We start from the raw sequence: 56,537 nt of genomic DNA on the forward strand, positions 1-56,537 counted from the left end.
ACACTGTTGCCGAACCAGGTCAGCATCGGCACGGCCTGCCACGCCTCGGCGTAGTTCTCCGGGGCGAACGGGGTGGGCAGGAAGCCGGGGGCGAAGACGTACTCGCGGGGGCGTAACGAGGCGCTGACCAGCCAGACGAACGGCAGCATGAAGAGCACAGCGGCGCCGACCAGCGCCGCCACGAACAACACCCGATGCCAGATCGGCCGGCCGGCCGGCTCGGCGGGCGGGCGGCGCGCCGCCGACCGGCCCGGCTGGAGGCCGGGTACCGGTGCGGCGGCGCCCCGTTCGACGGCGGTCGTCACGACTGGTCCCCGGCTGCTGGATCCTCCTCCGCCCGGGACCGTCGGGCGTTGGCCACCGGACCATCGGTGATCTGGTACTCGCGCGGCTCAAGGTGCTGCTCGGGTACCCAACCGTTGGTCAGTCGGGTCCGTCGCGCGTTGGCCACGCCGTTGTGGCCCATCATGCCCGTCACTTGTCTTCTCCCTCGTAGTACACGAACCGGTTGCTGAGTTTCACCTGTATCAGAGTGATGATCAAGATGATCGCGAAAAGCAGCCACGCCATCGCCGAGGCGAAGCCCATGTGCAGGAACTGGAACGCCTCCTGGAACAGGTGGATGACGTAGAAACTGGCCGCGTCGCTGTTGAACGTGTTCTGGGTCTCCCTGTTACCGAAGTACATGGTGTAGACCTCGGTGAACATCTGCAGCGACGCGATCGTGTTGACGATCAACGTGAAGAACAGCGCGCCCGAGATCATCGGCAGGGTGACCGAACGGAACCGGGCCCAGGGGCCGGCGCCGTCGATGGCCGCCGCCTCGTACAGGTCGCGGGGCACGTTCTGCAACGCGGCCAGATAGATGATCACAGTGGAGCCGAGGCTCCACAGGCTCATCAGGATGATGCCGGGCATCACCCAGTGCGGGTCGGTGGTCCAACTCGGACCCGCGATCCCGACCAGGCCCAGAGCGCGGTTGATCAGGCCGTCCTGGGTGTTGAGCAGCAGCAGGAACAGGATCCCGACCGCCACCGCCGGGGTCATCACCGGCAGGTAGAAGACCGTCCGGAAGAAGCCCTGCAACCGGCCGACCCGCTTGAGCAGCAGCGCCAGCCCCAGGGAGATGGCCATCACCAGCGGGACGTGCAGCGCCGTGTAGTAGATCGTGTTGCCGAGACTGCGGGCCACCGCCGGGTCGCTCATCAGCTGCCGGTAGTTGTCCAGCCCGGTGTACTCCGGTGGGTTGATCACGTCGTACTCGGTGAAGCTCAACCAGAGGCTGGCGAGCATCGGCCCGGCGTAGAAGATCAGAAACCCGATGATCCAGGGCGCCAGGAAGAGGTACGCCCAGCGGGCCTCCCGCCGGGCCAGCGGCGTACGGTGCCGCCGGCCCGGGACGGGAGGGGTGACGGTGGCCATCGTGGGGGCTACTTCGCGGCCTTGTCGAGCGCCGAGGTGGCCTCCCGCTGGGCTCGCTGCAACGCCTGCGCCGGCTGTTCCTGGCCGGCCAGGACCCGGTTCACCGCGTCGTAGTACGCCTTGTCGAACTCGGCGCCGGCCGGCGAGGCGGGCAGCGCGAACGCGGCGTCCTGCACCGAACGGATGGTCGCCACCGCGTCGTCGAAACGCTTGTTGCCGGTCGGCTGGTACAGCTCGTCGAAGATCTTCTTGTCGGCCTCGGCGTTGGCGGTGTAGACGCCGGTGAACGGCTGGCCGGCGGCCTTGCGAGCATCCACCCGGGCCTTCGCGGCGGCCAGCCAGGTGTCGGTGGCGGTCATCTTCTTGACGAACGCGCACGCCGCGTCCGGGTTCTTCGCGCCCTTGGTGATCACCCAGGCCTGCCCGGCGGACTGGGTCAGCGGCTTGCCCTGCCGGTCCACGAACGGCTTGACCACCAACTCGACGTTCGGGGAGTTCTTGGCGGCCTGGTTGAGGAACCACTCCTCCATGGGCCACGCCACGATCTGGTTCTTGGACAGCGGGTTCTGGGCGCCGAAGAAGTCGAAGGTGTCCCGGAACGACTTGAAGGCGCCCCAACCACCCTGCTGCTGAATCAGGTTGACCCCGGTGGTCAACGCCTCGATGACCTTGGGATCGTCCAGCTTGGCGGCGCGACCGTCGGCGGAGAGCATGTCGACGCCGTTGGCCTTGGCCCACATCGGCAGGAACTCGGGGATCTTCGGGTCGATGCCGATCCGGCCGAGCCGACCACCGGAGACCGAGGCCAGCTTGGCGTTGAGCGCGGGCAACGCGGCCCAGTCGGCCAGGTTGACCTGGTCGGCGGTGAGTCCGGCCTTCTTGAGCAGCCCCTCGTTGAGGTAGACCACCCGGACGGTGGAGAACTCCGGGATGCCGTAGACGGTGCCGTCCAGGGTGACCTGCTCACGGGCGGCCGGGCGGTACTGCCCCAGGTCGATGTCCTGCTTGTCGACGCACTGGGTCAGCGGCTGGATGGCGCCCCGCTTGGCGTACGTGCCGATCAGCTTGCGGTCCATGTAGACCAGGTCCGGCGGATTTCCGGAGGCGACCGCGGAGAGGAACTGCTGCTCGTCGAACGCGCCCTCGGTGACCTTCAGCTCGACGTCCGGGTTGTCCCGCTTGAACGCCTCGATGCGGGTGGTGGCGATCTCGTCGGAGAAGCCGAAACCCATGGTGCTGAGCGCACCCTTGGTGGCGGTGCCCCCGCCCCCCTCGTCGTTACCGCCGCCACCGACTCCTCCACAGCCGGCGAGTGCCAGGGTGAGTACCCCGGCGAACGCGGTCGTCCGCAGCTTCCCTGACATGAGGCCCTCCCGAACAGATCCGGGCTACCTTGCCCGCGACCTGCACTTCTCCTCGAACGGTGGGGTTCAAACGTGGGAATCCGACGATTAGCGAAAGTCACGGGACGCGGGGCTGACCGGCGGCTCAATGGCGTCCAGCCGGTCGGCGACCAGGTTGGTCACCCCCTCGTGCCGCTGCAACCGCCCCCGGACCACCAGCGCGGCGCTGGTCCGCGCCACCCGCCGGTAGCGCTGCCACAACCCGGGCGAACAGGTGACGTTGAGCATCCCCGTCTCGTCCTCCAGGTTGAGGAAGGTGACCCCGCCCGCGGTCGCCGGGCGTTGCCGATGGGTGACGATGCCACCGACCCGGATCCGCTGCCCCGGCTCCACCCGACCGAGCCGGGCGATCGGCACCGCGCCGAGCACGTCGAGCTGACCGCGGATGAACCGGGCGGGGTGGCTCTCCGGCGACAATCCGGTGGCCCACACGTCGGCGACCAGCCGGTCCACCGCCTCCATCCCGGGCAGCGTGGGCGCCGCCGCTCCGGTCACCGTGCCGGGCAGCCGACCCGGCCGGTCCTGGGCCGCCGCACCGGCGGCCCACAGCGCCTGCCGCCGGGTCAGCCCGAAACAGGCGAAGGCGTCCGCGGTGGCCAACGCCTCCAACTGCGCGGCGGTGAGACCGAGCCGCCGGGCCACATCCGGCATGTCCCGGTACGGCCCACCGGCGACCCGTTCGGCCTCGATCCGTTCGGCCACGTCGGCACCGAGGGTCCGCACACTGGACAGGCCGAGCCGGACGGCAGGGCCGCCCAGCCCCCAGGCGTGCGGCGGCTCCCCCGGCCCGCTGCCCCACCGGGTCTCCGGGGTCGACTCCAGCACCGCCAGTGCCCCGCTGGCGTTGATGTCCGGACGACGGACCTCCACCCCGTGCCGGCGGGCGTCGTCGACCAGGGTCTGCGGCGAGTAGAAACCCATCGGCTGGGCGTTGAGCAGCGCGGCCAGGAACGGCGCCGGGTGGTAACGCTTGAGCCAGGAACTGGCGTAGACCAGGTAGGCGAAGCTCATCGCGTGGCTCTCCGGGAAGCCGTAGCTGGCGAACGCGGTGAGCTTGCGGTAGACGTCGTCGGCCAGCTCACCGGTGATGCCCCGCTCGGCCATCCCGGCGTAGAGCCGGTCGGCGATCCGGGTCATCCGTTCGACCGACCGTTTGGCGCCCATCGCCCGGCGCAACTGGTCGGCCTCGGCCGCGTCGAAGCCGGCCAGGTCGATGGCGAGCTGCATCAGCTGTTCCTGGAACAACGGCACACCCAGGGTCTTCTCCAGGGCGTTGCGCATCAACGGGTGCGCGAAGGTCACCGGCTCCTGGCCGTTCTTGCGGCGGATGAACGGGTGCACCGAACCGCCCTGGATCGGGCCGGGGCGGATCAGCGCCACCTCGACCACGAGGTCGTAGAACTCGCGGGGCTTGAGCCGGGGCAGGGTGGCCATCTGGGCCCGGCTCTCCACCTGGAACACCCCGACCGAGTCGGCCCGACAGAGCATGTCGTAGACCTCCGGGTCGTCCAGGGTCATGTCGCCCAGGTCGAGCCGGGACCCGATCATGTCGTAGCCGTAGTGCAGGGCGGAGAGCATGCCCAAGCCGAGCAGGTCGAACTTGACCAGGCCCACCGCGGCGCAGTCGTCCTTGTCCCATTGCAGGACGCTGCGCCCGGGCATCCGCCCCCACTCCACCGGGCAGACCTCGATCACCGGCCGGTCGCAGATCACCATGCCGCCGGAGTGAATGCCCAGGTGCCGCGGGAACGTCTGCAGCTCGTTGGCGTACTCCACCACCTGCTCGGGGATGTTTTCGACATCGACCGTGGCGACCGAGCCCCACCTGTCGATCTGCTTGCTCCAGGCGTCCTGCTGCCCCGGCGAGTAGCCGAAGGCCTTGGCCACGTCCCGCACTGCCGACCGGGGCCGGTAGGAGATGACGTTGGCGACCTGGGCGGCGTGCTCCCGGCCGTAACGGGTGTAGACGTGCTGGATCACCTCCTCCCGGCGGTCGGACTCGATGTCCACGTCGATGTCGGGTGGGCCGTCCCGTTCCGGGGCGAGGAACCGCTCGAAGAGCAGTTGGTGCCGGACCGCGTCCACATTGGTGATCCGCAACGCGTAGCAGACCGCCGAGTTGGCCGCCGAACCCCGACCCTGGCAGTAGATGTCCTGGTCACGGCAGAACGTGACGATGTCGTAGACCACCAGGAAGTAGCCGGGGAAACCCAGCTCCTCGATCATGTTCAGTTCGTGGTCGAGTTGCGCGTACGCCGTCGGGTGCGCCTGCGGCGGCCCGTAGCGCTCGTGCGCCCCGTCAGCGGTCAGCTTCCGCAGCCAGCTCATCTCGGTGTGCCCCGGCGGCACCGGGTACGCCGGTAGCTGCGGCGCGACGAGTTGGAGGTCGAAGGCCAACTCGGCGCCGAACTCGGCGGCCCGCGCCACCGCACCCGGGTACGCGGCGAACCGGGCCGCCATCTCCGCGCCGCTGCGCAGGTGGGCGGTGGCAGCCGCCGGCAACCAGCCGTCGATCTCGTCCAGGCTGCGTCGGGCCCGGACCGCGGCGACGGTGGTGGCCAGTCGACGCCGGCCAGGGCTGGCGTAGTGCACGTTGTTGCTGGCCACCGTCGGCAACCCGGCCGCGGCGGCCAGCTCGGCGAGCGCGTCGTTACGGTCGGCGTCGATGGGATGGCCGTGGTCGGTCAGCTCCACGGCCACCGTCTCCGCGCCGAAGAGCGCGGTCAGCCGGTCCAACTCGCGGGCCGCCGCGTCCACCCCCTCGGTGAGCAGCGCCCCCGGCACGTGCCCCTTGCGGCAGCCGGTCAGCACCAGCACATGGTCACGCAGCTCGGCGGCGACCTCCTCCAGGTCCCCGTAATCCGGGCGGCCCTTCTCCCCGCCGCGTAGCTGGGCGCGGGCGATGGTGGTGGCCAGCCGGGCGTACCCCTCGTGGCCGTGCGCGAGCACCAGTAGGTGCGCGCCGTGCGGGTCGGGCTCACCGTTCTGCGGGCCGGGCAGGCCGAGGGACAGCTCCGCGCCGAAGATGGTCGGCAGGCCCAGCGTACGAGCCGCCTCGGCGAAGCGGACCACCCCGTAGAAGCCGTCGTGGTCGGTGACGGCGAGTGCGGTGAGCCCCAGCCGGGCCGCCTCCTCGGCCAGCTCCTCCGGGTGGCTGGCGCCGTCGAGGAAGCTGAAGTTGGTGTGCGCGTGCAGCTCCGCGTAGGGCACCACGCCGTCGGGGCGGGTCAGCTCCGGTGGCTGGTACTGCTCGCGACGGCGGCTCCAGGCCGGGGAGTCGCCGCCATCGGCGTCCACGGCGAGCGGGTCCACCACGTGCAGGTGCCGCTCCTCACGCGACCGCCCGCCGCCCGACCGGCCGGAGCCGCCGCTGGCCCGCCCGGAGAGCACCCGCTCCAGCTCCGACCAGGGCATCTTCGGGTTGTGGAAGCTCATCGAGCATCCGCCTCCGACCTGGTGAGCACCGGCTCAGTCATAGATCGCCTCCACCAACCACTGCCCGGCCTCCACGGCCAGCAGCAGGGCGGCACCGTCGGCCAGGCTGACCTGGAACCGGGCCCGGCGGCGGGCCTCGACCGGCGCCCACCACCGCTCGTCCACCGGCCACGGGCCGGCCCAGCCCACGATCTCCGCCGGCTGGCCGGTGCCGACCACCAGCCGGGCCGGTGGGGCGCTCACCGCCAACCGCGCGCTGATCACCACCGGCTCACCGGCGGCGTCGTGCACAGTCGCCGCGAGCGGACTGGGCAGCACCACCGCCGGCGCGGGCGCCGGCAGCCGGCCCGGCCACGGCGGAGCCCCGCCTCCACCCCGCCCGGTGGCCGGGTCGGCTCCGGCATCGGCCGGCGGGCCAGGACGGGCGGGAACGCGTTCGTCGCCCCACGGCACCAGCCGCACCTGGTCGGCCGGGGAGCGCCCGCCACCGAGCACCGCGGTGACCACCGCTTCCGGGCCGAGGATGCCCTGCACCCGGCTCAACGCCCGGTGCGCGCGTTCCCGCTCCTCGCCGGTCTCCCCCCAGAGACCGGCCTGTAGACCGGCCTGGGCGATCACCCCGTCCGGGATCAGTCGCAGCCGGATGATGCCGGCCGTCGGTCGGGCCGGTCGGGCGCCGGTGCGGCCGTTGCTGCCGGAGAGCCACCCGTCGAGCTGCCAGCGCACCCGGTCGGCGATGGCCGCGGCGGTGAGCAGGCCATCGTGCCGCCACACCCGGTGCAGCTCCTGCCCGTGCTCGGTGACCGCCTCGATGCCGAGCCGGGTGCAGGCCAGCCCGTGCCCGGCCAGCCGTTCGTGCAGCTGCTCAGCCAGCGCCCGGGCCACGAACGCCGCCGCGTCGACCCGGTCGATCGGCTCGTCGTGCTCCGCGGTCACCGTCAGGTCGGCCGGCGGCTGCCGGACGGCGAGTGGGCGGTGGTCCCGCCCGGCGGCGAGCCGGTGGGCCAGCGCACCGTCGAACCCGAACCGGGCCAGCACGTCACCGGCCGGCAGTGCGGCGAAGTCGCCGAGGGTGCGCACCCCCAGCCGGCGCAGCAGGTCGGCCAGCGCCGACCGGCCGAGCGCCTCGACCGGCAACCCGGCCAGGAACTCCGGTGTCCCGCCCGGTGCTACCACCCGGCCAGCGCGAGCGGCCAACCCGGCCGCGAACACCCCGTCGGCGATGCCGACCTGGCTCTCCACCAGGCACGACTGCGCCACATGCTCGATGATCCGCTCGGCGGCCGCCTCCTCGCCGCCGAGGTAACGGCCCGGCCCCCGGGCGGCCACCGCGCAGGCGCCCGGACGGACCACCTCGACCCCGGCGACCAGCTCCTCCACCGCCGCGACCACCGGCTCGAACGCCCGGGCGTCCCGGCCGGGGTCGTACTCCACGACGGTGAGCTGGGGGCAGCGCCCCTGCGCCTCCCGCTTGCGCAGCCCCCGACGCACCCCCTCGGCGCGGGCCCGCTCGGAGCAGGCGACCACCCGGTTGGCGTGCAGCACGGCGACCGGGCCGGTCGCCGGCACCCCGTCGACGATCTCGGCGGCGAGCACCGGCCAGTCCGGGCACCACAGCAGCAGCGTGCGTGCCGGCGCGCCGGTCACCCCCGACCGACCAGGGCGAGTGGCACGGCCGATCGACCCACGGGTGACGGCAGCGTACGAGGGATCACCCGGGTCAGCTCGTCACCCGGGAGCCAGACCTTGATCTCCTTGGGCCGGGCGGCCGCCCCGCGCCCGCGCGCCGAGACGGTGATCTCCCGGCGGCGCAACCGCCCCCGCCCCAGGCCGAGCCCCTCCCAGACTCCCCGGACCACCTGCAGTGTCACGTCCGCGCCGTCCCACCGGCCGTACGGGACGAGCACACTGCCGCGCTGCCGGGCCCGGGCGGCCAACCGGGTGGCGACCGAGGCGGAGACCGAGGCCGGCACTGTGGTGACCACGACGTCCACCCCGTCGATCAGCGCGGCGACCACTGTGGCCCACTCGGGGCCGGGGTTCGGCACCAGGGCCAGCCGGTCCAGGGCGATGCCCAGCTCAGCCGCCGCGCCCGCGCCGAACGTCGGCACCCCGACCACTGCGCACCACGAGCCGGCCCGGGACGCCTCGGCGAGCAGTGCCAGCATCAGCGAGGTGCCACCGCTGCGGCGGGGTTGGCCGGCGGCGACCGCTATGGTGCTGCCCCGGCGCAGGCCCCGGTTGGGCAGCAGACCGGTCAGCTCGGGCACCACCGGCAGCACGCGGTGGCCACCGACCGGGTCGGGTGCGCTCGCCGGGCGCACCAGATCGGCCAGCGCGGCGGAACCGACCACCATGCGGCCCGCCATTGGACCAACTCCCCCGTCGTTGCTGTGGATCAGATCAGGACCGGCACGCCGTGCCACCGGCCGCCCGGCTCCCCCCGCGGGGCGGCCGGTGGCACGGCGGGATCAGGCGGCGAGGCCGTCCAGGGCCGGTTGGTGGGCCACGCCGAGCGCGGTTTCCACCACCGTGACGAACTGTTCGGCAGCGCGGAGCAGGTCGTCGGCCTCCCGGGCGCTGACCACCCGGGGGATGCCGGCCTCGGCGGCGGCGCGCTTGCTGGCCCCCGCAGCGAAGAACCGGGACCACTCGTCGAGCTCCGGAGCGACGGCGCAGAGGAGGACCCAGACGCTGGTGATCCGGTTGCGTCGACTCGGCGCGGGTCGGGCTCGGGCGGCGAGCAGGGCCGCCGCCGCGCGCAGGGCGGCCAGGTGGGCAGCCGCGTAGCGCAGACCGTCAGGTCGGGTCTGGCCGGCCTCGACCAGCCCACGGCGGGCCAACGTGAGGAGCTGGGCGGGGGTGCGGTGCGGCAGCACGTGCGCCGGCACCGTCGGTGCCTGAGCCGGGTTGGTCGGCATGGATGTCTCTCCTCCACGTGGCCGAGACGTCACTGCGGCGGCTGATGCCGCCGACGAGACGCCGAGGTCGGGGTGGTGCGGAGGAAGACGCACCGGGTGTGGCCGGCCGGGTGTGGATGCTTCCCCACACCACACCCGGCCGGCGGACCGGCGGGTGCGTTGCCCGCCGCCCGGGGGTCGTGGGCGGCGGGCAACGCTCCTGCCTGTTGGGACCAGGCTCGCGACTGCCCGGAAACCCAGGTGCGGCCCGCGGAGCCGCACCGCCCGGAGGTGGCGCCGCGAAACGCCGCGCTCCGGCTGGTTGGAACGGGCGTTCGAGGCAATCGAACACTCGTTCTAACTGCTGCTGACAGTACACCTCCCCTCCGACGAAAATGCAACGTGTGACGCGCCGAGCGTGCCGGCCGGCTGAACCGGCCACCGGCGGACCGGGAAGAATGGCGGGATGCAGCCACACCCGAACGTACGGGCGGTGCAGGACGCGCTCACCGCCGCCGGCACGCTCGACGGCGCCGGTGAGCCCAGCATGGTCCGTCTGCTGCCCGACGCGGTGCACACCGCCGCGGCGGCCGCCGAGGCGCTCGACGTCGAGGTCGGCCAGATCGCCAACTCACTGATCTTCGACGCGGACGACACACCGCTGCTCGTCCTCACCTCCGGCGCGCACCGGGTCGACACCGCCGGCCTGGCGGCATCGCTCGGCGTCACCCGACTGCGCCGGGCCACCCCGGAGTTCGTCCGGGCCCACACCGGGCAGCCGATCGGCGGGGTCGCCCCACTCGGGCACCCGCACCCGCTGCGCACCCTGGTGGACACGGCGCTGGCGGCGTACCCGGAGATCTGGGCCGCGGGTGGCGTACCCCAGGCGGTCTTCCCGACCACCTACCCCGAGCTGTTGCGGGTCACCGCCGGCACCCCGGCCGAGGTGGCGTGAGCGAGCGAAGCGAGCGCACCAGCAGTCCCAGCAGCGACGCCGGCGTGGCCCCGGAGCTGGTCACGCTGCACGTGTGGCGGACCTCCCACGGCGCGCTACCCCGGGCGCTGACCCGGATGGCGGTGGACCCGCGCCGGTTGCGGGCCCTTCCCGGCGTTCGGTTCGGCAAGCTGCTGGGCACCGGGACCGGCACCGACTTCGGGCCACGGGACGCCGACCTGACCCGGTGGGCGGCGCTGACCGTCTGGGACTCTCCCGCCGCGGCGGGAGGCTTCGACGACTCGCCGGTCGCGCGGGCCTGGGCGCGCATCGCCCACGCCCAGGCGCGAATCGACCTACGCCCGCTGACCAGCCGGGGCGAGTGGTCCGGCCAGCGGCCGTTCGGCGACCCGTCGGGCGGTAGGGTCACCGGCCCGGTGCTGGCACTGACCCGGGCCCGGCTGCGGGCCCGCCGGGCGGCCACCTTCTGGCGGGCGATCCCGCCGGTGGCCGCCGCCCTGCGCGACGCGCCCGGACTGCTGGCCCGGTTCGGGGTCGGAGAGGCCCCGTTGGGTTGGCAGGGCACGGTGAGCGTGTGGCGCGACCCGACGGACCTGGTGGCGTTCGCGTACCGTCACCCGGAGCATCGGGCGGCGATCATGCGAACCCCCACTGCGGGCTGGTACGCCGAGGAGCTGTTCGCCCGGTTCGAGGTGCGCGACGTGGTCGGCGACCGGTCGGTGCTCGGATGGGTCGTCGACGGCGGCCCGGAAACGGTGAAGGGTGGACGGGCATGAGGTTGGTGCGCTGGACGCCGGACGATCTCGTCCGGCGGCTGGACGACGTGGTGGCCGTCTACGGCGAGGCGATGGGATACCGCACCGACCTGCTGGAGGCCCGGCGCGGTTACATCGCCACCCACGTCCGCCGGCCGGGTTTCCGGGCGGTCGCCAGCCTGACCAGCGAGGGGCACCTCGCCGGCTTCGGCTACGGCTACCTGGGCGCCTCCGGTCAGTGGTGGCACGACCAGGTGCACCGCGCGCTCGACGCCCCGACTCGTACGCGCTGGCTCACCCACTGCTTCGAGGTGGTCGAGCTGCACGTCCGGCCACCGGCGCAGGGGCACGGCCTGGGCGCCGGTCAGCTACGCGCGCTGCTCGGCATGGCGGAGGGCGACACCGTGCTGCTGTCCACCCCGGAGGCCGACGAGCAGACCTCGCGGGCCTGGCGGTTGTACCGACGGTTCGGCTTCGTCGACGTGTTGCGCGACTTCCACTTCCCCGGCGACGAGCGACCGTTCGGCGTACTCGGTCGGGATCTGCCGCTCGAGCCACCGGCGTCATGACCCGGCGGATCTCCTGGACGCTGCTCGCCGTCCTGGTGCTCGCCCAGATCTGCTACCCGCTCACCACCGGCGCCACCCGGGCCGGGCTCACCGTGGCCACCGTCGTCCTCGGTTGGCTGCTCTCGGTCGGCCACGCGCTGCTCAGCCGGGGCCCACGGGTGGCGGCGGCGCTGGTCGCGGTGGCCACCGGCGGCGGGTTCGCGATCGAGGCGATCGGGGTGGCCACCGGCGTGCCGTTCGGCAGCTACGACTACTCCGGAGAGCTGGGCCCCAAGCTGGCCGGCGTGCCGCTGATCATTCCGCTGGCCTGGACCTGGATGGCCTGGCCGGCCTGGCTGGCAGCGGTCCGACTGACCGGCGGCAGGGCCACGACGGCCGGCGGCGACACTGCGACAGCCGGCGGCAGCGGACCAGCGGCCGGCGGCAGCGGGTCGACGGCGGGTCGATGGGTGGGGCGGATCGCGCTGGCCACCGTGGGGCTGGCCGCCTGGGACCTCTTCCTCGACCCGCAGATGGTGGCCGAGGGCTACTGGGTCTGGCGCGACGCCACCCCGGCCCTGCCCGGCCTGGCCGGCATCCCGGTCAGCAACTACCTGGGCTGGCTGCTCTTCGCGGTGCTGATGATGAGCGCGCTGCGCCCGCTGGCCGGGCCGGCCGCCGAGCACACCGACCGGCGGGACCACCCGATGGTCGCGCTCTACCTGTGGACGTACTTCTCCAGCATCCTGGCCCACGCCGTCTTCCTCGACCTGCCCGCCTCGGCGCTCTGGGGCGCCGCCGGCATGTCGGTGACCGCCGTACCCCTGGCGGTGACCCTCCTGCGTGCCCGCCGGGGCGGTGACTCCGGTCGGGAGGCCCACCAGCCACACCGTCCCGGCGTCGACGCGACCCGATGACCGTCCTGCTCGCCCTGCTCATCGCCGTCGCCGCGTTGACCGGGCACACCTGGCTCAACGCCACCCGGTGGCTGCGCCGACCCACCGACCGGCCCGACGACGTCGACGAGCCGGTCACCGTGCTGCTGCCGCTGCGCGACGAGGCCACCCGGGTCACGCCCTGCCTGCGCGCCCTGCTGGCCCAGCGCGGCGTACCCGGGCTGCGCGTCGTGGTCCTCGACGACGGGTCCACCGACGGCACTGCCGACGTGGTCCGCGCGGCGGCCGGCGACGACCCCCGGGTCACGCTGCTCACCGGGGTCGCCCCACCGCCGGGCTGGCTGGGCAAGCCGCACGCCTGCTGGCAACTGGCCACCCGGGCCGACCCGGACGCCACAGCGCTGGTCTTCGTCGACGCAGACGTGGTGCTCGCCCCGCACGCCGTGGCCGCCGCCGTCACCGAGTTGCGCGCCGCCCGGGCGACGCTGCTGTCGCCGTACCCCCGGATCGTGGTGGCGACGGCCGGCGACCGGTTGGTGCAGCCGCTGTTGCAGTGGCTCTGGCTGACCTTCCTGCCGCTGCGCGCGATGGAGCGCTCGTCGCGGCCGTCACTGGCCGCGGCGGGCGGGCAGTTCCTGGTGGTGGACCGGGCCGGCTACACCGCCGCCGGCGGGCACGCCGCGGTCGCCGACAAGATCCTGGAGGACGTCGAGCTGGCCCGGGCGGTCAAGCGGGCCGGTGGGCGGATCGCCCTGGCCGACGGCTCCCGGCTGGCCACCTGCCTGATGTACGACGACTGGCCGCAACTGCGCGACGGGTACTCGAAGTCGCTCTGGGCGTCGTTCGGGCACCCGGGCGCGGCGGCGGCCGTGGTGGCGGCGCTGCTGCTGCTCTACACCGCACCACCGCTGATCGCGCTGACGGGTGCGGCGGCCGGCGCACCGAGGGTGGCCGCAGTCGGCCTTGCCGCGTACGTCCTCGGGGTGGCCGGACGGGTGCTCACCGCCCGCGCGACCGGTGGCCGGTGGTGGCCCGACGCGCTCGCACACCCCGTGTCGGTCGTGGTCCTCGGTTGGTTGACCCTGCGGTCGTACCATCTGCGAAAGCGACGCCGCCTGACCTGGCGGGGACGCCCGGTCAGCTAGGGAGGACGCGGCATGGCGCGGATCGTGGTCGTCGGCGCCGGGGTGGGTGGCCTCGCCACCGCCGCCCGGCTGGCCGCTACCGGGCACCAGGTGACCGTCTTCGAGCGGGCCGACACGGTCGGCGGCAAGCTCGGCCGGTACGTGCACGACACCCCGGCCGGGTCGTTCCACTTCGACACCGGGCCGAGCCTGCTCACCCTGCCCGACGTCTTCCACGACCTGTTCGAGGCGACCGGGGCGAAGCTCGACGAATACCTGGACCTCGTTCCGCTGGACCCGATCGTCCGGCACGTCTTTCCCGACGGTGGCCCGACCCTGGACTCGTGCGCCGACCCGGCGGAGTTCACCGCCCGGATCGGGGCCGCGTTCGGTGACCGGGCGGCAGCCGACTGGCAGCGACTGTGGCGCCGAGCGGCGCGGGTGTGGCAGGCCTCCTCACGGGACATCCTGCGTCGTACCGTCGATTCTCCCCGCGACCTCGCGTCGCTGGCCTGGCGCGTCGGCGACCTGTCCGCCATCGCCCCGGGTCGCAGTCTGCGCGGCCTGGGCCGCCGGCACCTGTCCGACCCGCGGCTGCGGATGATGCTGGACCGGTACGCCACCTACACCGGCGCCGACCCACGTCGGGCGCCGGCGGCGCTGGTCGCGGTCCCCTACGCCGAGCTGGCCTTCGGCGGCTGGTACCTGCGCGGTGGGCTGGGCACGCTCGCCGACGCGCTGCTGACCCGCTGCCTGGACCTCGGCGTGGTCGTACAGACCGACGCCACTGTCACCCGGATCGACGCCACCGGCGGCCGGGTGCACGGGGTACGCCTCGCCGGCGTCAGCACCCCGGTGCCCGCCGACGTGGTGGTGGCCAACGTGGACGCGCTCACCGTCTACCGTGACCTGCTGCCGCACCCGCGTCGGCTGGCCTCGCTGACCGACCGCAGCCTCGCCGGCTTCGTGCTGCTGCTCGGCGTCTCCGGCAGCACCGGACTGGCCCACCACAACGTCTTCTTCCCGGACGACTACGACGCCGAGTTCGACGCGGTCTTCGGTGACCCCGGGCGCGGCGTACGGGCCCGGCCGGCGGCCGACCCGGCCGTGTTCGTCACAGTGGCCGACGACCCGATGGTCCGCCCAGCCGGACACGAGGCGTGGTTCGTGCTGGTCAACGCCGCCCGACAGGGCACCGCGGCGGGTGCGGTCGACTGGCGACGCCCGGGGCTGGCCGACGCGTACGCCGACCGGATCCTGGACGTGCTGGCACGGCGCGGCGTGGACGTGCGCGACCGGCTGCTGTTCCGCGAGGTCCGCACCCCGGCCGACCTGGACGTGGCGACCGGCGCGCCAGGTGGCTCGATCTACGGCACCGCCGGTGGGCTGCTCCGCCCGGCGAACCGGGGCCCGGCGAACGGGCTGTGGCTGGTGGGTGGCTCCACCCACCCGGGTGGCGGGTTGCCGATGGTGACCCTCTCCGCGCAGATCGTCGCCGACGAGATCGGCCCCGCCTGGTAGACCCGGCCCGCTCCAGCCGGTGTCTGTCCCGGTGGGAGCCTGTTTCAGCCGGCGCCTGTTCGACCTGACGTCGGACTGGCCCGGTCAGTCCGCGTCGAGCAGGGCGCGGCGGATGCTGGAGAGCAGTTGCCCCAGGCCGAAACCGGCCAGCAGCACCCAGACCGCGGTCGCCATGGTGATGGTGCCGGCGGCCAGGTCCGGCTCGATCAGCCCGGCCAGCCCGGCGACCAGCAGGCCGGCCAGCGCCACGGAGACCCGGGTGGGGCGTTCGCCCACGGTCACCGCGCCGATCTCCCGCATGCCGGCGGCGACCGCCCTCGCCCGGACGTACTCGTGCAACCAGGACAGCGCGCCGCCCGCGACGACCAGCCCACCCGGCGCGCCCACCAGCCAGAACGCCAGCAGCCACGCCACCTCACCGAGCCGGTCGGCAACCGAGTCGTAGACGTAGCCGAGCCGGGTGGTGCGGCCGGTGGCGACCGCCACCGCACCGTCCACGCTGTCCGCCACGGCGGCGAGCAGCACGAACAGCGCGCCGAGGAACGGCCCGTCCCCCGGCCGGCCCACCAGCAACGGTACGCAGAAGCAGAGCAGCACCCCGGCCACGGTGACCGCGGTGGGGCTGACCCGCAGTCGACCCAGCACATATCCGACGTGGTACGCGAATCGCAGCCAGGCGCGCACCACCGGCGCCGCGACCCGAGGGTCGAACCCGCCGTGCAACCGCGCCCACGCAGTGGCGTACTGATCCCAGTTCAGCTGTGTGCCCACCACGGATCAACCGTCGTGCCGGGCAACAGGTGTCGCAGACGCGGCGTTCACACGCGGGCGCCGGCCTTCAGGTTCTGCCAGACCTCGCGGGTCGCGGTGGACCGGTTGAGGGTGATGAAGTGGATTCCCGGCACGCCCTCGTCCAGCAGCCGGCGGCACATCTCGCTGGCCTGCTCGATGCCGAGCCGGCGGACGGCGTCCGGGTCGTCGGCGACGCGTTCGAAGCGGGCCGCCAACGCCGGTGGAAACGGCGCACCGGACAGCTGCACGGACCGCTCGATGGTGCTGAACTGGGTCACCGGCATCACGCCGGCCAGGATCGGGGTGTCACAGCCGGCAGCGGCCACCCGGTCACGTAGTCGCAGGTAGTCGTCGGCGTCGAAGAACATCTGGGTGACCGCGAACTCCGCGCCGGCCCGACACTTGCGGACGAACTGGGCGGTGTCGCTGGCCACGTCGGGCGAGCGCGGGTGCTTGTACGGGAAGGCCGCCACGCCGACGCTGAAGTCACCGGCGTCGCGCACCAGCCGGACCAGGTCCTCGGCGTAGTCCACGCCCTCGGGGTGACGGATCCACTCACCGCCCGGGTTGCCCGGGGGGTCACCACGAACGGCCAGCACGTTGCGCACCCCCACCCCGGCGAGCCGGCCGACCACGTGCCGCAGCTCGGCGACGGAGTGGTTGACCGCGGTGAGGTGGGCCATCGGCAGCAGGGTGGTTTCGGTGGCGATCCGCTCGGTCACCGCCACGGTGGTGTCCCGGGTCGAGCCGCCGGCGCCGTACGTGATCGACACGAACGACGGGCGCAGCGACTCCAACTCGCGGATGGCCTGCCAGAGCAGCTGCTCCCCCGCCTCGGTCTTGGGCGGGAAGAACTCGAACGAGAAGGTCGGCTGGTGCTCACGGATGAGCTCCCCGATCGCCGGCTGCGGATTGGGGAGTGTCGAGGGAAGACCGAGCGCCACGACCCGACTCTAGCGGTCGATGGCACCAGGACCCAGGCCCTTCCCACCCCGACGGCCGGGCCGGCCCCCCCGCTTCCCGATCCGACGGGCGGGAAGGCGTCGTACCTCCGGGGTAGGAAGGGGTGGTGCGGGAGGGGCGGCGGGGGCGGCCCGGTGGCCCGCGCGGGGGTCAGCAACCGAGCGGTGCCGCTGGTCCCGCCCGTTCCGGGCGGGCCGGTCGGCGCCGCGCCGACGCCCGCCAGGAGGACAGATGATCCCGCCCGCACCGCCGCGTCCCGCGCAGCTCGGGCCGCTGCTGGCTCGCTGCCGACTCGACCGGGGCTGGAGCCAGCAGCGAGCCGCCGCCGAGTTGTGTGCCGCCGCGGGGGTGCCGACGCTGAGTCGGCACGAGGTTTCCCGGTGGGAACGACAGCGTCGCGTGCCGGGCGGGTTCTGGCTCGGCTGGCTCGCCGTCGTCCTGGACGTGCCGCTGGTGGTGCTCGCCGAGGCCGCCGCGGCCACCCGTCGGGCCGGCTCGGCACGGGCCACCGGGCCGGGCCGCGCCGCGGCGGCCGGCGCGCGACCGGCCGGGCGGACGGGTCCCGGCCGCACCGGCGGGACTACGCGTGGCGGTGAAGCACGAGCACGGACGACCGGCTAGCGTCGGGGCGTGACCCACGCTGCTCCCGTGTCCCCCGTCGACCGCGCCGGCCTGCGGCAGCGGGTCGACAAGGCTCTCACCGAGTTCCTGGCCGGCCAACGGGTCCGGCTCACCGCCGTGGACGACGCGCTGGGTCCGGTGGCCGAGGCGATCGAGGCGTTCGTGCTCGGCGGCGGCAAGCGGCTGCGCCCCGCGTTCGCGTACTGGGGGTTCCGGGGGGCCGGCGGGCTGGACGGCGACCAGGTGCTGACCGCCCTGGCCTCACTGGAGTTCGTCCAGGCCAGCGCCCTGATCCACGACGACCTGATGGACCGTTCCGACACCCGTCGCGGCGAGCCCGCGGTACACCGACGGTTCGCCACCCGGCACCGGGAGGCCGGCTGGGGCGGCGACCCGGACGGTTTCGGCGACGCCGCGGCCATCCTGCTCGGTGATCTGTGCCTGGTCTGGTCCGACGAGCTGCTGCACTCCGCCGGCCTGGACCTGTGGTCGTTGGCCCGGGCCCGGCCGGTCTTCGACGAGATGCGCACCGAGGTCACCATCGGGCAGTACCTCGACGTGCTGACACAGGTGACCGGGGACACCTCGGTGGAGCGGGCCAGCAAGGTTGCCCGGTACAAGTCCGCGAAGTACACCGTCGAGCGTCCGATGCTGCTCGGCGCCGCGCTGGCCGACGCGCCGGAGGACGTACGGACGGCCTACTCGGCGTACGGGCTGCCGCTGGGCGAGGCGTTCCAGCTCCGCGACGACGTGCTGGGGGTCTTCGGCGACCCGACGCTGACCGGCAAACCGGCCGGTGACGATCTACGCGAGGGCAAGCGCACCTACCTGGTGGCGGCGGCCGTGGAGGCCACCGACGACGCGGGCCGCGAGCTGCTGCTCGGCCGGCTCGGCGACCCGGAGCTGGACGAGCACGGGGTGGCCCGGCTCCGCGAGGTGATCTCGGGAAGCGGGGCGCTGGCCCGCACCGAACAGCGGATCGTGACACTCACCGACGCCGCCCTGGCCGCCCTGACCGCCGTCGACCTCGACACCGAGGCCCGCCAAGCCCTGGTAGACCTGGCCATAGCCGCAACCCGCCGATCCGACTAACCCCCCCACCCCCCAGGGTTGATCATGAGGTTGGCGAGTTTCGCCTCGGCGTGTCGCGCCGCCAACCTCATGATCAACGCGAGGAGGGGGGAGGCCCCGGGGGCGGGGACAGGGGGTTAGAAGCCTTGGGCTTGGGCTCGGCGTTTCACCTCGCGGGCCTGGTCGCCGGAGAGGGCGGCGGCTGGGGTGGCGCCGGGGAGGGTGTCGTCCGGCTCGTAGAGCCAGCGCAGGACGGCCTCGTCGTCGTAGCCGTTGTCGGCGAGCAGATTGAGCACGCCGGGCAGGTGCTTGAGCACGGTCTGGTTGGCAACCAGGTCCGCTGGGATCCGGCGGACGCCGTCACGGCGGACCGCCAGCAACTCCCGGTCACGGATCATCTGGTGCACCTTGCTGATCGACACGTCGAGGCGTTCGGCCACGTCGGGCAGGGTCAACCAGTCGGCCGGGTCGGTGGGGCCGGCGAGCTCCAGGCCGGGCGCGGCCTGGTCGGGTACGGGTTCGGTCACCCGACCACCCTGCCACGTTGCCGCCGCGACGAGCCACCGGCACCCCGGGAGGCCCACCTGCGTCCTCTTCCCTGATCGCCGCTGACCAGCGAACAAGGGGCCGGGAACGCGGCGGGACGGACCGGTTCGGCGTACCGCTGTAGCATCCTGTTCATCCTTCACCCCCTGGACACATAGACTGCCTGCCGATGGACACTCAGGTCGCCGACACGTTGCTGGGCTCGCTGATCGACGGGCGCTACCGCATCCGCGGTCGCGTGGCCCGTGGTGGCATGGCGACCGTGTACACCGCCACCGACGAACGCCTAGAGCGCACCGTCGCTGTCAAGATCATTCACCCGACCCAGGCGAGCGAGGCACGGGCCCGGATCGCCAACTTCGTGGCCCGGTTCACCGACGAGGCGAAGACCATCGCCCGGCTGACCCACCCGAACGTGGTGGCGGTCTACGACCAGGGCACGCACGCCGGCCTGCCGTACCTGGTGATGGAGTACGTCCGTGGCCGCACGCTGCGTGACGTGCTGGCCGAGCGACGCCGGCTCAACCCGGACGAGGCGCTGGCCATCGCCGAGCAGATGCTCGCGGCGATCGCCGCCGCGCACCGGGCCGGTCTCGTGCACCGCGACGTCAAACCGGAGAACGTGCTGGTCGCGGAGGCGCCGACCGGTGGCGTCGCCAACCTGGTCGACAGCGTCGTGAAGGTGGCCGACTTCGGGCTGGCCCGGGCGGTCGAGGCGAGCGCCGACGAGGAGCAGGGCAACCAGCTGATGGCCACCGTGGCGTACGTCGCCCCGGAACTGGTCACCGAGGGCCGCGCCGATCCGCGCACCGACGTCTACTCGGCCGGCATCGTGCTGTTCGAGATGCTCACCGGCCGGGTGCCGTACGACGGGGACCGCCCGGTGGACGTCGCCTGGCAGCACGTCGACCGGGACGTGCCGGCGCCCTCGACGCTGGTGCCGGGCCTGCCGTCGGTCCTCGACGACCTGGTGCAGCGGGCCACCCGGCGTGATCCGGAAGCGCGGCCCGCAGACGCCGGCGCGTTGTTGGCCGAGGTGCAGGTGGCCCGGGATCGTCTGGGCGACGCCAACAGCCACACCGCCGTACTCCGCCCGGTCAGTGACGCACCGTCGCTCTCCCAGCCGACCATGATGGTCGCGACGGTCCAGCCGCCCAACCGCCCGTCGTGGGCACGACTGCCCGAGGGCGCCAGCAGCCAGGGGCCGGGGCGACGTCGGGCCGCCCCGGAGCCGGCGGAGGGCCTGGGCGCCCGGCTCGCCGCGCTGCGCAGCACGGTGCTGAGCAACCCCCGTGGCCGGCTGGCCGTCGCGGCCGTGGTCGTGACGCTGGGCCTGGTGGCCGCGCTCGGGGGTTGGTGGTTCGGCGTCGGCCGCTACACGGACGCTCCGCAACTGGTGAGCCTGAGCAAGGCCGAGGCGCAGGCACAGGCCGACCGCACCGGGCTTCTCGTCAAGTACGCTGAGCCGCGCTTCGACGAGAAAGCTCCGAAGGACAGCGTGCTGGAGCAGAGCCCGGCGTCCGCTGCCAAGATCGTCAAGGGTGGCACGATCACCCTGACCCTCTCCCTCGGCCCGGAGCGTTTCCCCGTACCGGACGTGATCGGCAAGGAGTTCGAGCTCGCCGAGGCGGACCTGGTCAACGTGAAGCTGGTGGTGGCCAAGGGCACCCCCCGTTACGACGACAGCCTGCCGGCCGGGGTCGTGGTGGACAGCTCCCCCAAGGTGGGCACCGAGGTCAAACCAGGTGCGAAGATCACCCTCATCCTGAGCCGGGGCAGGGCGCCGGTGACGGTGCCGAACCTGGTCGGCAAGAGCCTGACCGACGCCCGGACGGCCCTGGCCCAGCTCAACCTGGTGCTGAAGGAGACCTACAAGGACTCCGACAAGCCGAGGGACGAGATCCTCGGCCAGAGCCCGGCCGATGGCGCCGGCGTGGAGAAGGGCACCGAGGTCAAGCTGGACGTCAGCAAGGGGCCACCGCTGGTCGCCATGCCGCGGGTGATCGACCTGCCATGCCAGCAGGCCAAGCAGGCGTTGGAGGGTCAGGGCTTCCCGGTGACGATGGCGATCAACCCGAACGCCGTGGTCCGGCTCCAGCTCCCGGGCGAAAATTCGCAGGTGGCACCCGGCACCCCGGTCACACTGACGTGCTTCTGATGCCGACGGTCTCCTCGCGGCCGGTGGGCACGCACACTCCGACCTCGGGCGGGCTGGCGAAGGCTGCCCTGCCGTACGCCGACGCGACCGGTGCGCAGGTGGTGCAGGTCTACGTCTCCAACTCGCGAGGCTGGGCACTGCCCAACGGCGACCCGGTGCAGGACGCCCTGTTCCGCGACGGTTGCGCCGAGCGGGGCATTCCCGCGTTCATCCACGCCGCGCTGCTGGTCAACCTCGGCTCGCCCACCCCGGCAACTGTCGAGAAGTCGGGCGAGACGCTGGCGCACGCGCTGCGCAGGGGCGTGGCGATCGGCGCGCGGGGGGTGGTGTTCCACGCGGGCAGTTCGGTGGACGAGGGGCACGCCGAGGCGGCGATGCGACAGGTCCGCGAGGTGTTGCTGCCGCTGCTCGACTGGGCTGCCGACGCTGGCGGGCCGATGTTGCTGGTCGAGCCGAGCGCCGGCGGCGGCCGGTCACTGGCCTCCCGGGTGGAGCAGCTCGGGCCCTACCTGGACGCGGTGGACGGGCACCCCATGCTCGGGGTCTGCTTCGACACCTGCCACGCCTGGGCGGCCGGCCACGACCTGGCGGCCGAGGGCGGCATGACGGCGACCCTGGACACCCTGGTGGCCACTGTCGGCGCGGACCGGCTGCGGCTGGTCCACGCCAACGACTCGAAGGATCTGTGCGGCTCCACCCGGGATCGGCACGAGAACATCGGCAAGGGCAGCATCGGCGAGCCCGCCTTCGCCGAGCTGATGGCGCACCCGGCGACCGCTGGCGTCCCGATCGTCGTGGAAACCCCGAGCGAGAAGCACGTGGGCCACGCCGCCGACATCGCCACCCTCAGCCGCCTGTCCCACCCCTGACCCCCACCTTGGTGATCAAGAGGTTTGCGTCACCCGGCGACCGGAATCTGACGCGAACCTCTTGATCACCGAGGTGAACGGCGGGTGGGGGCGGGTGGGCGGGGTGGGGTGGGGTTCAGGCTGCGGCGAGGATGCGGGGTAGGGCTGCCAGGGCGCGGTCGATGTCCGCGTCACTGAGGCCCAGGTGGGTGACCAGGCGGGCGGTACGGGGGCCGAGCACCGAGATCAGTACGCCCTCGGCCCGCGCCGCGGCGGCCAGGGCCCGGGCGTCCAGGGTGTGCTTGGTGAGGTCCAGCGCGACCAGGTTGGTACGGACCGTGGTGGCCAGCACACCGAACGGCGCGACGGCCTCGGCGAGCCGGGCCGCCTTCGCGTGGTCGTCGGCCAACCGGTCGATGTGCTGCGCGAGCGCGTACCGACCGGCGGCGGCGAGAATGCCGGCCTGGCGCATGCCCCCGCCCATCCGCTTGCGGATCAGCCGGGCACGCTCGATCTTCTCCGCGCTGCCCACCACCAGCGAACCGACCGGCGCGCCGAGGCCCTTGGAGAGGCACACCGACAGCGTGTCGAAGAGCCGGCCGTACTCGATCAGCGGCACCTGGTCGGCGACGTGCGCGTGCCAGATCCGGGCGCCGTCACAGTGCAGCGCGACGCCCGCCTCGTCAGCGACCCCGCGCAGATCCCGCAGGGTCGCCAGCGGAATCACCCCGCCGCCGCCCCGATTGTGGGTCTGCTCGACGGCGATCGCGCGGGTGGGAACGGCGAAGTAACCGTCCGGCCGGATCATCCCGGCCACCACCTCCGGGTCGATGTCCGCGCCCACCGCGGGCCAGGTCCGCGAGGAGATCCCGCCGTACGCGGCGGCGGCGCCGATCTCGTACGTGACCACGTGCGCGTCGGCGTCGCAGAGCAACTCCTCGGCGGGCGACACCAGCAGTTGCAGGGCGATCTGGTTCGCCATCGAACCACTCGGGGCGAACAGCGCCGCCTCGTGCCCGAACAACGCGGCGACCTCGGCCTCCAGCGCGTTGACGCTCGGGTCCTCGCCGTAGACGTCGTCACCGACCTCAGCGGCGGCCATCGCCTCCCGCATCCCGGCGGTGGGTCGGGTCACCGTGTCGGACCGCAGGTCCACGAACAGATCAGGCACTGTCATCCTCTCAACTGCCGACTGCGGGCTGACACGCTCACCCTCGCGTCAACCATGGTCGTCCTCTGACTTGCCGGCTGCGGGCTCGCAAGCTCAGCCACGCAGCATTTCCGCTACGAGGAAGGCCAACTCCAACGACTGCTGGGTGTTCAGTCGCGGGTCGCAGGCGGTCTCGTACCGGTCGGGCAGGTCGAGATCCTCGATCCCCTGGGCGCCGCCGAGGCACTCGGTGACGTCCTCGCCGGTCAACTCGACGTGCAGGCCGCCGGGGTGGGTGTCCAGCCCCCGGTGCACCTCGAAGTAGCCGAGCACCTCGTCGACGATGCGGTCGAAGTGCCGGGTCTTGTAGCCGTTGGACGATTCGTGCGTATTGCCGTGCATCGGGTCGCACTGCCAGACCACCTTGGCCCCGGCGGCGGTGACCTTGGCGACGATCGGCGGCAGCGCGTCGCGTACCCGGTGGTTGCCCATCCGGCTGATCAGGGTGAGCCGCCCGGGGATGTTGTCCGGGTTGAGCTTCTCGCACAACTCGATCGCCTCGTCCGGGGAGGTGGTCGGGCCGAGCTTGACCCCGATCGGGTTGGCGATCCGGGAGATGAAGTCGATGTGCGCCCCGCTGATCTGCCGGGTGCGCTCGCCGATCCAGAGGAAGTGCCCGGACAGCCCGTACGCCCGACGGTCGGAGACCCGGGTGAGCGCCCGGTCGTACTCCAGGGCCAGGGCCTCGTGGGAGCAGTAGAGCGTGACGGTGCGCAGCGCCTCGTCGTCGGTCATGCCGCAGGCCCGGATGAAGGCCAGCGCCCGGTCGATCTCCCGGGCGATCGCCTCGTAACGCTCCCCCGCCGGGGAGTTCTTCACGAAGCCCTTGTTCCAGTCGTGCACGGCGTGCAGGTCGGCGAGCCCGCCGGCGAGGTACGCCCGGAGCATGTTCATCGCGGCCGCCGAGTTCGCGTACGCGCGGATCATGCGCTGCGGGTCGGCGACCCGGGCGGCCGGGTCGGCCTCCAGCGAGTTGATCATGTCGCCGCGGTACGCGGGCAGCCCGCGCGCGTCGGTCGGCAGCGAGCGGGGCTTGGTGTACTGCCCGGCGACCCGGGCGACCTTGACCACCGGCAGCGACGCGCCGTAGGTGAGCACGATCGCCATCTGGAGCAGGGTGCGGGCGTTGGCCAGCAGGTGGCTCTCGGTGTTGTCCACGAACGTCTCGGCGCAGTCACCACCCTGCAGCAGGAACGCCTTGCCCTCGCAGACCAGGGCGAGCTTCTGCCGGAGCTGGTCCACCTCGTAGGGCGCGACGACCGACGGCACGGTGTCGAGGACCTTGCAGACCGCGGCCACGGCGGCCGGGTCGGACCACGGCGGAACCTGCTCGCGGGGCAGCTCCCGCCATCGGTCCAGACCGAGCGCGGCGTCCTCGGCGGAGTCGATGGTCGGTCGGCTGGTCTGCAGGCCCGGGCTGCCCACCGCGGGATGGCTCAGCTGATGCCACTCATGGCGCATGACAGAAAGCGTACGGCGACGGTCGGGGTGACCGGGCGGCGAGGGGGACGGTTCCGGCAGATGGGAGATCAATCCGCCGAGCGCTGGTCAGATCACTCGGGCACGAAGACGCCGGTCGGCGACGGCGCAGCGGGCGCGGTGCCCGGCGCTTCGCCGGCGATGCACCAGTCGCTTCCGTCCCGGGTGACGGTGAAGACCAACGGCCGGATGACGGTGCGCTTGCCGACCGCGACCGAGACCGAGACGCGGACCTCCTGCCCGAGCGGACCGGACCGGATGTCCGTGATGGCCGCCTCCGGCACCTGGAAGTGGTCGGCGAAGTCACCGTTGGGGCCGGTGGCGCCCAGGTCGAAGCCGTCGTGCAGCAGAGCGCAGAGCTGGCTGCGGCCGGCGGCGACGTCCTTGGCCGCCATCGCGTCGAGGTACGCCTGCACGCGCTCGCGGGAGCGGGTGGCGGCCTCCTCGGCGGGGGCTCGGGCCGGCTTGGCGGCGGACTTCTCCTCGTCCTCGCCACCGATCCCGCAGCCGGCCAGGGCAACCGGCAGCAGCATCAGCCCGGCGGCGGTCGCCGCCAGCCTGCGGTGGGTCGGGCGCATGATCACCTCCGTCGGCGGTGAGATCGAGACGTGCCGAGCCGCGAGTCTGCCACATCCGGCTGACCGAGCCCAACGGCGGCGGCCCGGCCGACGCTGGGCGTCGACCGGGCCGCTGGGTCACGGGCGGGAAGGGACGGTGCGGGCCCCTTCCCGCCGTGTGGGTGGTGCGTCGGCCCTCGGCTCAGCCGAGACCGCCCTTGATGGCGCCGATGAGCTCGCCGTTGCTCGTGTCACCGGAGAGCTCCCAGAAGAACGCGCCACCGAGGCCCTGGTTGTTCGCGTACGTCATCTTGCCGTTGATGGTCGACGGGGTGTCGTAGCTCCACCAGTTGCTGCCGCACTTGGCGTACGCGGTGCCGGCGATCGTGCCGGTGGCCGGGCAGGTGTTCTTGAGGACCTTGTAGTCCTCGATGCCGGCCTCGTAGGTGCCCGGCGCCGCGCCGGTGGCGCTGCCACCCGGAGCGGCCTGGGTGACACCGGTCCAGCCCCGACCGTAGAAGCCGATGCCGAGCAGCAGCTTGTTGGCCGGGACGCCCTTGCTCTTGAGCTTCTGGATCGCCGCGTCGGAGTTGAAGCCCTGCTGCGGGATGCCGGTGTACGAGGTGAGCGGCGAGTGCGGTGCCGTCGGACCCTGGGCGGCGAAGGCGCCGAAGTAGTCGTAGGTCATCGGCATCAGCCAGTTGAGGTTGCCGATGGCGCCGGCGTAGTCGGTGGCGTCGATCTTGCCGCCATTGCTGCCGTCCGCGGTGATGGCGGCGGTGACCAGGGCGCTGGACCCGAACTTCGACCGCAACGCGCTGATCACGTTCTTGAACGCGTTCGGGCCGCTGCTGTCACAGCTCAGACCGCAGGCGTTGGGGTACTCCCAGTCGACGTCGATGCCGTCGAAGACGTCCGCCCAGCGCGGGTCCTCGACCAGGTTGTAGCAGCTCTCGGCGAACGCGGCCGGGTTCTGCGCGGCCTGGGTGAAGCCGCCGGACCAGGTCCAGCCACCGAACGACCAGATCACCTTGAGGTGCGGGTTCAGCTGCTTGAGCTTGCGCAGCTGGTTGAAGCTGCCGCGCAGCGGCTGGTCCCACGTGTCGGCGACGCCGTCCACGCTGTCCGCCGCGGTGTACGCCTTCTCGTAGTCGGCGTAGCTGTCACCGATGGCGCACCGACCGCCCGTGGTGTTGCCGAAGGCGTACAGGATGTGGGTCAGCTTGGCGGCCGACCCGCTGGTCTGGATGTTCTTGACGTGGTAGTTGCGCCCGTAGACGCCCCACTCGGCGAAGTAGCCGACGACCTTCTTGCCACCCGTGTTCGGCGGCGGTGTGGTGGGCGGTGGCGTGGTCGGCGGTGGCGTGGTGGGCGGGGTGGTGGTGGGTGGCGTCGTGGTCGGCGGGGTCGTGGTCGGCGGGGTGGTCCCGCCGCCGCACGCGGCACCGTTGATGGTGCAGTTCAGCGGTGCCTTGTAGGCGCCGCTGCCGTTGTAGCCCCAGCTGAACGAGGCGCCGGGGGCGATGCCGCCGGCCCAGCTCTTCTTGACCGCGACGTAGTGGTTGCCGCTGCTGGTGACGTCGGCGTCCCACGCGCTGCTGATGGTGGTGCCCGACGGCAGGTCGAACTCGATGCGCCAGGTGGTGACCGTGGCGCTGGAGCCGTTGGTGACGGTCACCCTCGTCTCGTGACCGGTCCCCCAGTCCTGCGCCTTGGTGAAGGTGGTGGTGACCGTGCCGGCGCCGAACGCGGTGGTGACCGGCACCGCTGCGACGGTCACGGCGACCACGGCACCGGCCCAGAGGGCCCGGCGGAGCGATCTTTTCATGAGGCGTCTCCCGAACTGTTAGGAAACTTTCCAAAAGAGATGGTGAGACGGTACTCACGCCGTCATCAGTTCGTCAAGATGCGCATGTTTCGATTTCTCCTGGTGCACGGAGTGCATACGCTGCGCCCACACCGGGCTGGCACCCGACGGGCGCGTAGCCTCGGCCCATGACCGTCTTCGACATCCCGATCGACGCCCTCAACGGCGGCCCCGCCGACCTGGCCCGCTACCGCGGCAAGGCGTTGCTGGTCGTCAACGTGGCCTCCCGCTGCGGCCTCACCCCGCAGTACGCGGGCCTCCAGACGCTCGCCGACTCCTACGCCGACCAGGGCCTCGTGGTGCTCGGGGTGCCGTGCAACCAGTTCGCCGGGCAGGAGCCGGGCAGCGCCGCCGAGATCAGCGACTTCTGCCAGGTCAACTACGGGGTCACCTTCCCGCTGACCGAGAAGGTCGACGTCAACGGCCCCGACCGGCACCCGCTCTACGCCGCGCTCGTGGACACCCCGGACGCCGACGGGCACACCGGTGACGTGCGCTGGAACTTCGAGAAGTTCCTGGTGGCCCCGGACGGCTCGGTCGCCGCCCGCTTCGCCCCCACTGTCGAGCCCGGCTCCGAGGACCTGCGCGCGGCCATCGAAAAGACCCTCCCCACGTCCTGACGCCCCCGGGCGCTCCACGGCGGCGCCTTGATCGCGCTCGACCATGGATCTAGTGGCCTCCCGGCTCTCGGATGCCGCTACATCCCGGATCGAGCGCGATCTTGCCGGGCCCGCGCCGCAGGACACCCGGCGGTGCAGCGCCCACCCCGGAGAGTGGCACGTCCCTGGAGAGCCGGTCGGCGACCAGCGTGGGCAGTACGTTGTGCTGGACGGGCTCGCGGCACCACCCCAGGCCTACGCCGGGACGGCGAAGGTCGCGAGCAGCCGGATCAGCCGCCCGGCGGCGGACAACCGAATAACCCACCAGCCTGGTCGGGAATGCGTCGCGGGTGGACGGAGTTGGGAACGAGCATGACAACTGTGGGACTGATCGGCAGTGGCAACATCGGCGGCACCGTGGCCAGGCTGGCCGTCGACGCCGGCTACGACGTGGTGCTGAGCAACTCGCGGGGCCCGGAGACCCTCACCGACCTGGTGGAGACCCTGGGCGAGCACGCCAGCGCCGGCACCACGCAGGACGCGGCGCAGGTCGGCGACCTGGTGGTGGTCAGCGTGCCGCTGAAGGCGTACCGGGCGGTGCCCGTGGAACCGCTGGCCGGCAAGGTCGTCATCGACACCAACAACTACTACCCGCAGCGCGATGGCACCTTCCCGGAGCTGGACTCCGGCGAGACCACCAGCAGCGAGTTGCTCCAGCGGCACCTGCCGGGCTCCCGGGTGGTCAAGGTCTTCAACAACATCTACTTCAAGGGCCTGGCCGCGCTCCCCCGGCCGACCGGCGCGGCCGACCGCAGCGCCCTCGCGATCGCCGGCGACGACGCCGCCGCGAAGGCCGAGGTGACCGCCTTCCTGGACCGGATCGGCTACGACACGGTGGACGTCGGCCCGCTGGCCGAGGGGTGGCGCTACCAGCCGGACACCCCGGCGTACGGCACGCTCTACTCCGCCAGCCCGACCGACTGGGAGCACCCGGCCCCGGGCGACGCCGCGAAGCTGCGCGCCGCCCTGGCCGCCGCCACCCGCTGAGCAACGCCAGCCGCCGTCCTCCCCACGATCGCCTACCGGGTGGTCGTGCGGAGGGCGGTGGCGAGTTCGTCGTCGTAGCTGGCGATCGGCTGCCCATCCGCGGCGTACGCGACGAGCCGACCGTGGGCCATCGTCGCCGACCGGAACGAGAAGGTACGCGAACCCGGGTACGCGGCGAGCAGCGGAATGGCCCGGGGTGCTCCACCCGGTGCGGAGTAGTACTCCAGGCGGGTCACCTGCGGGGAGACCACGCCGTTGACCCGAACCTTGGTCTTCTCGGCGCGGGTGCCGAAGGTGACCGGCGCGTCGGTGGCGTATTCCGCGCATTCGGCCGGACCACGGCAGACGAAGAAGTATCGCGGGTTGACCACGTCGTCGAGGGTGTACGCCTTGAAGGTGGGGTCGGCTCCGGCCGGCAGCGGCTGCACGGCGAAGAACGCGACCGCCACCGTGGCCGTGACGCCCACCCGCAGCCAGGCACGGCCGGCGGCCGGTCGTCTGCTCGTGCGCTGGGCGGCGACGGCGACACCGCCGAAGCCGACGAGGCACAGGAGGCACACCCCGACGGCACGGGCGTTCTCGAAGAGGAACTGCACCCCCGGTCGCGTCGAGACCGGGCTGAGCACCGCGCCCAACGAGACGACCATGGCGGCGAGCAGTGCCGCGCCGGCGGCCCGCTGGGTGACGCCGGACGCGCCGATCAGCAGCATCGCGGCGAGCACCGGCCACACCTGGTGGTGGGTCCAGGACACCGGGGACGCGGCCACGGTGGCGCAGCCGACGAGCACGGCGGCGTGCCCGGGACGGGCCTGCCGCGCCAGCTGCCGGGCCCGGAGCAGCGCCGCCACGCAGATCAGTGCCACCAGGGCGGCCCAGAGCACTGGCAGCGCCGTCTCCTCGACGCCGACGCGCAGCAACATGCCGTGCAGGGACTGGTTGCCCAACGAGGACAGATTGCCGATGCGGGAGGTCTGTCGCACTGTCTCGGTCCAGTAGGACCAACTCTCCCGGGGCAGCACGATCGCGGCGACCCCCGCGCAGGCCACGAACGCGACCGCCGACCGGCCGGCGTCACGGTAGCGCCCGACAGCGAGGAAATAGACCACGAACAGCAGCGGGGTGAGCTTGATCGCCGCGGCCACCCCGACCAGCGTCCCGCGCAGTCGGGGTGGGACGAAGCCCAGCCCGTCGAGCAGGGCCATCAACACGATGAAGATGCTGACCTGCCCGAAGCGTAGGTTGCTCTGCACCGGCGCGGAGAGCATCAGCACGGTGGCCGCAAGCGCCACGACGAGCGGGCGCCGGGAATGTCGGGTGGTCAGCGCGACACCCACCGACCCGGCGATGGCGACGACCGCCGCGCACGTCGCCACCAGCCAGATCCCCTGGAGTGCGCCCTCGCTGACGGCGGTGATCGGCCACAGCACGAGAGCGGCGAACGGCGGATAGGTGAACGGACCGCCGTTCTCCGCCACATATCCGTACAGCGGCTTGCCGGCGTGCAGGTCGGCCAGCGCACCGTAGTAGATGTGCAGGTCGGAGAGGCGATCCGGACGGCGTAGAACGAGCACACAGGACACCAGCGCGGCGACGACGAAGGCCGCCCACGCCAGCGCCACCCGGCGATCCCGCATCGCCCGAGAATAGGCGACCGTCCCGGTCCGTGTGGGTCCCGTGACGGCAGACTCGGGGCCTCGGGCGGGTCAGGTCAGCTCCACGTCTGCCCTCGGAAGAACGGGTGTCGCGGGTTGGGTGTCGATTCGTAGCCTCAGCGAATGGGAACGGTGAGCGGCCCGGCGTACGACGCCCACGCGGACTGGTACGAGGGCTTCATCTCCGGCGGCGGCGACTATCTGCGGCGGGTGCACGCGACGGTGGCGGACCTGCTCGGCGCGGGCGAGGGTCCCTGCCTCGACATCTGCTGCGGTACCGGCGCGCACGCCTCGGTGCCGGCGGGCCTGGGTTGGACGCCGGTGGGCGTGGACCTGTCCGGCGGGCAGTTGCGGCACGCGCGAGGACGGTTGCCGGTGGTCCGAGGTGACGCGGGTGCCCTGCCGGTCGCCGACGCGTCGCTGCCGGCCGCGATGTGCGTGCTGGCCAGCACCGACCTGCCCGACTACCCGGCCGTGCTGCGCGAGGTCGCCCGGGTGCTGCGCCCCGGCGGACGTTTCGTGCACGTGGGTGTGCACCCGTGTTTCGTGGGCGCGTTCGCCGACTGGAGTCAGCATCCGCGTGTCGTCGTCGACGCGCGGTACGCCGACCGGTCGCACAGCTTCGACAGTTGGAACGCCAGCGGCGTGCGGGTACGGGTGGGTGCCTGGCACCTCCCCCTCACCGATCTGATCAACGCGGCCGTGGTCGTCGGCCTGCGGCTGGTCCGGGTCGTCGAGGCGGGCCCGGGCGGAGTCCCCGACCTGTTCGGCCTCCTCGCCCTCCGCGATCGGTAACCACAGCTCACAGAAACATCGCTGTGGCAACTTGCGCCGCAGTCCTGTTCACGGGACCCTGTTCTCTGGGTTGCCGCCCGCTCACCGAACGTGTCCCCCGGAGGCGACATGCACACGCTCCGTACCGTGCCCCGCCGGCTGCTGGCCGGCTCCGGCGCGCTCCTGCTCGGCACCGCCCTCGCCACCGCCGCCGCGCCGGTCCCGGCGAACGCCGCGACCGGCGCGGACACCGTCGGATACGTCCGGCTCGCGCACCTGTCCCCGGACACCCCGGCGGTGGACGTCTACCTCGCCGCGCCGGGCGCGGCTAAGCCGCAGGTCTTCCCCGGGGTCGGTTACGGCGTGGTCTCCGACTACCTCGAACTCGCCCCGGGCCGGTACGCGGTGGCCATGCGCGAGGCCGGCGCCCCCGCGAGCGACCCACCGGTGCTCACCACCGAGGTCGCGGTGACCAGCGGCGACGCCTTCACGGTGGCCGGTGTCGGCCGGCACGCCGACCTCGGCCTGCGGGTGCTCAACGACGATCTCAGCGCCCCCACCGACGGCCGCGCCAAGGTGCGGGTCATCCAGGCGTCGGTGCGGACCCCGGTGCTCGACGTGGCCGCCGCCGACGGTCCGATGATCGCCGACGCGGTGCAGTTCGCCACCACGACCGACTACCAGCAGGTCGAACCGGGCAGTTGGCGGCTGAAGCTGACGGGTGCCGGCGGGCCGAGCACCGACGCGGAGGTGCGGCTCACCGGCGGCGCTGTCTACTCACTGCTGGTGCTCGACGCGAAACAGGGCGGGCTCACCGCCGAGCTGCGCCGCGACGCCGAGGGCGGCACCGTCGTCCCGGCCGGCGGGGTGGACACCGGCGCAGGTGGCACCGCCGGGGCCGGGCTCGACGCGTACCCCCTGGTGGCCGGCGGTCTGGCCGCGGCGGCCGGCGCGGTCGCCCTGCTGCTCTGGCGTCGGCGGCGGCGCACCACCTGGTGAGCGCCGGCCCGGACCCGTCGATCCGGCGGCACCGTGACCGCCGGATACCGCTGGCCGCGCTGGTCGCGGCCGGCGCGGCGGTCTGCCTGGCCGCGGGCACCGGGGTCGGGCTGGCCACCACCGGCCCACCACCGCCGGTGGTGAGCTGGCACCCCGGCTGCGGCGACGACTGCCCGTCGATGGCCGCCGCGCCCACGCCACACGGTCCACCCACGCGGGTACGCGTACCGCGCATCGACGTCGACTCACCGCTCACCGTGCTGGGTCTGGACCGCACCGGCGCGTTGGTTCCGCCGACCGACTTCCACACCGCCGGCTGGTACGGCGGCGGCCCGGCCCCGGGCGACACCGGCCCGGCCGTACTCGCCGGGCACCTGGACTCACGACGCGGCCCGGCGGTGTTCGCCCGGCTCGGCGAGCTACGGCCCGGCGACCTGGTGGAGGTGTGGCGCGGCGGGCAGCGGTTGCCGTTCCGGGTGACCGGGTCGCTGCGTACCCGCAAGGAGCAGTTTCCGACTGCCGTGGTCTACGGCCCGACTCCCGGCGCGGAGCTGCGCCTGGTCACCTGCGGAGGCGACTTCGATCGGCGGCGGGGCCACTACCTCGACAACGTGGTGGTGTTCGCGGTGATCGAGGCCCCCGACCCGGTCCTGCCGACGTCCGCCGCAGGCTGAGTCAGAGGGGGCGGCGGCCGGCGAAGCCGCACTCGGCCCGGTGGTACCAACGCACGTCGGAGTCGCCCTCCAGCCAGCACCAGAGCACGGCGCGGCCGGCCCGCTCGCCGGGGAAGTCGAGCAGCACCGGGGCGATGCCCTTGACCTGGATGTCGTGCTGGTGCAGCTCGTCGACGACGGCGTGCAGCCGAGCTTCCAGTGCCTTGACCTCGGCCAACCCGCCGAGCGCGCTCACGCCGTGGTCGGCCAGGTCGGCGCGCAACTCGGCCAGGTCGGCCCGGACCCGGATCAACTCGTCGACGCGCGGTTGCAGGGTGGCCACCAGGTGCCGGGCCTGGGCAAGTGTGAACACCGGGCCAGTATGCGGCACGCACGGCCCCGCGACGCGCCCCGACCGCTCAGTCGGCCTGTGCCGCCAGCTCGCGGGCGCGATCCCGGGCGGCCTCCAGCGCGGCGAGCAGCGCCGCGCGTACGCCGTGCTTCTCCAGCTCACGAATCGCGGAGATGGTGGTGCCGGCCGGCGAGGTGACCGCCTCGCGCAGCTTGACCGGGTGCTCGCCGGAGTCGCGCAGCATCACCGCCGACCCGATCGCGGTCTGCACGATCAACTCGTGCGCCACCTGACGGGGCAGCCCGAGCAGGATCCCCGCGTCGATCATGGCTTCGACCAGAAGGTAGAAGTAGGCCGGGCCGGAGCCGGAGAGCGCGGTGACCGCGTCCTGCTGCGACTCGGGCACCCGGATCGTCTGGCCGAGCGGCTTGAACATCTCCTCGGCCAGCGTGAGGTGCGCCCCGGTGGCGTGCGCGCCCGCGGAGATCGCCGTCATCGCCTCGTCGACCAGCGCCGGGGTGTTGGTCATCACCCGCACCACCGGGGTGCCCTCGGGCAGCCGGCGGCTGAAGAAGCTGGTGGGCAGACCGGCGCAGAGCGAGATGACGAGCTTGTCGGCCGGCACCTTGGGGCCGATCTCGTCGAGGAGCGCGGCGGCGTCCTGCGGCTTGACCGAGACCGCGAGCACCGCGGCCTCGTCCACAGCGGTCAGGTTGTCGACCACCCGTACGCCGTACCGGGCGGTCAACTCCTCGGCACGAGCGGGTCGGCGGGCGGTGGCCAGCAGCCGGTCCACCGGCCACCCCGAGCGCAGCAGCCCGGAGAGCATCAACTCACCGATCTTGCCCGCGCCGATCACCGCGACCGTGTGCACTCCGGCTGACATGTCGGCCCGTACCCCCTCGAATTGGGTCGCGGCGCGGCGGACCCGCAGGCCCGCCGCGCCGCCGACGATCGATCAGCTGCCGAAGAAGACCTCGGCCTCGGCGTACCGCTCCAGCGGCACGGTCTTCAGCTCGCGGGTGGCCTCGGCGAGGGGCACCCGGACGATGTCGGTGCTCTGCATCGCGACCATCTTGCCCCAGTCGCCGTCGTTGACGGCGTCGATGGCCTGCAGGCCCAGGCGGGTGGCGAGCACCCGGTCGAAGGCGGTCGGGGTGCCACCGCGCTGGATGTGGCCCAGCACCACGGTGCGGGCCTCCTTGCCGGTCTTGGCCTCCAGCTGCTCGGCGAGCCACTGGCCGATGCCGCCGAGGCGGACGTGGCCGAACGAGTCGAGCTCCTGGTTGGCGAGGACCATCTGGCCGTCGAGCGGCTGGGCGCCCTCGGCGACCACGACGATCGGGGCGTACTGGTGCTGGAAGCGCTTCTCGACGTAGCCGGCCACCTGGTCGACGTCGAACTGACGCTCGGGCAGCAGGATCACGTTGGCGCCGCCGGCCAGGCCGGCGTGCAGGGCGATCCAGCCGGCGTGCCGGCCCATCACCTCGACGACCAGGGTGCGGTGGTGGCTCTCCGCGGTGGTGTGCAGCCGGTCGATGGCCTCCATCGCGATGTTGACCGCGGTGTCGAAGCCGAAGGTGTAGTCGGTGGCGCCGAGGTCGTTGTCGATCGTCTTCGGCACGCCGACGACGTGCACGCCCAGCTCGTAGAGCTTGGTGGCCACGCCGAGGGTGTCCTCGCCGCCGATCGCGATCAGCGCGTCCACGCCCTGGGCGGCAAGGTTGTCCTTGATCCGCTCGACGCCGTTCTCGATCTTGAACGGGTTGGTACGGGACGAGCCGAGGATGGTGCCGCCGCGGGGCAGGATGCCGCGAACGTCGGCGATGTCCAGCGGACGGGACAGACCCTCGAGCGGGCCCTTCCAGCCGTCCCGGAAGCCCACGAACTCGTGACCGTAAGTGGCGACGCCCTTGCGGACCACCGCCCGGATGACCGCGTTGAGACCGGGGCAGTCGCCGCCGCCGGTGAGCACGCCGATACGCATGATCCGCTAATCCTCCTGGAGCATCAGGTAAAGCCCGATATGCCCCAGGGTATGTGTCAGGTCAGACCATCGGCGCCGTTGCCGGCCCGGGGCGGGCCGTCACTGCGAACTGTAGTCGGCCCGCCAGTACGACGACAGCGCGCCCCGGGCACCCACCCCCGGTCAGTAGGTCACCTCGTGGTTCTCGCCGACCTCGGGCGGCCTGCCGGTGACCGCGGCCTTCGCGTAGCCGAGCAGGTTCACCACGGTGCTGCTCGGCGAGTCCCAGTACTCGGCGGAGCTGGCGTGCACCTTGATCAACGTGAGACCGGGGGTGTCCAGCCCGTCGGGGAACCACGCCTTGAGCAGCGGGTTCCACAGCTGCTCGGCCCGGGCCCGGTCGAACCCCTCGGTGGCGGTGCCGGAGATCGACACCCACGCGTTGTGCTTCTGGTCGGCGAAGGCGACGTTGACCTCCGGGTTCACCCGGATCTGGCGGACCTTGGCCGAGTCGGCGTAGGCGAAGAACCACAGCTCGCCGTCGAACTCGGCCTCCTGGAGCCCCATCGGTCGACTCACCTGCCGCCCGTCCAGGGCAGTCGTGGTGAGCATGCAGATCCGCGCGGCCCGGGCCAGGCCGGTGACCCGGGCGCGTGCCTCCGCGGCGCTGCTCGGCTGGTCGCTCATGGCAATCTCCCTCGGCTCGGCTGGTCGAACCGTTGCCCGGGACAGAACCGGTCAAACCTACGGCGGTGGGTCACCCCTCAACGGGCGGTCATCGCCCGCCAGCGGGCCAGATTGTGCCGGGCATCGACCAGAGCGTCGTGCCGGGCCGCGTCCGCGTCCGGCAGAGGCGGCCGGCCCCGGTCGTCCCAGAGCTGGCGCAGCTCCTTGGTGTAGCGGGGAATCTCCCTGGGCAGCGCCGGCATCGCGCCCCAGAGCTGGGCGAGCACCACGTGGTCGTACGCGGCGAACCAGGCCCACAGCTCCAGCTGCTCCCCCGGCCGGTCCCGGATCGGCTCCACCAGGAAGTCGTACAGGTCGTCGCGGATGCGCTCACGCGAGCGCCAGGCCCGGTCCGCCGGGGAGGGGAGCTTGTCCAGCACGTTGCGTCGGACCCAGGGCACGGCGCGGGAGTCGTCGAACTCGGTGGAGACCGCGTAGAACTCGCGGCCGTACTCGTCGACGACACCGATCGAGACGAGGTCGACGGTGGTGCCGTCCTCGATGAACTCGCAGTCGTAGAAGTAGCGGTAGACCATTCCGGGCATCCTCGCCCACCGCCGTACGGCCGCGCCCGGCGGGGCCCGTCCGGAGGCCGACCGCGCCACGGCGACGCCTCGTGAACGGCGCGTCGCAGCTCGTGACGGTCACGGAAGTGCTTCGAGGGGTGTACAGCAAGCGACCGGACCGTCATGATCTGATGTGTACCGCTACCGGACGCCGAATCGGTGTCAGTTCACCTTGTCGGGGCCCATCAGGTTCGCCCGGTGAGCGAGTTGTGGTCCATGACCGGGGGAGGGGTTGGGCCGTGGAGGTTCGCCTGCCGGAGCCGGGTGACGCGCTCACGGGTGTCGAGATGTTCGCCGGGCTGGAGCCCGAGGTGCGGCAGCGTGTCATCGCCGCCGCCGTTCCGCGCACCTACCGCAAGGGCCAACTGCTCTTCGTGGAGAACGACCCCGGCGAGTCCCTGATCGTGCTGCGCCGCGGCGCGGTGGCGGTCTTTCGCACCGCGCCCACCGGCGAGCGGGCCGTGCTGTCGGTTATCCGTCCACCGGACGTGCTCGGTGAGGTCTCCCTGCTCGACGCGTCCACCCGGTCCGCCTCGGCGGAGGCCATCGAGGACTGCGCGGCGCTCGCGCTCTCTCGGGGCGCGTTCATGGAGCTGGTGCACTCCAACCCCCGCATCCTGGACGCGGTGATGCGCTCACTGGGCGGGCTGATCCGCCGGCTCACCGAGCAGAACGCCGACCACGTCTTCCTCGACCTGCCCGGTCGGGTGGCCAAGACGTTGGTGCGGCTGGCCGGCGAGAGCCAGGCACCGATGATCACGATCGAGCTCAACCAGAGCCAACTGGCCGAGATGGCCGGTGGTTCCCGGCAGAGCGTCAACCAGGCGATCGGCTCGTTCGCCAGCCGTGGTTGGCTGCGCACCGAGGGCCGCCGGATCGTGGTGACCGACGTGGCCGCCCTGCGCCGCCGCGCCGGCATGGCCGACCGCTGACCGACCGGCCCGTGCCAGCCTCGTCACCGACCTGACCTCCGGTGTGGACGTCCGTCTCCGGTCGCCGACCGGCCCACCCGCACCCACGGCTGATGCCGGCCGCCACTGGCAACCGGCATCAGCGAACGTGCAGGACAGACGAGTGCGGCCGGTGGACCGATGGCCCGCCGACCGCACCCGGGCGATCAGTTCTCCGTGCTGTCGGCCGGCGGCGCGCCCGGCCCCGGCCCGATCTTCTTCGGATCGGTCGGCTTACCAGCCGTGGACGTGCTCGACGAGGTGGTCGTGGTCTCCCCCGACCCGCCCGACTGACCCTCAGGCTCTTCCACCATGCCCTGCTCCTCCAGTTCGGCGAGAGTGACAGCATCGACGTCGATCGTGTCGCCCGGCGCCCACAGCGTGCCACCCGGATCGGTCCACGAGGCGGACAGTCGTACCTGCACGGCACTCTCCCTGACATGAAACTTCCTGGTACGGAACACTAACCCCGACCGATCGACGCCGTTGCCCGTCCGCACGTCGGGTACCCGACTGGCCGACCGACCGCGATACTGACCTCTCTTGCCCACGGAGCTGAACATCGACCTCAAGTGTGGACACTGCGCACGCGCGGCCGGGCCGGACGACCGCTTCTGCGGCGGGTGTGGCCAGCCGCTCGGGGTCAACTGTGCGCACTGCGGGCACGCCAACAGCACCGAGGTCAACTTCTGCACGAGCTGCGGTCAACCGCTGCGGGACCACGCCGCCGCGGTGCAGGAGGACCGGCGTCAGGTCAGCGTGCTCTTCGTCGACATCGTGGACTTCACCAGCTACGCGGAGCGGGCCGACCCGGAGCAGGCCCGCAGTCTGCAACAGACCTATTTCGCCACGGTGCGCCGGATCGTGCACCAGTACGGCGGGGTGGTCGAGAAGTACATCGGCGACGCGGCGATGGCGCTGTTCGGCGCGCCGGTGGCCACCGACAACGACGCGTTGCGGTGCGTCCGCGCCGGCCTGGAGCTGCAACGGAACCTGGCCCGTCAGCCCGCCGGTCCGCAGCCGCCGCTGGGCTTCCGGGTCGGCATCGCGACCGGCGAGGCCCTGGTCGACCTCTCCGCCACCCGCGACGGTGGGCAGGCCTTCGTGACCGGAGACGTGGTCAACACGGCCTCCCGCCTACAGGGCTTCGCCCCGCCGGGCGGTGTCGTCGTCGACGAGAGCACCTGGTCGGCCACCCGACACGAGATGGAGTACGCCGACCAGCCACCGGTCACCCTGCGCGGCCGGTCCGCGGTGAGCCGGATCTGGCTGGCCGTCCAGGTGCGCCCACATCGGGACCCGCGCGGCGCCGAGCTGACTCCGATGGTGGACCGGGAACACGAGCGCGGCCTGCTGGTCAACGCGCTGCACCGGATGGTGACCGAGCGGACCTCCCAGTTGGTGACGGTGTTCGGCCCGGCCGGTGTGGGCAAGAGCCGGCTGCTGCGGGAGTTGGCCCGGCACGCCGGCAGCATGCCCGGCCCGCCGATCACCTGGCTCGTCGGGCAGTGCCCGCCCTTCGGCGAGAACGTCACCTGGGCCGCGCTGTCGGACATCGTGAAGACCTGGGTGGGCGTGCCGGAGGTCGACGACCCGGTCGCGCTGCGCGAACGACTGCGGGCCCGGCTGGGGCAACTCGCCGACCCGCATGCGACCCGGTTGGCCGAGGCGCTCGGGCCGCTGATCGGCGTACCCGGCGAACGGCTCACCCCCGGCGAGACCGAGGCCGCCTGGCGGCGGTTCCTGCTCGCCCTGGCGACCGCCGGCCCGACCGTTCTCGTCTTCGAGGACATGCACTGGGCGGACCAGGCGATGCTCGCCTTCGTCGAGCAGTTGGGCGCGTCCGCGCGCGGCGTACCGCTGCTGGTCGTCGCGACCGCCCGACCGGAGCTGCGGGAACGGCACCCGGCCTGGACCGGCACGATCAGTGGCGCGATGTCCATCTCGGTGCCGCCGATGCACGACACCGACATCGACACGCTCTACTCGCTGCTCCTCGGCCAGGCGACGCTGCCGTCCAGCTCGCGTACCCCGCTGATCGAGTTCGCCGACGGCAACCCGCTCTACGCTCAGGAGTACGCCCGGATGCTGCTCGACGGCGGCCTGCTCGACGCCGTCGGTTCGGCCGCCCGCCCCGACCTCGACAGTGGCGCGGAGATGCCCCGCACCGTGCAGGCGGTCATCGCCAACCGGCTCGACCTGCTGGACCCGGCCGACCGGGCGGTGCTCCAGGCCGCCGCCGTGGTCGGCGTGGTGTTCTGGGCCGCGCCGGTGGCGATGGCGTTGGGACGGCCGGTGGAGTGGGTGGAGCGTGCGCTGGACCGCCTGCAACGTCGCGACCTGGTGTACGAGCAGAGCACGTCGACGATGCCCGGTCAGTCCGAGTACCGGTTCCGGCACATCCTGGTGCGCGACGTCTGCTACCAGCGGCTGCCCAGGGCCGAACGGGTGCTGCGCCACCAACGCACCGCCGACTGGATGGCACAGCTCACCGACGGCCGGCAGTACGACCTGGCCGAGGTGCTGGCCAACCACCGCTGGGCGGCCCACGAGATCGCCCGGACGGTCGGGCTGGACACCGCCCCCTACGCCCCGTCGGCGCGGGCCGCGCTGCACCGGGCGGCCCGCCGCGCGTACGAGCTGCACGCGCTGGACACCGCCGCCGCGTTGGTCGGCCGAGCGCTGGCCCTGGACGTCGGGCCGGACCCGGCACTGGAGCTGTTCGACGCCGAGCTGGCGTTCTATCGGGACGGGGACGCCTTCCTGGTGGCGGGGGGCACCGACACCCTCACCCAACTGGCCGAGCGGCTCACCACGAGCGGCGACCGGACGGGGGCGGCGCGCGCCTGGACGCTGCTCGCCACCGCCGCCTGGAGTCGGGCCGACCGGTCGGCGACCCTGCACTGTCTGGACCAGGCCATCGGCATCTACGGCGACCTACCGGACAGTCAGGAGAAGGCGAGCGCCCTGCTGGAGCTGGCCCGGGTGCACATGCTCAACGCGGAGACCGAGCCGGCGTGCACCGCGGCGCGGGCGGCGGCGTCCCTCGCCGAGCGGCTCCAGCTGCGCGAGGTCCAGGCCAACGCGCGGATCACCCTGGCCGTGGCGCGCTACCTGGCCGGCTCCGCCTCGGCGTTCCCGGAGCTGGCGGAGGTGACCGAGCACTGCCGGGTTGAGCGGCTGACCAGTCGGCGCCGGGCGGTGCAGAACCTGGCCTGGGCGTTGCAGGAGGAGGGCGACCTGGCCGGCTCGGCCCGGCTGGTCGACGAGCAGCTCACCCTCGACCTGGGTGGCGAGCACAGCCTGGCCACCAGCTTCGCCGACCAGTGGGCGCGGTCGTACTACGCGGGTGACTGGACGGCGGCGCTGGCGATGGCGGCGGAGTCGACCCAACGGCCGACCGCCGAGTGGGATCTGCACATCGTGGCGGTCTCGGGATGGATGCGCGGGCTGGCCGGAGCCGAGCTGGCCGGCCCCGACCGGCCCGACGAAGCTGCGGGGCCGGCCGCGACGGGCGGGGATCTGGTTGAGCAGGCGCTGGTCGCGGCGCGGCGCACCGGTTTCCACCGGGTGCTGCGCTCCACCCTGGCGCACGCCGCCCTCTGCCGGGCGGTGCAGGGCCGCCGTGACGAGGCGATGGCGCTGCTCACCGAGCTGGACGAGGACTGGCAACGGACCCGGATGATTCCGTTCGCGGAGTGGGTGCCGGCTGTCGGGCACGTCGCCGGGGTGCTCGGCGCGGACGCGGCCCGGCTGGTCCGGCAGTTGCTCGACCGGGCGCCCCGGATGACCCCGTGGGCTCACGCGGCCGGTCAGGTCGCCGACGCCACGTTGGCCCGGCACGCCGGGGACGCCTCGACCGCGGCGAACCTGCTGCGCTCGGCGGCGGCGAGCTACGCCCGGATGACCGACGTGACCGACGAGATCATCACGCTGGCGCTGGCCATCGGCCCGCTGGCCGAGACCGCCTCACCCGCCGCCGCGGCGACCCGCGCCCGCCTGCACGACTTCGCCACCCGTCACCACGCGCCCGCCCTGCTCCACCTGCCCTGACGCCGACCGGCCGGCCCGGCGGTGGCTCAGGCGGCCAGCGGCGTCGGGACGGGCTGCTTGAGCTTCTGGGCGTAGACGTCCACGTACTCCCGACCGGAGAGCTCCATCAACTCGTACATGATCTCGTCGGTGACCGCGCGTTCGACGAACCGGTCGCCGGCCAGCCCGGCGTAGCGGGAGAAGTCCAGCGGTGCCCCGAACCGGATCTTCACCCGGTCGATCCTGGGGATGAGCTTGCCCGGCGGCTGGATCTCGTCGGCGTTGAGCATCGCCACCGGCACCACCACCGCGCCGCTCTCCAGGGCGAGCCGGGCCACCCCGGTCTTGCCCCGGTAGAGCCGCCCGTCCGGTGAGCGGGTGCCCTCGGGGTAGATGCCGGCCACTCCCCCGGCCCGCAGCACCTGCAACTGGGTGTCCAGGGCGGCGCGCGCGGCCCGCCCACCGGAGCGGTCCACCGGAATCGTGCCGGTGCCGACGAAGAACATCTTGGTCAGCCAGCCCTTGATTCCCTTGCCGGTGAAGTACTCGGCCTTGGCGACGAAGGTGACCTTCCGAGCGGTGATCAACGGTGTGAAGATCGAGTCGGAGAAGGAGAGGTGGTTGCTCGCCAGGATCACCGGGCCGGTCGCTGGCACGTTGTGCAGGCCCTCCACCTGCGGGCGGAAGATCAGCTTGAGCAGCGGACCGAGGATGACGTACTTCAGCAGCCAGTAGAGCACCGGCGTCCTTTCCCGTGGTGTGCCCGCGACAGCGCCAGCCGTCGTCGCCGACGAGCCTACGAAGCGAGCGCTCTCACCACAACGGACGACGTTCGGGGCAGGCATCGAGCCGTCCGCGATCACCGAGATCGCACTTGTCGCGCAAGAACGGACAAAGGAGCCGCGCCGCGACCTGCGGGAGCAGCCGTGACTTTGGAAGACGCGACACAACGCACTCCCGGAACCATGCCCTGACGTGTCACGATTCAGAGCACGGCGTGCGGACGGGCGCCGAAGGGCAGCGGTGGCCGCGCCGAAAGGCGCGTTAAGGGGGATGTCCGGGTGTCAGCGGGTGGGGCCCGCCGGGGACGGCGGGACAACGGGCTCGACGCGAACGAGTACGCCGTCGTCGGCGACGTCGATCCGCGCGTCGGTGAGCACCTGCTCGACGTGCTGGCAGCCGGCGGAATCGCCGCCTACCTCCAGCCCTCCGCCGACCTCAACCCGGTCACCCGCACCACCACCGTGCCGGCCCGGCCGGTCGACCGGCTCTACGTCGACCGTTCGCACCTGACCACCGCCCGGGACTACCTGACCCAGCTCGCCGACGAGACCGCTCCGGAGCAGCCACCGGCTCGCGACGAACCGGACATCGACGTCGAGTGGGCGCGGATCGTGGCGGGCTTCCACACCACCTCCACGCCCGGCGACCACCCGTGGCCGGCCTCGGAGGACGTGGACGAGCGGGACAACCGGGACGAGCCGACCTCCGGGCCGTTGACCCGCTCCGGCACCGACGAACCCGGTCCGACCGCCACCGACGTTCGTCGGTTGCCGTCCGCGACGGACATCTCCGGGATCTCCGTGGGGCGCGGCACCCGACCGGACGAGCCGTCGCTGCTCGACGGGTTGGACACCTTCGGCGCCGACCTGCCCGACGACGAGGACGACGAGGGCTACCACCCGCCGCCACCGCCGCCGCTGCCGCGGGTCAGCAAGTACGCGGTGATCGGTGTGCTCGGGGTGGTCGTCGGGTTCGTGCTGTTCCTCTTCCCGTGGCTGCTCCCGATCGACCGCTCCGCGGTCACGCTGTTCGGGTTCACCGGCATCCTGGCCGGTTTCGTCACGCTGATCTGGCGGCTGCGCCCCGGCGACGAGGACGAGGACGACCCGGACAACGGCGCCGTCGTCTGAAGGCCGGCCCGCATCCCGGGACAGCAGCGCCCCGCCGGGGGCGTAACAGTGGTGTAACTTACTGTCAGTAGGAATACCGCTGTACGTCACTTCCCCCGCTGACTGACCGGTTTTTCCTTGCTCGCGGCGGTCAGTCCTCTGCTGATCGGAATGCCCGAGATGCGACAGAGTTCTCTCGTGGTGGTGGCCAACCGCCTCCCCATCGACGACAATCAGGCCCCCGACGGGGCCTGCGAGTGGCGGCGCAGCCCAGGCGGGTTGGTCAGCGCACTGCACCCGCTCCTGCGGCACACCCCGGCGACCTGGGTCGGCTGGGCCGGTGGCACCGGGCCGGCCCCCGCCCTGCCGGACGTGGACGGCGTGCGGATGCACACCGTCGCGCTCAGCTCGGAAGACCTGCGCGACCACTACGAGGGGTTCGCCAACGCCACCCTCTGGCCGCTCTACCACGACTCCGTGGAGCAGCCGCAACACCACCGCCGCTGGTGGGAGGCGTACCAGCGGGTCAACCAGCGCTTCGCCGAGGCGACCGCGGAGGTGGCCGAGCCGGGTGGAGTGGTCTGGGTGCAGGATTACCACCTGCAACTGGTCCCCGGCCTGCTGCGCGCGCTCCGCCCGGACCTGCGCATCGGATTCTTCCTGCACGTGCCATTCCCGCCGCCGGAGCTGTTCATGCAACTGCCCCGCCGGGCCGAGTTGCTGCGCGGCATGCTCGGCGCCGACCTGGTCGGCTTCCAGCGGGTGCAGGCCGCGCACAACTTCGCCCAGTTGGTGACCAGGGTGCTGGAGCTGCCGGCCACCGACCGGCGGATCGGCATCGACGACCGGGTCGTCCGCATCGGCGCCTTCCCGGTCTCCATCGACACCGCCGAGATGGCAGCGCTCGCCGACCGCCCGGACGTGGCCGCCCGGGCCCACCGGCTCCGTCAGGACCTCGGCGATCCCCGGCAGGTCGTCCTCAGCGTGGACCGGATGGACTACACCAAGGGCATCGAGCAGCGCCTCAAGGCGTACAGCGAGTTGCTCGCCAGCGGCGACGTCAAGGTCCGTGACACGGTGCTGGTGCAGGTCGCCATGCCGAGCCGGGAACGCGTCGGCCAGTACCAGATCCTGCGCGAGCGCATCGAACGCGAGGTCGGCCGGATCAACGGCGAGTTCGGCCGGGTCGGTGAGCCGGCGATCCACTACCTCACCCAGCCCTTCGACCGGGCCGAGCTGGCCGCGCTCTACCGGGTCGCCGACGTGATGGCGGTGACCCCGCTGCGCGACGGAATGAACCTGGTCGCCAAGGAGTACGTGGCCGCGCGGGTCGACGACACGGGCGCACTGCTGCTCAGCGAGTTCGCCGGCACCGCCGCCGAGCTGTCCCAGGCGTACCTGGTCAACCCGCACGACCTGGAAGGGCTCAAGCAGGGCCTGCGCGCGGCGCTGCGGGCCGACCCGGCCGACACCACCCAGCGGATGCGGGCCATGCGCGCCCACCTGCACCAGCACGACATCCGGGCCTGGGCCCGCTCCTACCTGCGTGCCCTGGACGAGGGCGGCGGCCTGATCAGTCGCCTGACCAGCACCGACACCGTCTCCGACGGCGCCGCTCGGGTGCCCCGGCCGGCCACCCCGGCCGGCAGCCCGGGCGTCCACCAGGCCGGCGGCTGACCGCCGGCGGCCTGGCCGCTCAGTGCGTAACCGGCTCCTTCTCCAGCCAGTCCAGGATCGCGTCGATCGGCTCCGCCCACCGCGCGTCCAGCATCAGGTCGTGGCCCATCCCGGGAAAGAGCAGCGGGGCCGACCCGTACCGGCGGGCCACCCGGGTCAACGTCGACGCCGGCACCACCCGGTCGTCCGGGCTGCCCAGCACCAACACCGGGGGCGCGCCCACGGCCGGCTCGGCCTCCGGCTCACCCAGCAGCGCCCACTGCGCCCGCCGACCCGCCCGACCGAGGCGTCCGACATACCGCCGGGCCTCCTCGTCGGGCAACTCGCGGCTGAACAACTGGCCCCGGTTGAGCCGCAACGGCCCGCCGAACACCGCCGGCAACGTACCCGCGGGGTTGCGGCGCAACGCCGCGCCCAGCACTCCCCAGCCGCCGAAGACCGGCGCCACCAGCACCGCGCCCCGCGCCGGGTAGCGGGCCAACGCGTGTGCCACCACCAGGGCCCCGGCGCCGTGCCCCACCAGCACCGCCTGCCGCGGCAGGCTCGCGGCCACCTGGACCACGTCGTGGGCGTACGCCCGCAGCGTCGCCTCCGGTGCCGGCTCGCTGCCACCGTGCCCGCGCAGGCTCACCGCGTACGCCGGGAATCCCCGCGACGCCACGTGACCCAACCAGTGCTCGGCGAACGCCCACGCGCCATGCCCGAACCCGGGTACGAACAGCAGCGGCGGACGCCCCTCCTCCAGCTCGGGGACGGCGCTGAGCACCTCCCGCCGGGCTGGCCGGACCGGCCGCGACCACTCCCGGCCCCGCATGATCCGCAGCTCGCTACTCGCGCTCACCGTGCCAGCCTTTCGTTCGCGACTGCGGGGCTCGCAAGCTCACTCTTCGCGCTCACTTGCCCTCCAGCTCGACCAGGGCGCGTTGGATGGCGCGCAGATAGTCGGCGTGCCCGACCTCGAACCAGTGCCGGCTGCTGTCCTTGACCGGCCCGGAGTACCGCTCCCCCGCCCGGTCCCGCACCCGAGACGCGAACGCCGTGGCCCGTTCCGGCCGGTCCCGACGGGCCTGTAGCAGCCGGGCGAAGAGCACCGTCTGCCAGTGCGACAGGGTGAACAGCCCGGAGTCCGGTTGCAGCAGGCCGGCGACGGCCAGGGTCGGATGCCCCGGGGTGAACGCGTTGAGCCACAGCGTCGGCCGCCCCGCGCCCGCGCTGTCACCGAAGACCGACGCGTCGAGGAACTCGAAGCGCGGCAGGTAACCGGTGGCGAAGACGACCACCTCGGGGTCGATCTCGCGCCCGTCGGCCAACTCCACGGCGTACGGGTGGAACCGGGCGACGTCCGGCACCGGGCCGATCCCGCCGTGGCCCACGTAGTAGACGAGCTGGCTGTTCGCGATCGGGTGCGTCTCGTACACCCGGTGGTCGGGCTTGGGCAGGCCGAAGCGGGTCAGGTCGCCGACGGTCAGCCGCAGCGTCCAGTGGTAGAGCCACTGCCGCACCCGTAGCGGCACCCGCAGCGCCAACAGGCTGTCGTTGACCTGGTCGGCGGGGCGACCGAGCACGTACTTCGGCGCGTACCAGTAGCCCCGGCGGGTGGAGTGCCAGCAGCGCGACGCCTGCTGGGCGGCCTCGACGGCGATGTCGCAGCCGGTGTTGCCGGCGCCGACCACCAGCACCCGCTTGCCGCGCAGCTGCGCCGGGTCCTTGTAGGACGAGGCGTGCATGATCTCGCCGCGGAACTGTTCGAGGCCCTCGTAGCGGGGCAGCTTCGGCGACCAGTTGTGGCCGTTGGCAATCACCACGGCGGCGTACCGGGCGGTGCGCTCGGGGCCGTACCCGCCGGTGGAGCGGGTGGTCACGCCCCACCGGTCCCCCTCGACGGGCTCGACCCGGATGACCTCGGTGCCGAACCAGATGTGCGAACGCAGGTCGAAGTGGTCGGCGTACCGCTCGAAGTAGGACAGCAGCTGACTGTGGTGCGGGTAGTCCGGCCAGGAGTCCGGCATCGGGAAGTCGGGGAACTGGGTGAACGGCTTCGACGAGATCAGGTGGGTGCTGGCGTACACCGGGCTGCGGTCGTGCCGCCAGTTCCAGGCGCCGCCGACGCCCGTCTCCCGCTCGTAGCAGTCGACGCCGAACCCGTGCTCACGCAGGTTCTTGATGGCCGTCAGGCCGCTGGCCCCGGCCCCGATGACGCAGACGGTGTCGCCACGGTCGGAGACCGGGCGGCGGTCGCTGTTCGCCGCGGGCGAGGTCGCCTCCGGGTCGGGCCGGCCGTGGTCGGTGGAGGTGGACACCGGGGGGATCTCCTTTTGGTACGGCAGGCGTGCCGGTCGCCGCGAAATCCTCTCCACAACCGGGCCGGATGTCCAGTCCTGACCCGGATGCGCCGACGGTCGAGCCGGGGTCGGGGGTCAGTCGGTGGCGGGCAGCAGCAGGTCGACCAGGACCGGGAAGTGGTCACTGGCCCGGCGGGTCTGCGGGGTGTCCACCACGTCGTAGTCGACCACGGTGATCCGCGGGTCGACGAAGAGCGCGTCGATGCGTCGGCGCGGGTCGGCGCAGGAGTAGGTGAGTCGCTCGGCCCGGTCGGCCGCCACCGCCGCGTCGGTCAACCCCCGCGACACGGTGGCCCAGGCGGGCCCGTCCGGCCCTTCGTTGAGGTCCGCCCCGGCCAGCACCGGGCTGGTCGCCGCGTCCAGGCCACGCTTGAACTCGGTGGCCTGGGAGGGCCGTTCGGCCGGGTCGGTGGACAGGTGCGAGCCGGCGAGGGTGAACCGGGCGTCACCGACGCGGCAGTCGGCGTACGCGGCGCCGCGCAGGTGCCGGCCGGGGGTCAGCGGGAAGCGCTGGCAGCGGGTGCCGAGCACCTGGACCCGCAGGCTGGTCAGGAGCAGGTTGCCCAGGGCGGGCAGCCCACCGGCGGCCACCACCAGGCCGAACGACTCGGCCAACGTGGCGGACTTCTGCCGCCACCGGAACCGGCGCGGCCCCTCCTGCACGATCACCACGTCCGGCGTCGCCGCCCGGACCACCGCCGCCAGCGCGGCGGTGTCGTCGCGCTGGCTGTGGACGTTGTACGACACCACGCGCAGCGGCACACCCATCCCGGACCGCCTCAGATCCAGCGGGCCAGGTCGGCGGCGCCGATCACCCCGGCGCTGTTGCCCAGCTCCGCCGGGAGCACCTCGGCCACCGGCAGGCGACCGCGCTGGGCGAGCGCGTCGAGGTACGAGCGGCGGGTGGGACCGAGCAGCAGGTCACCGGCGTCGATCACGCCGCCGCCGACCACCAGGGTCTGCGGGTCGAGGATCTGCGCCATGTCGGCGAGGCTGGTGCCCAGCCACCGACCGATCTGGGCGAACGCCTCGGCGGAGACCGGGTCGCCACCCTGCGCGGCGGCGGTCACCATCGGGCCGGTGATCGCCTCGGCCTCACCGCCGGCCAGCTTCAGCAGGGCGGTGGCCCGGTTGGGTTCCTGGCGGGCGCCGGCTCGGGCGAACCGGACCAGGGCGCTGCCGCTGGCGTACTGCTCGATGCAGCCCAGCCGGCCGCAGCCGCACTGGTGCCCGTCCGGCACGGCCAGCATGTGGCCCAGCTCCGCGGCGATGCCGTGCGCGCCGCGCATCAGGTCGCCACCGAGGACGATGCCGCCGCCCACACCGGTGCCGATGGTGAACATGATCATCGAGTCGTCGGCGTCGCGGGCCGCGCCGTAGCGGAACTCGGCCCACGCGGCGACGTTCCCGTCGTTCTCCACGATCACCGGCAGCCCGACGGCCTCGCTGACGTACTCGCGCAACGGTTCGTCACGCCAGGCCAGGTTGGGAGCGAAGAGCACCGTCGAACGGCTGGCGTCGATCCAACCGGCCGCGCCGATGCCGACGGCCTCGACGGTCCGCCCGGCAGCCAGCTCGCCGACCAACTCGATGATGACGTCGCGGGTCTTGGCCACGTCATCGGCGGGAGTGTCCCGTCGGGTCTGCACGAGGACCGTGCCGGTGTCGTCCACGACACCGCCGGCCACCTTCGTGCCACCGACGTCGACTCCGATGGTCAGCGTCACCGCTACCGCCCCCCTCTGCTGTGCTGTCCGGCCCAGGTTCCGGCCCACTGCCGGTCCGGGTCGGAAGGTCCCGCGCTCAGGCGCCGTCGCCCGATGCTTCCGCGTCGGCGTCATCGGGCACCCGCGAGGCGGGCACCACGGGACGGGTGGTCGGTGCCGGTACGGTCGCCGTCCCGGCCTCGTCGACGGGTGGTACGGCGGCCGGGGCGAGTGGGTCCGCCGTCCGGGTGGCGACCGACCAGACATCCCGCTCCGGCGCCGGCTGAGAATCATGCCCGGTACGGGTGGCATCGCGCCACACGTGGTCGTCGACGGTAGCGGTGGGCGGGGCGCCCGGCGGTGGCTCGGGGAGCACGTCGTCGGTGCTCGCGGCGGGTGCCGGCGCGGGCGGGGTGGTCGGCTCGGCGGCCGGCGCGGTGGGGCTCGGCGCGGACGGTTCCGGCGGGGAGAACGCGCGGAGCAGGCTGGCGACGCCCGCGGCGAGGTCACCGGCGCCGGTCGCGAGCCGTTCGGCGAATTCCGGACTCGGGTCCCGCAACGCGGCGATGCCCCGACAGACCGGGCAGACGCAGCATTCGGCCGAACCGGTGGCGAAAGCACCACCGGTGCCGGAGCGGGCGTCCGGGCCCGCGCTGTGACCGAGGACACCGGACAGCATCCCGCCCAACGAGCCGAACGCCCCGCCCGCCGAGCCGGCGGAGGCCAGTCGCGCCCCTGCCAGCAGGGTGGCGACCAGCCGCTCCGCCTCTTCCCGGGCCGAACCCGGATCCGTTCCGCCCACCGTCGGCTCCTCTACCGTGCCACCGGACACGTCACTGCGCCGCACCGGCTGCTTCTACCCGGCGCTTGAGCTGCTTCAACGCGGTGTCCATGATCATCTTTTCGGCTTTGCGCCGAAACATCCCGAGCATGCCGACCGACAGGTCGACCTCCAGCGTGTAGGTCACCGTCGTGCTGCCGTCCGGGTTACCCACCAGGTCGTACGAACCACGCTGGGCCTTCTGCATCTTCGAGGGGGCGACCAGGTGCCACTCGATCCGGGACAGGTCCTCGGCGTACTCGTAGGCGAGCACGTACTCGTCGGCCATCACCCCGGCGTCGATGGTGAAATGCACCTGACTGGCGTAGCCGTCCTCGTACTCCTCGATGACCTCGGCGCGACGTACCGCGTCGGTCCACTCCGGGTAGCGCGCGAAGTCGCAGATGACCGCCGTCACCCGATCCGGTGCGGCGCCGATGATGATCGACTGGGTGGAGGAGTCCGCCATGGGGGGAGGCTACCTGCCTCCTGGTTGTCTCACCCCGACCGCCCGCCGGGTAGGTTTCGACACATGCCGACGCCACGGCGGCGGCCGGCCCAACCAGTGCGAGCACGAAGGAGTGCAGGTGCGCGAGTTCTCCGTCCCGCCGATCGTCACCGTTGGCGACGCGGCCAACCTCACCGATCCGGTCTGGGACAACGCCGAAGTCGCGCCCGACACCGTCCAGTTCGCCCGACCCACCCCGCGCACCGACGGCACCGTCACGGAGTGGACCGAGGTGACCTGCCTCCAGTTCCGCGACGAGGTGGCCGCCGTGGCCCGCGGGCTGATCGCCGCCGGCATCGAGCCCGGTGCCCGGGTCGGGCTGATGAGCCGCACCCGCTACGAGTGGACGCTGCTCGACTACGCCATCTGGGCCGTCGGCGCGGTGACCGTGCCGATCTACGAGACGTCCAGCGCCGAGCAGGCCGCGTGGATCCTCGAGGACTCCAACGCGGTCGCCGTCGTGGTGGAGAGCGAGGCGCACGCCGCCCTGATCGCCGGTGTCCGGCACCGGCTGCCCGAGCTGGGCCGGGTCTGGGAGATCGACAGCGGCGGGGTCGACGAGCTGGTCACCACCGGCACCACTGTCGAGCTGGCCGAGGTCGAGCGGCGACGCAAGGCCGTCCGCGCCGGCGACCTGGCCACGATCATCTACACCAGCGGCACCACCGGCCGGCCCAAGGGCTGCGTGCTCACCCACCGCAACATGTACGCCGACATCGCCAACGCGGTGCCGGTGCTGCCGAACCTGTTCAACGCCGGCGCGAGCACCCTGCTCTTCCTCCCGCTGGCGCACGCCTTCGCCCGACTCATCCAGATCGGCGTCGTGCAGGCGCGAGCCACCATGGCGCACTGCGCCGACACCAAGAACCTGGTCGCCGAGCTACAGGCGTTCCGGCCGACCTTCGTGCTCTCCGTACCCCGGGTGTTCGAGAAGGTCTACAACGCCGCCAAGCAGAAGGCCGAGGCGGACGGCAAGGGCGGCGTCTTCGCCCGCGCCGAGCAGGTCGCCATCGCGTACAGCGAGGCGCTGGAGACCCCGGGCGGCCCGGGCCTGGCGCTTCGCGCCCAGCACGTGGTCTTCGACCGGCTGGTCTACCGCAAGCTGCGCGCCGCGCTCGGCGGACGCTGCCGGGACGCGATCTCCGGCGGCGCGCCACTCGGCGCCCGGCTCGGCCACTTCTTCCGGGGCATCGGCGTGACGGTCCTGGAGGGCTACGGCCTCACGGAGACCTCGCCCGCCGCCGCCGCGAACCTGCCCGGCGGCACCCGGATGGGCAGCGTCGGCCGTCCACTGCCCGGCGTGACCGTGCGGATCGAGGACGACGGCGAGATCCTGATCTCCGGCGAGTTGGTCTTCCAGGGTTACTGGCGCAACGAGACCGCGACGGCCGAGACGATCAGCTCCGACGGCTGGTTCCGCACCGGCGACCTGGGCCAGCTCGACTCCGACGGCTACCTGAGCATCACCGGCCGCAAGAAGGAGCTGATCGTCACCGCCGGCGGCAAGAACGTCGCCCCGGCGGTGCTCGAGGACCTGGTCCGTGCGCACCCGTTGATCAGCCAGTGCGTCGTGGTCGGTGACGCCAAGCCGTTCATCGCGGCGCTGGTCACCATCGACGAGGAGGCGCTGCCGTCCTGGCTGGAGAACGCCGGGATGCCCCTCGACACCCCTGTCGAGCAGCTGCGCGAGCACGAGGGCCTCCGCAAGGAGATCCAGGCCGCGGTCGACGCCGCGAACCAGGCCGTGTCGAAGGCCGAGGCGATCAAGGTGTTCCGGGTCCTGCCCCACGACTTCACCGAGGCGACCGGCGAGCTGACCCCGTCGCTCAAGGTCAAGCGCCAGGTTGTCCACAAGACGTACGCGGCGGAGATCGCCGATATCTACCGAGGCTGACTACCATCCGTCACGTGCCCGCATCCACAGCCACCGCCCCGCACCCGCATCCCCTCGCCGCGGCCGCCCGCGTGGTGATGCTGGCGCTGATCGCCATCCTGACCCTGTTCGCCACCCGCGACGTCACCCAGCTGTGGTGGATCGCGCTGCTGGCGGTGGCCGGGCTGCCGTCGCTGCTGGCACCGCAGCACCGGCTGGTCGGCCCGCTGAGCCGGGTGGCCGAGGTGGTGGTGCTGGGGCTGGCCGCGAGCCACGTCGCCGCGGTGGCGTCCATCGGCGGCACGGTGGACGGCCTGGGCGCGTCGGCGGTGCTGCCCTACCTGGCGGTCCCGGTGACCGTCACCGCGCTGCGCCGCCGCTTCCCGGAGGGCGCCGCGCTGCTCGTGGTCACCGCCGCCACCCTGCTGCTCAGCGGCGCGCTGACCCGGGTCGACGGTGGTCTCCAGCTCGGCCAGCTCGGTTATCTCGCGGTCTGCGCGCAGTGGCTGATCCTGGCGGCGCTGGGGCTCTACGCCGCCGGCACGCTGCACCGGGTGATGGCGGTCCGTGGTGAGGGCAAACCTCAGCCGTACGCCGAGGCCACCCGCCTGCTGACCCAGCTGCGGACGGTGGCCCGGCAGCTGCCCGGGGCGACCCTGGACCCGGGCGGCATCTCCGAGCACCTGCTGGAGGAGCTGCGCACGGTGGCCCGCGCGGACCGGGGCGCGGTGCTGTCGGCCAGCGGCGGAGGCCGCCTCGTGGTGCTCGCCCAGGCCGGCGTCGACCGGGTCGACTGGGAGACGACGCTGGACGCGGACTCCGCGATCGCCGACGCCTGGGCCACCCAGCAGGCCACCACGGCCGCCCGGTCACAGTCCCGTTCGCACCGCGGCGGCGACGTGTCCGCGCTGATCATTCCGCTGGTCGCCGGGGTGCGCACGGTGGGGCTGGTGGTGCTGGAGGCCGACGCCGCGCACGCGTACCCGCCGCCGGTGGTGTCCCGGGTGACCGCGCTGACCCGCCCGGCCGCGCTGCGGCTGGAGGCGGCGCTGCTCTTCGACGAGGTGCGCTCACTGGCCACCAACGAGGAGCGGCAGCGGTTGGCCCGGGAGATCCACGACGGGGTCGCCCAGGAGCTGGTGATGGTCGGCTACGGCATCGACAACGCCCTGGCCACCGTCTTCGACGACGCCGACGAGACCGCCGAGGCCCTGCGTACGCTGCGCGGCGAGGTGACCCGGGTGATCCAGGAGCTGCGGCTGAGCCTCTTCGAGCTGCGCAGCGAGGTGGACCGGCAGGGCGGGTTGGCTGCGGCGATCGCCGAGTACGCGCGCACCGTGGGCGCGTCCGGCGGGCTGCGGGTGCACCTCTCGCTGGACGAGTCCACAGCCCGGCTGCCGGCCGCCACCGAGGCCGAGTTGCTGCGCATCGCGCAGGAGGCGGTGACCAACGCGCGCAAGCACGCCGGGGCGTCGAATTTGTGGGTCACCTGTGAGGTCGACCCCCCGTACGCGCAAATAGAAGTGTCGGATGACGGTCAGGGGATGGCTGACCAGCGCCCGGACGGGCGGTACGGTCTTGCGATCATGGCCGAGAGGGCGGAACGTATCCGGGGCCGGTTGGAGATCAGGCCGCGGCAACCCAGCGGCACGACCGTGGCGGTGGTTCTCGGCACCTCGGCCCGGCGCGATAACGTGCGCGGCAGCGCAGCACCAGAAGGGGAGTAACCCGAGGATGACCACAAGTCCGATACCGGCCACCCGTACCAAGGTCCTCCTTGTCGACGATCATGACCTGATTCGCAAGGGTTTGCGGCACGCCTTCGAGCGCGACCGCCAGTTCGAGGTCGTCGGTGAGGCGGCCACGGCGGCGGAGGGGGTACGCCAGGCCGGCGCCTTGCAGCCGGACGTGGTGATCATGGATCTGCGGCTGCCCGACGGCAGCGGCCTGGAGGCCACCCGCGCACTGCGTAAGTCCAGCGCGTCGATGGGCATCGTGGTGCTGACCATGTACGCCGGCGACGACCAGCTCTTCGGCGCCCTGGAGGCCGGTGCGAGCGCCTTCGTGCCGAAGACCGCGCCGGCCGACGAGGTGGTGGCCGCCGCACGGCACGCCGCCTCCTCCCCCAGCGCCTTCACCGCGGCCGACCTGGCCGAGGCGATGAAGCGCCGGCTCGCCCCGTCCGGTCCGCAGTTGTCTCCCCGGGAGGGGCAGGTGCTGCGGCTGCTCGCCGACGGGATGAGCGTGGCGGGCATCGCCAAGCAGCTGTTCGTCAGCGAGTCCACGGCGAAGACGCACATCTCGAAGCTCTACGAGAAGCTCGGCGCGGCCAACCGGGCTCAGGCCCTGATGACCGCGCTCCGGCTGGGCCTGCTCGAGGCACCGGACGCGCCAAAGTTCTGACCTGCCTCCCGCTCGTCGAGCGGGACGACGCGACCGACGGTCCGCGCCAGCTTCTCCCTGGCGCGGACCGTCGCGCATCGACCGACGTCGGCGGGCAACCTTCGGCGCGCTATGGTCTGGCGTGCGTGGCGGGTGCACAATACCCGCGCGGGCGACGATGCTCGCGTCGCGGATTCGAGGGGTGAAACGCATGCAGCGGCCGGACTGGGCACCCGACACCATCGACATCGAGCGCCCGAGCGTCGCGCGGATGTACGACTACTACCTCGGCGGCTCACACAACTTCGCCGCCGACCGGGCAGCGGCGCAGGCGATGGTCGCCGCGGTGCCCGAGGCGCCGTTGATGGCCCAGGCCAACCGGGCGTTCCTGCGCCGGGCCGTGCACCACCTCGCCGACGCCGGGATCCGGCAGTTCCTGGACATCGGTTCGGGCATCCCGACCGTCGGCAACGTGCACGAGATCGCCCAGCAGCTCGACCCGCAGTCGCGAGTGGTCTATGTGGACGTCGACCCGGTGGCGGTGGCGCACAGCCGCGAGATCCTCGCCGGCAACGAGCAGGCCGCGATCGTGCAGGAGGACCTGCGCAACCCGGAGGCGATCCTGGCCCATCCGGACGTCCGCAAGCTGCTCGACCTGAGCCAACCGGTGGCCGTGATGGTCGTGGCCGTCCTGCACTTCGTCTCCGACGACGACCGGCCGGCGGAGCTGCTGCGGACGCTGCGGGACGCGTTGGCGCCCGGCAGCTACCTGGTGCTGTCACAGGCCAGCGACGACGGGCGCAGCGAGGACGAACGCGCCGAGGCGGAGCGGGTCTACCGGCGCACCGACAACCCGCTGTGGGTGCGCAGCCGTGCCGAGCTGACCGCGCTCTTCGACGGCTTCGAGCTGCTCGACCCCGGCGTGGTCTGGGTGCCCGAGTGGCGACCGGACACTCCGGAGAGCGCGGAGGACGCCGAGCGCGCGGTCTTCATGGGCGGCGTCGGGCGCCTCGGTGACTGAGTCGCCCGGGGCGACCCCCTGCCCGGGGACGTTCGCCCGGGCCTGGGCCAAGGCGGTCTCCGGCACCAGCTACCTGCCGATGACCCAGGCCCAGTTGGAGTCCCTGCTGGACCGGCTCACCGGGCAACTGGCCGGGGCGTTGCTCACCGAGCCGTTCGACCTGCGTGCCGGGCACCGGGTCGGCGCCGAGCTCGTCGCCGCGCACATCGCTTCCGCCGAGGGGCTGGGTCGTACCGTCGAGGTCATCCAGCTCCGCCTGGTACGCGACCTGGGGTTGGTGGCCGAGGACGTCGAGGACCGGATGGCCCGGCTGCTGGCGGCCGTGGCGACCGGCTACGCCCGTGCGCTGCGCGACCGGACGCTCGACGAGCAGGAGTCGATACGTCGCGCCGCGATGCGGGCCCGCACCCAGGCCGAGCGGGCGCTGCGGGCCAGCGAGGCCCGGTTCCGGCATCAGGCCACCCACGACCCGCTCACCGGCCTGCCCAACCGGACGCTGTTCACCGAACGGCTCACCGCCGCGCTCAACGAGCCGGGCCGGGGCGCGCAGCGGGTCGGGGTGTGCTTCCTGGACCTGGACCGCTTCAAGGTGGTCAACGACACCCTGGGGCATCAGATCGGTGACCTGCTGCTGGCCACGGTGGCCGAGCGGCTGCGCAAGGCCATGGGTGAGCACCTGGTGGCCCGGCTCGGCGGCGACGAGTTCGTCATCCTGGTGGAACACACCGCCGGCACCGACGACATGGTGGCGGTGGCCGAGACCGCGCTCGCCGCGGTACGCACACCGGCCCTGGTCGACGGGCACGAGCTGCAGATCTCGGCGAGCATCGGCATCGTCGAGCGCCAGGTGGCCGGGGCCAACCCCACGGACCTGATGCGGGCCGCTGACAGCACCCTGCACTGGGCGAAGTCCGCCGGTGGGGCGCGCT

At 72.7% G+C, this 56,537-nt stretch carries 53 protein-coding genes (2 of these 53 running past the window's edge); 24 read left to right on the forward strand and 29 right to left on the reverse strand.

Going from position 1 to position 56,537, the window contains the following annotated elements; translation table 11 throughout:
* From ABTW72_RS21410 to ABTW72_RS21445, 8 genes are all read right to left on the reverse strand, one after another.
* Positions 1-305: the 5' portion of a carbohydrate ABC transporter permease gene (locus ABTW72_RS21410; protein WP_350861240.1), read on the reverse strand. It extends 619 nt beyond the left edge of the window; the window shows 305 of its 924 coding nt (coding positions 1-305); its start codon is at positions 303-305; its stop codon lies off the left edge, out of view.
* A complete protein-coding gene (locus ABTW72_RS21415) occupies positions 302-478 on the reverse strand; it encodes a hypothetical protein (RefSeq protein ID WP_167362520.1) in 177 nt (58 codons plus the stop codon). The genes ABTW72_RS21410 and ABTW72_RS21415 overlap by 4 nt, the downstream gene beginning before the upstream one ends.
* Positions 475-1,422, reverse strand: a complete 948-nt coding sequence (locus tag ABTW72_RS21420; protein ID WP_350861242.1) for a carbohydrate ABC transporter permease — start codon at positions 1,420-1,422, stop codon at positions 475-477. The genes ABTW72_RS21415 and ABTW72_RS21420 overlap by 4 nt, the downstream gene beginning before the upstream one ends.
* Positions 1,423-1,430: 8 nt before the next feature.
* Positions 1,431-2,786: an extracellular solute-binding protein gene (locus ABTW72_RS21425; protein WP_350861244.1), complete on the reverse strand. Its 1,356-nt coding sequence runs from the start codon at positions 2,784-2,786 to the stop codon at positions 1,431-1,433.
* Positions 2,787-2,873: 87 nt separating this feature from the next.
* Entirely contained in the window at positions 2,874-6,260 is a 3,387-nt protein-coding gene (locus ABTW72_RS21430) for an error-prone DNA polymerase (RefSeq protein WP_112623474.1), read from the reverse strand.
* A gap of 33 nt (positions 6,261-6,293) precedes the next feature.
* Positions 6,294-7,907: a DNA polymerase Y family protein gene (locus ABTW72_RS21435; RefSeq protein WP_350861246.1), complete on the reverse strand. Its 1,614-nt coding sequence runs from the start codon at positions 7,905-7,907 to the stop codon at positions 6,294-6,296.
* Positions 7,904-8,629, reverse strand: coding sequence for a DnaE2-dependent mutagenesis accessory factor ImuA' (imuA', locus tag ABTW72_RS21440; protein ID WP_112668563.1), 726 nt, complete (start codon positions 8,627-8,629; stop codon positions 7,904-7,906). Before imuA' ends, ABTW72_RS21435 begins: the two co-directional genes overlap by 4 nt.
* A gap of 102 nt (positions 8,630-8,731) precedes the next feature.
* On the reverse strand, positions 8,732-9,181 hold the full coding sequence (locus ABTW72_RS21445) for an SAV_6107 family HEPN domain-containing protein (RefSeq protein WP_007463070.1): 450 nt from the start codon (positions 9,179-9,181) through the stop codon (positions 8,732-8,734).
* Positions 9,182-9,626: 445 nt separating this feature from the next.
* Between ABTW72_RS21445 and ABTW72_RS21450 the strand changes: the two genes are divergently transcribed.
* From ABTW72_RS21450 to ABTW72_RS21475, 6 genes are read left to right on the forward strand one after another with little or no spacing between them, the layout of a single operon-like run.
* Entirely contained in the window at positions 9,627-10,115 is a 489-nt protein-coding gene (locus ABTW72_RS21450) for a YbaK/EbsC family protein (RefSeq protein ID WP_350861249.1), read from the forward strand.
* 44 nt (positions 10,116-10,159) lie between these two features.
* Positions 10,160-10,891, forward strand: coding sequence for a monooxygenase (locus tag ABTW72_RS21455; RefSeq protein ID WP_350861394.1), 732 nt, complete (start codon positions 10,160-10,162; stop codon positions 10,889-10,891).
* Positions 10,888-11,439: a GNAT family N-acetyltransferase gene (locus tag ABTW72_RS21460; RefSeq protein WP_091407634.1), complete on the forward strand. Its 552-nt coding sequence runs from the start codon at positions 10,888-10,890 to the stop codon at positions 11,437-11,439. The genes ABTW72_RS21455 and ABTW72_RS21460 overlap by 4 nt, the downstream gene beginning before the upstream one ends.
* The gene (locus ABTW72_RS21465; protein ID WP_350861251.1) at positions 11,436-12,335 is read left to right on the forward strand and encodes a carotenoid biosynthesis protein; all 900 of its coding nucleotides are present in this window, start codon (positions 11,436-11,438) and stop codon (positions 12,333-12,335) included. The genes ABTW72_RS21460 and ABTW72_RS21465 overlap by 4 nt, the downstream gene beginning before the upstream one ends.
* Positions 12,332-13,459 carry a glycosyltransferase family 2 protein gene (locus ABTW72_RS21470; protein WP_350861253.1) on the forward strand — a complete coding sequence of 376 codons (1,128 nt, stop codon included), beginning with the start codon at positions 12,332-12,334 and terminating at the stop codon, positions 13,457-13,459. The genes ABTW72_RS21465 and ABTW72_RS21470 overlap by 4 nt, the downstream gene beginning before the upstream one ends.
* Before the next feature lie 12 nt (positions 13,460-13,471).
* Positions 13,472-14,959 (forward strand): phytoene desaturase family protein, encoded by a 1,488-nt coding sequence (locus ABTW72_RS21475; protein WP_350861255.1) that lies wholly within the window; start codon positions 13,472-13,474, stop codon positions 14,957-14,959.
* Positions 14,960-15,043: 84 nt separating this feature from the next.
* Here ABTW72_RS21475 and ABTW72_RS21480 read toward each other — a convergent pair whose 3' ends face one another.
* Together ABTW72_RS21480 and metF are read right to left on the reverse strand one after the other, a co-directional pair.
* Positions 15,044-15,733 carry a CDP-alcohol phosphatidyltransferase family protein gene (locus tag ABTW72_RS21480; protein WP_112582773.1) on the reverse strand — a complete coding sequence of 230 codons (690 nt, stop codon included), beginning with the start codon at positions 15,731-15,733 and terminating at the stop codon, positions 15,044-15,046.
* A 44-nt stretch (positions 15,734-15,777) separates the two neighbouring features.
* Entirely contained in the window at positions 15,778-16,695 is a 918-nt protein-coding gene (metF, locus tag ABTW72_RS21485) for a methylenetetrahydrofolate reductase [NAD(P)H] (RefSeq protein WP_112623915.1), read from the reverse strand.
* Positions 16,696-16,945: 250 nt separating this feature from the next.
* Between metF and ABTW72_RS21490 the strand changes: the two genes are divergently transcribed.
* Both ABTW72_RS21490 and ABTW72_RS21495 read left to right on the forward strand, forming a co-directional pair.
* Positions 16,946-17,335 (forward strand): helix-turn-helix domain-containing protein, encoded by a 390-nt coding sequence (locus ABTW72_RS21490; protein ID WP_350861257.1) that lies wholly within the window; start codon positions 16,946-16,948, stop codon positions 17,333-17,335.
* Between the two features lie 9 nt (positions 17,336-17,344).
* On the forward strand, positions 17,345-18,427 hold the full coding sequence (locus ABTW72_RS21495; protein ID WP_350861259.1) for a polyprenyl synthetase family protein: 1,083 nt from the start codon (positions 17,345-17,347) through the stop codon (positions 18,425-18,427).
* Between the two features lie 116 nt (positions 18,428-18,543).
* On the opposite strand, the gene ABTW72_RS21500 is transcribed toward ABTW72_RS21495, so the two are convergent.
* Positions 18,544-18,933, reverse strand: a complete 390-nt coding sequence (locus ABTW72_RS21500; protein ID WP_091408069.1) for an Rv2175c family DNA-binding protein — start codon at positions 18,931-18,933, stop codon at positions 18,544-18,546.
* Between the two features lie 188 nt (positions 18,934-19,121).
* Here ABTW72_RS21500 and pknB point away from each other — a divergent pair, with 188 nt between their 5' ends.
* Positions 19,122-21,110 (forward strand): Stk1 family PASTA domain-containing Ser/Thr kinase, encoded by a 1,989-nt coding sequence (gene pknB / locus ABTW72_RS21505; RefSeq protein WP_350861261.1) that lies wholly within the window; start codon positions 19,122-19,124, stop codon positions 21,108-21,110.
* The gene (locus tag ABTW72_RS21510) at positions 21,110-21,979 is read left to right on the forward strand and encodes a deoxyribonuclease IV (RefSeq protein ID WP_350861263.1); all 870 of its coding nucleotides are present in this window, start codon (positions 21,110-21,112) and stop codon (positions 21,977-21,979) included. Before pknB ends, ABTW72_RS21510 begins: the two co-directional genes overlap by 1 nt.
* Positions 21,980-22,094: 115 nt before the next feature.
* Here the strand turns inward: ABTW72_RS21510 and ABTW72_RS21515 are convergent, their stop codons facing one another.
* The 4 genes from ABTW72_RS21515 to ABTW72_RS21530 form a co-directional block, all read right to left on the reverse strand.
* Positions 22,095-23,135 (reverse strand): threonine aldolase family protein, encoded by a 1,041-nt coding sequence (locus ABTW72_RS21515; protein ID WP_373861035.1) that lies wholly within the window; start codon positions 23,133-23,135, stop codon positions 22,095-22,097.
* Between the two features lie 87 nt (positions 23,136-23,222).
* Positions 23,223-24,629 (reverse strand): class II 3-deoxy-7-phosphoheptulonate synthase, encoded by a 1,407-nt coding sequence (locus tag ABTW72_RS21520; protein ID WP_091407607.1) that lies wholly within the window; start codon positions 24,627-24,629, stop codon positions 23,223-23,225.
* 92 nt (positions 24,630-24,721) lie between these two features.
* A complete protein-coding gene (locus ABTW72_RS21525; RefSeq protein WP_350861266.1) occupies positions 24,722-25,225 on the reverse strand; it encodes a nuclear transport factor 2 family protein in 504 nt (167 codons plus the stop codon).
* Between the two features lie 181 nt (positions 25,226-25,406).
* Complete coding sequence (locus ABTW72_RS21530; RefSeq protein ID WP_350861268.1) at positions 25,407-27,032, reverse strand: glycosyl hydrolase family 18 protein; 1,626 nt, start codon at positions 27,030-27,032, stop codon at positions 25,407-25,409.
* Positions 27,033-27,199: 167 nt separating this feature from the next.
* On the opposite strand from ABTW72_RS21530, the gene ABTW72_RS21535 reads away from it, so the two are divergent.
* On the forward strand, positions 27,200-27,691 hold the full coding sequence (locus ABTW72_RS21535; RefSeq protein WP_350861270.1) for a glutathione peroxidase: 492 nt from the start codon (positions 27,200-27,202) through the stop codon (positions 27,689-27,691).
* Between the two features lie 351 nt (positions 27,692-28,042).
* On the forward strand, positions 28,043-28,717 hold the full coding sequence (locus tag ABTW72_RS21540; RefSeq protein WP_350861272.1) for an NADPH-dependent F420 reductase: 675 nt from the start codon (positions 28,043-28,045) through the stop codon (positions 28,715-28,717).
* A 32-nt stretch (positions 28,718-28,749) separates the two neighbouring features.
* Here ABTW72_RS21540 and ABTW72_RS21545 read toward each other — a convergent pair whose 3' ends face one another.
* Positions 28,750-30,351, reverse strand: a complete 1,602-nt coding sequence (locus ABTW72_RS21545) for a glycosyltransferase 87 family protein (protein ID WP_350861274.1) — start codon at positions 30,349-30,351, stop codon at positions 28,750-28,752.
* Positions 30,352-30,492: 141 nt separating this feature from the next.
* Here ABTW72_RS21545 and ABTW72_RS21550 point away from each other — a divergent pair, with 141 nt between their 5' ends.
* The 3 genes from ABTW72_RS21550 to ABTW72_RS21560 all read left to right on the forward strand — a co-directional run bounded on the left by ABTW72_RS21550 (position 30,493) and on the right by ABTW72_RS21560 (position 32,816).
* Entirely contained in the window at positions 30,493-31,164 is a 672-nt protein-coding gene (locus tag ABTW72_RS21550) for a class I SAM-dependent methyltransferase (RefSeq protein ID WP_350861276.1), read from the forward strand.
* A gap of 108 nt (positions 31,165-31,272) precedes the next feature.
* Entirely contained in the window at positions 31,273-32,142 is an 870-nt protein-coding gene (locus ABTW72_RS21555) for a DUF4397 domain-containing protein (protein WP_350861278.1), read from the forward strand.
* Positions 32,139-32,816, forward strand: coding sequence for a class F sortase (locus tag ABTW72_RS21560; protein WP_350861280.1), 678 nt, complete (start codon positions 32,139-32,141; stop codon positions 32,814-32,816). Before ABTW72_RS21555 ends, ABTW72_RS21560 begins: the two co-directional genes overlap by 4 nt.
* A 1-nt stretch (position 32,817) precedes the next feature.
* On the opposite strand, the gene ABTW72_RS21565 is transcribed toward ABTW72_RS21560, so the two are convergent.
* From ABTW72_RS21565 to ABTW72_RS21585, 5 genes are all read right to left on the reverse strand, one after another.
* Positions 32,818-33,168, reverse strand: a complete 351-nt coding sequence (locus ABTW72_RS21565) for a DUF2203 domain-containing protein (RefSeq protein ID WP_036412622.1) — start codon at positions 33,166-33,168, stop codon at positions 32,818-32,820.
* Between the two features lie 46 nt (positions 33,169-33,214).
* Positions 33,215-34,033: a pyrroline-5-carboxylate reductase gene (gene proC / locus ABTW72_RS21570; protein WP_091407583.1), complete on the reverse strand. Its 819-nt coding sequence runs from the start codon at positions 34,031-34,033 to the stop codon at positions 33,215-33,217.
* A gap of 72 nt (positions 34,034-34,105) precedes the next feature.
* Entirely contained in the window at positions 34,106-35,134 is a 1,029-nt protein-coding gene (locus ABTW72_RS21575) for a 6-phosphofructokinase (RefSeq protein ID WP_091408060.1), read from the reverse strand.
* Positions 35,135-35,296: 162 nt separating this feature from the next.
* Complete coding sequence (locus tag ABTW72_RS21580) at positions 35,297-35,800, reverse strand: pyridoxamine 5'-phosphate oxidase family protein (protein ID WP_350861283.1); 504 nt, start codon at positions 35,798-35,800, stop codon at positions 35,297-35,299.
* 77 nt (positions 35,801-35,877) lie between these two features.
* Positions 35,878-36,375 (reverse strand): polyadenylate-specific 3'-exoribonuclease AS, encoded by a 498-nt coding sequence (locus tag ABTW72_RS21585; protein ID WP_112582786.1) that lies wholly within the window; start codon positions 36,373-36,375, stop codon positions 35,878-35,880.
* 269 nt (positions 36,376-36,644) lie between these two features.
* Between ABTW72_RS21585 and ABTW72_RS21590 the strand changes: the two genes are divergently transcribed.
* Positions 36,645-37,337, forward strand: coding sequence for a Crp/Fnr family transcriptional regulator (locus ABTW72_RS21590; protein ID WP_091407574.1), 693 nt, complete (start codon positions 36,645-36,647; stop codon positions 37,335-37,337).
* A 185-nt stretch (positions 37,338-37,522) separates the two neighbouring features.
* On the opposite strand, the gene ABTW72_RS21595 is transcribed toward ABTW72_RS21590, so the two are convergent.
* Positions 37,523-37,780: a hypothetical protein gene (locus ABTW72_RS21595; RefSeq protein WP_084597913.1), complete on the reverse strand. Its 258-nt coding sequence runs from the start codon at positions 37,778-37,780 to the stop codon at positions 37,523-37,525.
* A 118-nt stretch (positions 37,781-37,898) separates the two neighbouring features.
* Between ABTW72_RS21595 and ABTW72_RS21600 the strand changes: the two genes are divergently transcribed.
* Positions 37,899-41,408 carry an AAA family ATPase gene (locus ABTW72_RS21600; protein WP_350861286.1) on the forward strand — a complete coding sequence of 1,170 codons (3,510 nt, stop codon included), beginning with the start codon at positions 37,899-37,901 and terminating at the stop codon, positions 41,406-41,408.
* A 26-nt stretch (positions 41,409-41,434) separates the two neighbouring features.
* Here the strand turns inward: ABTW72_RS21600 and ABTW72_RS21605 are convergent, their stop codons facing one another.
* Positions 41,435-42,127 carry a lysophospholipid acyltransferase family protein gene (locus ABTW72_RS21605; protein ID WP_350861288.1) on the reverse strand — a complete coding sequence of 231 codons (693 nt, stop codon included), beginning with the start codon at positions 42,125-42,127 and terminating at the stop codon, positions 41,435-41,437.
* 321 nt (positions 42,128-42,448) lie between these two features.
* Here ABTW72_RS21605 and ABTW72_RS21610 point away from each other — a divergent pair, with 321 nt between their 5' ends.
* Together ABTW72_RS21610 and ABTW72_RS21615 are read left to right on the forward strand one after the other, a co-directional pair.
* On the forward strand, positions 42,449-43,300 hold the full coding sequence (locus ABTW72_RS21610) for a DUF308 domain-containing protein (protein WP_350861290.1): 852 nt from the start codon (positions 42,449-42,451) through the stop codon (positions 43,298-43,300).
* A 159-nt stretch (positions 43,301-43,459) separates the two neighbouring features.
* Positions 43,460-44,956, forward strand: a complete 1,497-nt coding sequence (locus ABTW72_RS21615) for an alpha,alpha-trehalose-phosphate synthase (UDP-forming) (RefSeq protein WP_258401511.1) — start codon at positions 43,460-43,462, stop codon at positions 44,954-44,956.
* A 19-nt stretch (positions 44,957-44,975) separates the two neighbouring features.
* Here the strand turns inward: ABTW72_RS21615 and ABTW72_RS21620 are convergent, their stop codons facing one another.
* The 6 genes from ABTW72_RS21620 to ABTW72_RS21645 form a co-directional block, all read right to left on the reverse strand.
* Positions 44,976-45,770, reverse strand: coding sequence for an alpha/beta hydrolase (locus tag ABTW72_RS21620; RefSeq protein ID WP_350861396.1), 795 nt, complete (start codon positions 45,768-45,770; stop codon positions 44,976-44,978).
* 79 nt (positions 45,771-45,849) lie between these two features.
* Positions 45,850-47,256 carry a flavin-containing monooxygenase gene (locus tag ABTW72_RS21625; protein WP_350861292.1) on the reverse strand — a complete coding sequence of 469 codons (1,407 nt, stop codon included), beginning with the start codon at positions 47,254-47,256 and terminating at the stop codon, positions 45,850-45,852.
* Between the two features lie 117 nt (positions 47,257-47,373).
* Positions 47,374-48,066 (reverse strand): endonuclease/exonuclease/phosphatase family protein, encoded by a 693-nt coding sequence (locus ABTW72_RS21630; protein WP_112624266.1) that lies wholly within the window; start codon positions 48,064-48,066, stop codon positions 47,374-47,376.
* Between the two features lie 11 nt (positions 48,067-48,077).
* Positions 48,078-49,025, reverse strand: a complete 948-nt coding sequence (locus ABTW72_RS21635; protein WP_350861294.1) for an ROK family glucokinase — start codon at positions 49,023-49,025, stop codon at positions 48,078-48,080.
* Positions 49,026-49,101: 76 nt separating this feature from the next.
* Positions 49,102-49,806 carry a hypothetical protein gene (locus ABTW72_RS21640; protein ID WP_350861296.1) on the reverse strand — a complete coding sequence of 235 codons (705 nt, stop codon included), beginning with the start codon at positions 49,804-49,806 and terminating at the stop codon, positions 49,102-49,104.
* A 31-nt stretch (positions 49,807-49,837) separates the two neighbouring features.
* Positions 49,838-50,293: an SRPBCC family protein gene (locus tag ABTW72_RS21645; RefSeq protein WP_350861298.1), complete on the reverse strand. Its 456-nt coding sequence runs from the start codon at positions 50,291-50,293 to the stop codon at positions 49,838-49,840.
* Positions 50,294-50,411: 118 nt separating this feature from the next.
* On the opposite strand from ABTW72_RS21645, the gene ABTW72_RS21650 reads away from it, so the two are divergent.
* From ABTW72_RS21650 to ABTW72_RS21670, 5 genes are all read left to right on the forward strand, one after another.
* Positions 50,412-52,226 carry an AMP-dependent synthetase/ligase gene (locus ABTW72_RS21650; protein WP_350861300.1) on the forward strand — a complete coding sequence of 605 codons (1,815 nt, stop codon included), beginning with the start codon at positions 50,412-50,414 and terminating at the stop codon, positions 52,224-52,226.
* A gap of 14 nt (positions 52,227-52,240) precedes the next feature.
* Positions 52,241-53,932, forward strand: coding sequence for a sensor histidine kinase (locus ABTW72_RS21655; protein WP_112582795.1), 1,692 nt, complete (start codon positions 52,241-52,243; stop codon positions 53,930-53,932).
* A 7-nt stretch (positions 53,933-53,939) separates the two neighbouring features.
* Positions 53,940-54,608 (forward strand): response regulator transcription factor, encoded by a 669-nt coding sequence (locus ABTW72_RS21660; RefSeq protein WP_030337723.1) that lies wholly within the window; start codon positions 53,940-53,942, stop codon positions 54,606-54,608.
* A gap of 190 nt (positions 54,609-54,798) precedes the next feature.
* Entirely contained in the window at positions 54,799-55,608 is an 810-nt protein-coding gene (locus tag ABTW72_RS21665) for an SAM-dependent methyltransferase (protein ID WP_350861302.1), read from the forward strand.
* Between the two features lie 79 nt (positions 55,609-55,687).
* Positions 55,688-56,537, forward strand: partial view of a putative bifunctional diguanylate cyclase/phosphodiesterase gene (locus ABTW72_RS21670; protein ID WP_350861398.1) — the 5' portion only. It continues 809 nt past the right edge of the window; 850 of the gene's 1,659 nt are visible here — the first part of the coding sequence; the start codon lies at positions 55,688-55,690; its stop codon lies off the right edge, out of view.

This window comes from Micromonospora sp. NPDC127501 (assembly GCF_040302185.1).
In the GTDB taxonomy this organism is placed as follows: domain Bacteria; phylum Actinomycetota; class Actinomycetes; order Mycobacteriales; family Micromonosporaceae; genus Micromonospora.

Excerpts from the sequence above, each read along its gene's own strand:
- ABTW72_RS21510 (WP_350861263.1), top strand. The coding sequence starts at position 21,110 with ATGCCGACGGTCTCCTCGCGGCCGGTGGGCACGCACACTCCGACCTCG.
- ABTW72_RS21490 (WP_350861257.1), top strand. The coding sequence starts at position 16,946 with ATGATCCCGCCCGCACCGCCGCGTCCCGCGCAGCTCGGGCCGCTGCTG.
- ABTW72_RS21520 (WP_091407607.1), bottom strand. The coding sequence starts at position 24,629 with ATGCGCCATGAGTGGCATCAGCTGAGCCATCCCGCGGTGGGCAGCCCG.
- ABTW72_RS21575 (WP_091408060.1), bottom strand. The coding sequence starts at position 35,134 with ATGCGTATCGGCGTGCTCACCGGCGGCGGCGACTGCCCCGGTCTCAAC.
- ABTW72_RS21445 (WP_007463070.1), bottom strand. The coding sequence starts at position 9,181 with ATGCCGACCAACCCGGCTCAGGCACCGACGGTGCCGGCGCACGTGCTG.
- ABTW72_RS21540 (WP_350861272.1), top strand. The coding sequence starts at position 28,043 with ATGACAACTGTGGGACTGATCGGCAGTGGCAACATCGGCGGCACCGTG.
- ABTW72_RS21420 (WP_350861242.1), bottom strand. The coding sequence starts at position 1,422 with ATGGCCACCGTCACCCCTCCCGTCCCGGGCCGGCGGCACCGTACGCCG.
- ABTW72_RS21460 (WP_091407634.1), top strand. The coding sequence starts at position 10,888 with ATGAGGTTGGTGCGCTGGACGCCGGACGATCTCGTCCGGCGGCTGGAC.
- ABTW72_RS21525 (WP_350861266.1), bottom strand. The coding sequence starts at position 25,225 with ATGCGCCCGACCCACCGCAGGCTGGCGGCGACCGCCGCCGGGCTGATG.
- ABTW72_RS21465 (WP_350861251.1), top strand. The coding sequence starts at position 11,436 with ATGACCCGGCGGATCTCCTGGACGCTGCTCGCCGTCCTGGTGCTCGCC.
- ABTW72_RS21630 (WP_112624266.1), bottom strand. The coding sequence starts at position 48,066 with ATGGGTGTGCCGCTGCGCGTGGTGTCGTACAACGTCCACAGCCAGCGC.
- ABTW72_RS21665 (WP_350861302.1), top strand. The coding sequence starts at position 54,799 with ATGCAGCGGCCGGACTGGGCACCCGACACCATCGACATCGAGCGCCCG.
- ABTW72_RS21550 (WP_350861276.1), top strand. The coding sequence starts at position 30,493 with ATGGGAACGGTGAGCGGCCCGGCGTACGACGCCCACGCGGACTGGTAC.
- ABTW72_RS21430 (WP_112623474.1), bottom strand. The coding sequence starts at position 6,260 with ATGAGCTTCCACAACCCGAAGATGCCCTGGTCGGAGCTGGAGCGGGTG.
- ABTW72_RS21660 (WP_030337723.1), top strand. The coding sequence starts at position 53,940 with ATGACCACAAGTCCGATACCGGCCACCCGTACCAAGGTCCTCCTTGTC.
- ABTW72_RS21585 (WP_112582786.1), bottom strand. The coding sequence starts at position 36,375 with ATGGTCTACCGCTACTTCTACGACTGCGAGTTCATCGAGGACGGCACC.
- ABTW72_RS21530 (WP_350861268.1), bottom strand. The coding sequence starts at position 27,032 with ATGAAAAGATCGCTCCGCCGGGCCCTCTGGGCCGGTGCCGTGGTCGCC.
- ABTW72_RS21515 (WP_373861035.1), bottom strand. The coding sequence starts at position 23,135 with ATGACAGTGCCTGATCTGTTCGTGGACCTGCGGTCCGACACGGTGACC.
- ABTW72_RS21450 (WP_350861249.1), top strand. The coding sequence starts at position 9,627 with ATGCAGCCACACCCGAACGTACGGGCGGTGCAGGACGCGCTCACCGCC.
- proC (WP_091407583.1), bottom strand. The coding sequence starts at position 34,033 with ATGTCAGCCGGAGTGCACACGGTCGCGGTGATCGGCGCGGGCAAGATC.
- ABTW72_RS21425 (WP_350861244.1), bottom strand. The coding sequence starts at position 2,786 with ATGTCAGGGAAGCTGCGGACGACCGCGTTCGCCGGGGTACTCACCCTG.
- ABTW72_RS21620 (WP_350861396.1), bottom strand. The coding sequence starts at position 45,770 with ATGCGGGGCCGGGAGTGGTCGCGGCCGGTCCGGCCAGCCCGGCGGGAG.
- pknB (WP_350861261.1), top strand. The coding sequence starts at position 19,122 with ATGGACACTCAGGTCGCCGACACGTTGCTGGGCTCGCTGATCGACGGG.
- ABTW72_RS21580 (WP_350861283.1), bottom strand. The coding sequence starts at position 35,800 with ATGAGCGACCAGCCGAGCAGCGCCGCGGAGGCACGCGCCCGGGTCACC.
- ABTW72_RS21475 (WP_350861255.1), top strand. The coding sequence starts at position 13,472 with ATGGCGCGGATCGTGGTCGTCGGCGCCGGGGTGGGTGGCCTCGCCACC.
- ABTW72_RS21470 (WP_350861253.1), top strand. The coding sequence starts at position 12,332 with ATGACCGTCCTGCTCGCCCTGCTCATCGCCGTCGCCGCGTTGACCGGG.
- ABTW72_RS21545 (WP_350861274.1), bottom strand. The coding sequence starts at position 30,351 with ATGCGGGATCGCCGGGTGGCGCTGGCGTGGGCGGCCTTCGTCGTCGCC.
- ABTW72_RS21615 (WP_258401511.1), top strand. The coding sequence starts at position 43,460 with ATGCGACAGAGTTCTCTCGTGGTGGTGGCCAACCGCCTCCCCATCGAC.
- ABTW72_RS21645 (WP_350861298.1), bottom strand. The coding sequence starts at position 50,293 with ATGGCGGACTCCTCCACCCAGTCGATCATCATCGGCGCCGCACCGGAT.
- ABTW72_RS21555 (WP_350861278.1), top strand. The coding sequence starts at position 31,273 with ATGCACACGCTCCGTACCGTGCCCCGCCGGCTGCTGGCCGGCTCCGGC.
- imuA' (WP_112668563.1), bottom strand. The coding sequence starts at position 8,629 with ATGGCGGGCCGCATGGTGGTCGGTTCCGCCGCGCTGGCCGATCTGGTG.
- ABTW72_RS21535 (WP_350861270.1), top strand. The coding sequence starts at position 27,200 with ATGACCGTCTTCGACATCCCGATCGACGCCCTCAACGGCGGCCCCGCC.